The sequence below is a fragment of the Bifidobacterium sp. M0353 genome, from assembly GCF_016100645.1.
Classification (GTDB): domain Bacteria; phylum Actinomycetota; class Actinomycetes; order Actinomycetales; family Bifidobacteriaceae; genus Bombiscardovia; species Bombiscardovia choladohabitans.
The window spans coordinates 172,081-229,751 of sequence record NZ_JACFSB010000002.1; the positions used below are offsets into that span (position 1 = coordinate 172,081).

The window sequence follows — 57,671 nt, forward strand, 5'->3', positions numbered from 1 at the left end:
TGGGCGTCGCGGTCATGGATCTGCATGGGCAGGTCCAGCTCCTTGGCCAGGGCGATGTGATCACGGAAGGCCTGTCGCTGAATCTCTTCGGCCCCCTGGCCGGTTCGGAAGAGGTCCATGCCCGTCTCCCCGATGGCCACCACCTGGTCGGGATACGCGCGGGCCAGGCGGGCGACCTCCTCAAGCGCCTGCTCGAAGGTGACCTCATGCCAGGGCTGATATTTCAGTGGCAGGCCGTCCGGTCCCGGCACACCCCGATGGCCGTGAAGGACTGCCTCATTGGGGTGGATGGCCAAGGCCGCGTGGACCACCCCGGGATGGGCCAGGGCCAGGTCCACAGCCGTCTGCAGGTGTGGCAGCTCGCAGCCCACGTCGATGGCCCCTATCACGCCCACAGCCCGGGCCCTTTCCAACTGCTGGTCGACCGTGCGGACGGGGACCGGATCCTGCCCACGCTCCCTGGCCTGCCGGTCCATCTCCTGGGCGAAAGGGACCACAGAGGCCATGTGGGTGTGATCGTCAATGACACCAATGCCTTCAGGCAGCGGCTCAGGGTCTGGTGCCCAGCTGCGGTTGCGGTGATGCTTGCTCATGGTCCACAGTCTAGGGTCCCGTGCGACCCAAACCGCGACCTGCTCGGACGGGCGGCGCCGACAAAGGGAACGCTGGCAGCTAGAATCGCCCATGACGGCCCTGGAACGGCTGAAACGGAAGGGCGAAGGGGCACCCGCCGCCCATCCGCCGGCCCCCCGCAGCCGCGGTACGGTTGCCGTCAGCAGGAAAGGTGGAACATGTCTACGGATTGGCAACCCTCGTTCGAAGCGACCAGCGCCTACCTCTTCGTCCACTTCACGGGCCATGAACAGGCTGAGACGGACGAACAGCTCTACTTCGCCCTCAGCCGGGATGGTCTGCACTGGCATGACCTACGCGCCCAAGGTGACCCAGTGCTGACCTGGGACGAGGGCGAGGGCGGCGTGCGCGACCCCTATGTCGTCCGAGGACCAGACGGCCTCTTCCACATCATCGCCACTGATCTGTCCGTCTACCACAGGGGCGGCTGGCAGGAGGGCAAGGCCACCGTGAACGGTTCCACCAGCCTGGTCATCTGGGATTCACCTGACCTGGCCCACTGGGGCAGGCCCCGCCTGGTTGATGTGGCCTCGGCCATTCCCAGGGCCGGCATGGCCTGGGCACCGGAGGCCTGCTGGGATGCCGACAGGAAGCAATGGATAGTCTTCTGGGCCACGGCTGCCGCCGACAGCGCTGAGGACCCGGCCGCAGCCGATCTGGCCAACGAGCTGGGAGACGGCATCAACATGTACTACGCCACCAGCACCGATCTGATCACCTTCTCCCGCCCGGTCAAGTGGATCGACCGCAGCGACGGGATCATCGACACGACCATGCTCAAGGCGCCCGACGGCTGGTGGTACCGGGCCTCCAAGGATGACCAGATCACCCTGGAACGCACGCACAACCCCTATGCGGTCACCCATGAACTGGTGCGCACGGACGACGATCAGGCCTGGTCATATCTGTCCAACCTGACCGACATCTTCGGCCAGGGACGCTACTCCTCACGCTATCTGGAGGGCCCCGAGCTCTTCCTCTACAACGAGGCCGATGCCGCTGGACCTGACGGACGGAACATGCCCTTCGGCCTGATCTGCGACCAGTTCGCGGAGGGCCGGGGCTACCTGCCCTTCCGCTCGGCGGATTTGTCATCCAGGCGGCAACAGGACTGGGCCTTGGTCACGGACATGGACTTCGGTCGGTTGACCAAGCGCCACGGCTCCATCATGCCCATCACTCAGAGCGAGTATCGGGTTTTGAAGCGGACCCTGACCCGCTGAACGGCTTCTCGGCAGGTTCGGGCATGCGTGAGTTCGTGCCTGTCAGTCGTGCCCACATGGGCGTAACGGCAATCCCCTCTCCATCCCATGCAGGTACATGACATGGATACTCGCCGACTCAGCCGAAGTCCATGTAGTCGACGAAGGCCCGGATGTAGGATACGGTGTCGGCTACGTTGCTCAGCCCCAGGATGGCATGATCGGGTAGCCCGGGCACCTGCCTCCAGCGTGATGATCGGGAGAGATCCAGACCCATGGCATGGGACGGATTCGATACCTGCCGGCCCCTGGAATCCACCAGAACGCCCTGGCCAGCCAATCGCCGCAGGTCGCCGTCCTTCAATCCTTGCGAGGGCTTAGCCACCAGCCCGCGCTCACACAGGGTCGGAAAGAGGTCTGTGGGGGCGATCACCATGTTGATCTGACCCGCAGTGACCTGGGTCAGGGCCTTGGCCGAATCGTCGTATCCCTGGCCATTCAGGGTCAGGGTCGCCTCCATGTCGACCAGCCGACCATCCTTGATTCCCCGGTCGCGCATGAATCCCTGTTTGAGCCGGTCGAACCCCTCCTCCTGGGCGCTCATGTTGAAGCCCTGGACTGAAATAAGCGGGTCCGGCGGCCTGGTCAGTCTGGTGACGACCAGGCTGACCAGAAGGGCCAGTACCAGACCAGCGGTCAGAATACCCGGAAGGAAGTGCTGGGCGAAGTAGGGCCAACGCTTGGCCGGCGGCAATTGCCTGAAGATGGTCCACTTGGACTGACCGGCGTGGGGATCCGCCGATGCCAGAACCCCCAGGGCATCCTCCTGGTCGGAGCTCAGCCCATACTGATCATCCTGACGCTCATCCATGCCTGACCTCCCCGTCCACGACGCTCACCAGCCCAGTCTAGATTCGGAACAAACAAGGGGCCGACGGAGGGTGGTCATCCCCCGTCGGCCCCTTAGGCATCAAGCACAGCGACCCATCCCTCAACGGGCCCTGTACCTGGTGCCGATGATGTCTGCCTCGTCGCTCACTTGATGCCCGTCATGGCGATGCCCTGCACGAAGCTCTTCTGAATGAAGAAGAAGACGATCAGCAGAGGCAGCGCCGAGATCAGGGCGCCTGCCATGACCACGCCGTAAGGCGTGACCGATGAGCCATGGCCGGTCAGCATGGCCAGACCGGCGGTGATGGTCCTGGTCTCCGGGCGGCTGGTCATGATCAATGGCCAGAGCAGGTCGTTCCAGTTACCCATGAAGTTGAACATGGTCACCACCAGCACCGCGGACTTGGCGTTGGGCAGGATGATCTGCCAGAAGATGCGGAACTCACCGGCACCGTCGATGCGGGCCGCGTTGTCCAGATCCTTGGGCAGGGAGATGAAGAACTGCCGCAGCAGGAAGATGCCGCCCACATCAGCCAGCCTGGGGATGATGATGCCCCAGTAGGAGTTGACCAGACCCATGCTTGCCAGCAGCTTGTAGACCGGGATCAGCAGGGCCATGCCAGGGATCATCATGGTGGCGATCAGGATTCCCAGCAGGAAGCCGCGCCCCTTGAAGTCGATCCTGGAGAGCCCGTAGGCGGCCAGGGAGTCGAAGAAGACCGAGAAGACCGTCACGGCCCCGGCGAAGATCACTGTGTTCATCAGCTGCTTGCCGATGGGCATCCGCTGGAAGAGCGAGGTGTAGTTGTCCAGGGTGAATGAGGAGGGAATCACCTTGGGCGGCCAGGTCTGGGTCAGCTTGTTGGGCGTGAAGGAGGTGATCAGCACAATCAACAAGGGGAAGATGATGATCACCGTCATCAGGATCAGCAGGAAGTAGGTCAGGACCCTGGCCACCATGTGCCTGGCATGGGCCCTCCTGAGCAGCTTATCGTGCTCGATTGCGGTAGGAGTCGACTGGCTCATCCGATTTCCTCCTTCTCATGCTTGTTGTTCCAGACCAGCTGGATGACGCCGATGATCAGCGTCATGATCAGCAGGACATAGGACAGGGCCGATGCATAGCCCATCTTGCCGTTGCCGAAGGCCTCGGTGTAGATACGGTAGACGATGGTCTCCGTGGCGCGGTCGGGGCCTCCGGAGGTCAGGATGAAGACCTGGTCGAAGACCTGGAAGGATCCGATCAGTCCGAAGATGACCACGTAGTTGAAGGTGGGCAGCAGACCGGGCAGGGTGATGTGCAGGAAGCGCTGCCAGGCGTTGGCCCCATCCAGGGAGGCCGCCTCGTACAGGTCCGGGTTGATCCCCTGCAGACCGGCCAGGAAGATGACCATGAAATAGCCGAAGTTCTTCCAGACGGTGATGAAGATGATGGTGGCCAAGGCCGTGGACTTGGTTCCCAGCAGATCCATGTGCTGGATGCCGAAGAGCACCTTGCCCCAGTAAGGTATAAGACCCAGGGAGGGCGAGAGGATGAAGCTCCAGGCTATGGAGGCCACAGTCAGCGAGATGATGTAGGGCATGAACAGGCAGGTGCGGAAGAAACCGACCCCCTTGATGTCCTTGCGGTTGAGCAACAGAGCGAAAGCCAGGGCCACGATGACCACCAGCGGCGCGTAGGCGACCGCGTAGATGACCGTGTTGCGGAAGTCGGTCCAGAAGTCCGCGTTCGTGAAAAGCTCGGCATAGTTGTGCAGACCGACGAAGATGCCCTTGCGGTTGATGCGGTCTGTAGTCAGCGAGGTGAAGAAGGTCTTGATGGTCGGGTAAAAGACGAAGACCGACAGGACGATCAGGGCCGGGGCTATAAAGCTCAGCCCGATCCGGATATTGCGCCTTGAAAGGGTTTTCTTGTTGTCCTTGATGACCGCGTCGGCGCCCTGCGCGGGTGGGATCCCAGTGGTAGTGGACATAAGTACTCCAAAGTGCCGCCCGGACACCGGGCCCGGGCGACGGTCAGCCATGAGGGGACCGGCCGGCGGCACTACTGGCCGCCAGACCGGCTCCTCAGGGGTGGATGGTCAATCAGTCCTCAGCCTTGTACTCGTCCAGATACTTCTGGATCTTGTTGGAGGCTTTGGACAGCGAGGCGGAAATGTCATCGTCGGTACGGGCGGTGTTCTGGGTCACCGAATCCAGGGTGGCCGAGATATCCCCGAAGCCGCCCTTGAGGCCGGCGATGCCGATGTAGGAGTTGTCCGTGTTCTCGGAGACCTTGGCGATCAGGGGGCGCTTGGAGAGCTCTTCGGTGGTCACGGTCTTGTTGTTCGGCGGATAGGCGGAGCCCAGGGACCACATGACCTGATTGTCATGGTTGTTGTAGTACTTGAAGAAGGCGTAGATGCCCTTCTTCTTGGCCTCGTCCTTGACCTGCGAGGTGACCCACCAATACAGGCCGGTTGAACCGGTGTTGGAGCCCTTCCTGCCGTCGGGGTAGACATAGGTGCCGTCTCCGTTGGGCACGGGGAACAGATCGTGATTGATGCCCTTGTCGGTGGCTGCCTGGTCCTCCCAGGGGCCGACGATGACCATGGCGGACTGGCCGGACTCGAAGGACTCGCGTGCAGCGGTGTCATCCATGCCGGTCTTGGAGTAACCGCCCTTGTAGAACTCGCGCATCTTCTGCAGGAAGGCCTTGTTCTGCTCGGAGTTGATGGTGACCTTGCCCTTGGTGTCGTAAAGACCGGTGCCGTTGCCCTTCATGAAGGCCGCCCATCCGGAGTCGGACAGGGCCATGCCGTACTGGGAACCGTCACCCTTGGTCAGCTTCTTGGCCACATCCAGGAGCTGGTCCCATGTCTTGGGATAGTCCTGATCGGTCAGACCGGCAGCCTTCCACATATCGGTGTTGTACCAGACGGTGGTGGGCGCGTAGCCCATGGGGACCGCGCACTGCTGCTTCTTGCCATCAATGGTGAACTCGGTCTGCTTGGTCACGTTGGGCAGGTAGTTCTTGGTCTCGTTGGAGGGATCGTCATAGAAGTCCTGCACGCACTGGAAGGTGCCGTCGATGGACCAACCCTGGCCGTTGTCGGCGCCGGTGGTGACGAAGTCGGGGCCGTCGCCCGAGGTGACCTTGGTGACCATGGTCTCGCCGATGGTGCTCCAGGGCTGCAGCTGGGCGTCGATGTGGTACTTCTTCTGCGACTTGTTGAAGTTCTCGACGATCTTCTTCAGAGTCTTGCCATCGGCCTCGGAGAATCCGTGCCACATGACGATGTTGGTGACGCCGTCCTTGCCCTTGGCATCCTTGCCACCACTGCCGGAACCGCAGGCCGAGAGCCCCACGGTGCTGAGCGTGGCGAGCGCGATTGCGGCTACCGCAGCCTTTCTGATTGCCTTCATTGTCTCTGTCCTTTCGACATCAAGCAACGGTTACAAAGGAACCGATGACGACCGGAACAACCATGTCCTGCCCATCTGGTCCAATGGCTTGCATCGCCTGGTCACGCTCCCAGATACGTGAACGTAGCCCACGCCTTTGTAAACCGACATCTTTCTAACGTTGCAAATTATATAATACTCGCTTCTCCAACGATGTACAAGCGTGTCGGGCATGGCCCGGCAATGCCCTCAATGACTGCCATCGGGAGGCAGGATCTGGCGGCTCGTCGGGGTCCACCGATCGTCAGGCAGAGGCCGTCCGAAGTCCGGGCCATGGTCGGTCCAGGTGACCAGTCCCACCCTGGCATGGCGGTTGGGATCGAAGAGTGGGTCCCCTTCGATATGCGTGTAGTTGCGGGCATGGTAGATCATCAGGTCCTGGCTGCCGTCCTCGCTGACCGTGAAGCAATTGTGGCCGGGCCCATACTGGTGGTTCTCCTCAGCCGTTTTGAAGACGGGATGATCGCTCTTGGTCCAGGAGGCCGGATCCAGCAGGTCGGCATCCTCACGGGCGGTCAGCATGCCCACTGCGTAGGGGACCCCGGTGCCCGAGGCTGAGTAGGTCAGGTAGATCATGCCCTGGTGAAGCAGAACGGCCGGCCCCTCGTTGACCTTGAAATCGATGCATTCCCAGTCATATTCGGGTTTGGAGAGCAGGACAGGATCGGTGGACAGCGTCCAGGGATCGGCCATACGGGCGATGTAGAGATTGGAATTGCCCTCGATGGCCGGATCCTTCTGGGCCCAGATCAGGTACTGACTGCCCCCGATCACCGTTGTGGTGGCATCCAGGGAGAAGGAATCGATTGGGGTATGGATCTGCCCCTTCTCGGTCCACTCGCCATCCATGGGGTCTTCGCCGGTATTCTCCAGTACGTACATGCGGTGGGTGGGCAAATCGGCAGAGCCGAAGTCCTCCTCTGCAGCCGCAAAGTAGATGTACCAGGCCCCATTGATCCGGTGGAGTTCGGGCGCCCAGATGTACCTGCTCATGGGACCGGACTCGTGCTTGCGCCAGATGGTGCGCTCAGGGGCGGCCTGCAGGTCGTCCAGCCTGGCGGCGGCGCGCAGGATGATCCTGTCGTAGGCCGGGTAGGAGGCGGTGAAATAGTAGAGGTCCCTGTGCTTGATGACCCAGGGATCGGCCCGCTGGAGTACCAGGGGATTGTGGTATGCGCTCATCATGTGTTCCTATCACGAAGACAGAGGTACTGGTCTGTATGACCAATATACAACGTTGAATATTAACGGGCCGCCACCCTCCACCGGGCGAACGAAGTTGAAGGCGGAGGGCGGCTTGTGCAGCGGGCCCGTTCGGGTTCAGCCCCGGGCTCGGCGAATGGCGGTGAACACCAGTGCGCCCAGCCCCAGGACAAGGGCCGCAGATGCGGCAGCGACGGGAGCCGACAGGGCCGATCCGGTCAAGGGCAGGCGACCGGCCTTGCCTTCCTTGCCGGACCGACCTGCGGGTGCAGGAGTGGGGTCCGCGGCGGGAACAGTCGCATGATTGGCATCGCCATCGGCCTCCTCTTGAACCTTGGCATCGGTCAGGGGACGCGAACCCCAGATTGCCGCGGCACCTGCTGCCCTGGAGACATCGGCACCGGCATCGGTGAAGACATCGCCGCCCAGCCCTGAGAAGAAGACGACCGGATGGCCCTGCTCGTCAAGCTGTCGGCCCAGCCTGGCCCGATAGACGCCGTGCAACAGGGTGCCCGGATCCGCCGAGTCCACCTTGATGGTCAGATTGCCGGCGGTCGCCTTCCAGGAGCCCTGCACCTGGCCGCCCAGCCGACCGCCGGCCAGCAGGCTCACTGACACCGACCGGTAGATGGCCGGGCTGGACAGACCGGACCCCGCATAGTAACGGACCGGATCATGGACCACCACCTGGTAGTCGCCGACCACCTGGCTGGCGGAGACCCTGCCCACCGAATCCCGGTATTCGAAGGGCGTCATGACCAGCCATCCGTCAGGGGTCTGCACCATCTGCTTGACCCGGACCTGATGTTCTTCCAGGTTGCCCTCGGCACGCACGAAGCGTGTGTGGTAAACGTTAAAGACACGATCGTCGTCAAACAACAGCGCGTTGCCCCCCTGGGAGGTCAGCACCTGGTCCTGTCCGGGCTGGGCGAAGGAGGAGTCGATCCGCAGGCCCCGGTTGGCATCCAGATCATTCATTGCACGCCCATAGACGGCCGACTTGCCGTTCTGGTCCAGGTAGGGGCCGGTGATGGAACGGGAACGGAATTCACGCATCTGGTAGCCCCCGGTCTGCCCGAGTCCGCCGTAGGAAAGCATCAGATACCACCAGTCGCCCTGATGGACCAGGGCGGTGCCTTCGCCTGAGTTGCCGAAGCCTCCGGCGAGTTTGTGCCCGTAGTAGGCGTCGGACTGGTTGGCCTGGGTGGGGTAGGTGGTGGAGTAGTCGCGCAGCCCGGTCCTGGGGTCCAGGCGGATCATCCAGATGCCGCCGAACCAGGAGCCGAAGCTCATCCACAGGCCCCCCTGCCCGTCATCCTTGACACAGGCGTCAATCGCATTGATACCCGTATCCGTGAGGCTGGCATAGCGCGACAGATCGGCATTGGGCCCCAGCACCTTGGGCACGTCGGTGGCCGCCACGTTGGACTTCTGGAAGCCGGAGTAGACCACCGGTCCCACCAGGCTCCAGTCCCCCTCGATGTCGTCGGCGGTCAGCAGGACGATGACCGACTTCTGGAAGGGGAATCCTCCCCCGTTCAGGCTCAGGTACATGCACCACTTCTTCATGGTGGCGTTGTAGTAGACCTCGGGCGCCCACATGTTGCCTGTCACGTCCGGATTGGAGGACTGCTTGGGCCATGCCTTCCAGATGGGATCCAGAATGCGCTGGTAATCCCGGCTCAGATTGTTGGTGAACGGCTCCCAATGCTTGAGGTCGGTGCTGCGGGCCCAGGCCCGGTGGGAGCCGAAGACGTAGTAGCGCCCTCCGGCCTTGACCACGGAGGGGTCATGTACGGAGACGCGCGAGTAGGCGTTCTGACCGTCCTTGGAGGTGCCCCTGACAACAAGCCGGTAGTCCTGCTGGATGGCTTTGGCCTTCAGGGAGGACCTCGAGGCCCTGTTCGCCTGCAGCCGGGCCGTCAGCGTAACGGGGACATCACGCTTGCCGGGGACCACATGCGCCCTGCCCGTGGCCGCATTGACGCTGACCGTTCCGGGAGCCGAAGAGTTCCACCTTACCGATGCGACACTAGTTGAGACCGGCAGGTTGAAATCACCGTCCACAGCTGCAGGGACCGCCAGTGATGTGGCCTGCTGGTCGATCAGATCCCCCAGGTCCTCCGAGGGCAGGGTGGCGACGATCTGGTCGGCATCCAGGGCCTGCGGATAGACGGCGAATGACTGCACTGCGCCATGGAAGAGCGCGTCGTCTATGCCGGGGTATCGGGACTGGCCGATTACGTTGTGGCGGTGGTCGCCGAAGGCGGCGGGATTGACCGTGGCCTTGCCCTCAGCCACCTGCAGGCCGTTGATGTAGAGCCGGACCATGTTGTTCTTGCCATCGATGGTGGCAGTCAAGGTGGAGAAGCGGTCATCGGGCAGGTTCTTGGATGCCGGCAGATAGGTCTCGCCCTGGCCGTTGGCCTTGGAAGTGATGGAGGTGTACAGGGAGGTGTGGGTGGATACGGTCCAGGAGCCGACGGCCTGCTGGCCTGTCCCCCCCAGCGACCAGAGGTAGGTCCAGGGGCCTGAGGCGTTGAAACGGTCGTTGCGCACGCGGATGGACACCGTGGCGTTGGCGCGTCCGCTCAGTATGTCATCAGGAAGTTTGACATAGGTGCTTCCATCGAACAGGAGCGCATCGTCGGTCTTGACTGCCCCTGTCGGCCGACCATCGGCGTCCAGGATACGGGCCGGGCCGAAGGATGAGTCTGAGACGGTATTTTCTGCCTCCTTGGCCCCTGGAGCAAGGGCCGAAAAATCGTAGCCGAGCAAGGGCTGGGGCTGACTGGCCGACATCCTGGTTGTGGCGCTACCGTCGGCTTGGGACTGATCCGCCCAGGCTGGGGATGCGACTGTGCCGCCCGCCAGTATCATGCCCATGAGGGCCGCCGCTGCAACCCCTCCTCGACCTCGTCGTCCTGCGTCTGATGACGATTGATGACGCATGTTCACACCTTTCCATATAGGCATCGGAGCGACTGCGCTCCGACCGGCAGGCCTCCATGGTCAGCCGATGCCGCCTCAAATCATTCGAGAACGTCTTCAGTATATTACAACGTTAGAAATCAAGAAACCAGGAACACTCGAGAAAGAACATCAGCAATCAGACGGCGATTTCATTTCCGGGCAGGGCACGGGTTGAATTGCGGACCACCAGCGAGGAGGATACCTTGCGGAAGACGTGCTCGCCTTCCTTGGTAGTCAGCGGCTGCACCCCGTTGATCCTGTCCTTGAGAACGCGGACCGAGAGCCTGGCCACGGCCTTGAGCCCGGGCGAGATGCTGGTCAACGAGGGTGACAGATACTGGGAATCGTCCGAATTGTCGAAGCCGATGACCGAGATGTCGTCCGGCACCGACATACCGTGCATTTGTATGGAATGCAGGACCCCTGCCGCCAGCATGTCGTTCAGGGCCACCACACCGTCGGGGACGATGCCCTGGTCCAGCAGGGAGTTCATGGCATTGACCCCGTCGATGCGGTGCCACATGCGCGATGGGGCCACCAGCCGGGGATCGTAGTCCAGACCGGCCTCCTCCAGACCCTGTCTGTACCCCTCCAGGCGAAGGGCGGCCGAACCCAGCTTCTCGCCGGGGTGGGTGCCGATGACCGCCACCCGACGGCAGCCTGTGCTGATCAGATAGGCGGTGGCGTGCTTGGCTCCCTCCACGTTCTCCGTGGCCACATGATCAAACTGATCGCTGAAGATGCGCTCACCCACGACCACCAGGGGGTAGTCCACCCGCAGCTGGTCCAGGTCGTCCATGCCCAGCTCCAGGGGGCTGTAGATGAGGCCGTCGATCATGGATCGCTGGGAACCGTGCAGGGCCTCGATTTCACCCTCGCGCGAGTAGAGGGTGGGCTCCACCAGCACCCTCATGCCCAGCTTCTTGGCCTCCTCGATGACCAGGGAGGAGAGCTGAGCAAAGTAGGGCATGGCCAGATCCGGTATGGCCAGGGAGATCATTCCCGTGTAGCCCAGCCGCAGGTTTCTGGCCGGCACGTTGACCCGGTAGCCCAGCTCCTCTATGGCCTTGTTGACCTTGCCTCTGGTGGCCTCGGAGACGAATTCGTAGTCATTGACCACGTTGGAGACGGTCTTGACCGACACTCCTGCAGCCTGGGCCACATCCTTCATGGTCGGGGTGGAACCACGTCCTGTGCCGGGGGAAGCGGCTAAACTCATAAGACCCTGACCTCCAAGGTTACCGTGGCGCGGGTGGGGTCGAGCTCCTCATCCGTCTGCATATCCAATACGGGCATCCCCTCAGCAGACCAATGTACCCGCCTTACCTGACTGACGCGGCCAAGGTAGCGGTCCTGGTCATGCTCGGCATTATGGAAGACGTAGATCATGGTGTCGTCCTCGTCCTGGGACCACATACCGTGGCCGGTGCCCAGCTGCCAATGGCCATTGTACTTCCCGGACTTCTGCAATGGGTAGTCCAGCTTCTTCCACACGCCGGGATCGCATAGATCGGCCCCGACTCCGGCCGGTGCGGTCACCAGTCCGGTGGTGTAGTCGATGCCCACCAGGGAGCCGGAATAGATCAGGAAGATCCGGCCATCATGGACCACGGCGTTGGGCCCTTCGGCAATCATGTTGTCCCAGGCGAACTCGGGGACGATGATCTGCCGTGGCGTGCTGGTCAGACGGTCGGGGCGGGCCGGGTCGAAGGCGGCGATCCAGACCGATCCCAACTGCTGCCAGGCGTAATACCAGCGGCCGGTATCGTGCAGGACCGTCATGTCCAGGCTGATGCGCTGGATGGGATTGAGAGGGGTTCCGTCAGCCCGCAGGATGGGTCGGGGGCTGTCCCAGTTCTCAGGCCGACGAGGGTCCAGATCCCGGCCCTGGTCGTCGCGGCGCAGCTGCATGATGTGGCAGCAGCCCGTCCACATGTCCGGCTTTCCGGCCCGATCATTGGCGGTCCCGTCCGGGTTGGTCCGCGGACCATCGAAGCAAGGCATGAAGAGGATGGAGAGCCTGCCGCCGATCAGGTGGATCTCCGGGGCCCAGAAGCAGCCGGTCATGACCCGGCCCTCGCTGTTGCGATCGCCCCTGCGCAGCAGGTCCACCTCCTTTTCATGGCCGCCGGCCTGATCGCTCAGGCCCTCGATGGTGTCGGCCACCCGCAGGGGCATGTGCGTGTGCCCGTTCAAGGGGTCGACGCAGTTGCCATCCGCATCCTCGGTGGCGATGAACATGAACAGGCGCCGGCCCCTCCAGGACCAGCGGAAAATGGAGGGATCGGCACGCTGCCGGGCGAAGGGGACCGGGTAAGCCGTCTGCCGGATCCGTCCGCCGATCAGCCTGGTATCTCCAGGATTCAGGCGACCCTGGGCCAGGTCGCTGGTCAGACGGTCCAACTGGCTCTGGTCCCAATCCACCCCGCGCAGGGCGGTGGACCCGTCGCTGTAGAGGAGCCGTGCCTGGGCCTGACGGACCGACTCCAGACCGTCGCCCCGGGACACCTGAACCGGGTCCACCTTCACGCCGGTGTTATAGATGCGGCCAAACCGTTCCAGCAGGCCACGCTCGCAGTCGGCGCTGACCAGCACGACATTGCCGGCCAGGATGCCCTTCATACCGCAGTCCTCCTCCAGGGCCCGCCGCCGATCCAGGGGCAGGGGATCGCCCTGGGCCAGGGGATCATCATCCTCCAGGACCTTCATGCCGGTCACCATGCCCATCCGTGCCGGATCGTCCACCGTTGCCGTGCACAGCCGCCCGCGGTCGTCGTCCCAGTAGAGCCGGCAGCCCTGGCCATCGTCCAGGAGCCGCGCCCTGGGCCGGTGGACCCCATGAGCTCCCAGGATGTGGACCTGCGGCAACCGTCGGTAGGTCAGCAGGTCCGGTGAAAGAGCCGTCAGGATGGAGTCGGCCTGGGATCCGTCAGACCGGCCGCCCCTGGCCGTCCTGGTGGCCAGGATGACGAAGGTGCCGTCCCTCAGGGACAGCAGGAAGGGGTCGATCAGACTCTTCAGAATCAGATCCTGCCCTGGGACCACCGCCAGTTCCTGGGCCGCCTGCGATGCCTGGCCATCGTCGACATTGTCGTCGACATCAGCAGCGGTATTGGAGCCTTCGCCCTGGTGAGCATCCAGTCCAGGATTATGCCCGCCCTCTTGCGGCGCAGCCTCACCTGGCAGGGCGGCCCCGGCCGTGCAGGCCCCACGGGCGCTATCCGGCACAGCCTTAGTGGGCACAGCCGCAGCGAAGAAGATGCCGTAGTCGCCGTTCAGGGGCTCCCAACGGCCGGTCGCCCGCGATCGCAGCGCCAGGTGCATGCTCAGGGCGACATCCTCGTTGTTGGCCTCCTGCCGATCAGTGGGATGCCGGGTGTAGCACATGAGTGCAACCCCATCCCCAGATTCTCGTCCACCGTCCAGAGCATCCTCACCCATGACGACTCCTTCCATCCGGCTTGCCGGCTTCAACGCCGGCGACTATCGTTTCTAACGATAGAAATTATACATGGAGGCCAGTCTCCCCGACGCCCGATGCCCGCATGGATGAGGCCGGGTTGTTCGCTCATCCGAACCGACTCGGCAAGGTCGGCCATGCGCCACGGGTCGTCATCGATGTCGATCGGGCTGCCTTCACGGAAAGCGAGGAACCATGAGAAGACCCAAACGCACCGGACGGGCCATGAAGGCCCTGACTGCCCTGACGGCGGGTCTGGCGATGCTGTTGTCGGGGGCCTTGGCCGCCTGCTCGAACCAGCAGCCATCAGCCAGCGGCGCAAAAGCCTCCACCACCCAGGAACCCAAGCGCGTCTCGGTCCACGACCCCTCCGTGGTTCGCTCCGGCAAGAGCTACTACGTCTTCGGCTCGCACCGGGCCTATGCCCGCAGCACGGATCTGGTCAACTGGACCCCCTTCACCAATAACCTGAGCCGCGATTACAAGAAGATTTTTGCGCAGATCTGGAAGGCATGGCCCAAGCAGTCCTCCAATCCGGACGTGACAGGCAATATGTGGGCGCCTGACGTCTACTACAACGCCACCATGAAGAAGTGGTGCATGTACCTGAGCCTGAACGGGGCCGAGCATCGTTCGGTCATCGTCCTGCTGACCGCCGACCGGGTGGACGGCGACTGGACTTATGTGGGACCGGTGGTCTACTCCGGCTTCACCCGGGCCAACTACATGAGCACCGACGTTCCCAAGGTGCTGGGCTCGGACCCGGAGCTGGACCGCTATCAGTCCTACACGGATACGGGTATCAATGCGATTGACGCCTGTGTCAAGGATGACGGGCAGGGGGGCCTGTGGATGAGCTTCGGCTCCTGGTTCGGCGGCATCTGGATGATCCGCCTGGACCCCAAGACCGGGCTGCGCGACTACTCCACCACCTACCCCACCCAGGCCAACCAGTCCGACGCCTACTACGGGCACAAACTCGCCGGAGGCTTCGGCAACTCAGGCGAAGGATCGGCGCTGCTGCACACCAACGGCCACTGGTACCTCTTCCTCTCCTACGGCAAGCTGGTGCAGACCGGGGGCTACCAGATGCGGATGTTCCGCTCGGACTCCATCACCGGCCCTTACCTGGACCAGCGGGGCAACCCGGCCATCGCCACCAGCGGCGAGGCCGACAACTGGACCAGTGAGACAGGCATCCGCCTGATGGGCTCCTACCAGTGGAGCGGGGACAAGAAAGGCGACATCGAGGTCTCGCAGGGTGGGAACACGGCCCTGCACGACAAGGACGGCCGGGACTACGTGGTCTATCACACCAGGTTCTCCGACCGCAAGGAGGAGCATCAGATCCGTGTCCGGCAGCTGATGCCCACGACAGACGGGTGGCTGGTGGCTGCCCCCTATGAGTATCTGGGCACCAAGGCCGGCGGCCCTTACAACGCCAAGGACGAGGCCGGCACCTATGAGCTGGTGGAGCATGATCCGACCATCTTCTTCAAGGGACCGCGCAAGGTGACCGACACTCACAGCACCCGATACCGGGGCGTGGTCAAGGCCGTGGACATCCGTCTGGAGCCCGGCGGCCAGGTGACCGGAGCGCGCCAGGGCCACTGGCAGGTCGACGACCGGGGACGACTGTCCATGGATATCAAGGAGGAGGACGGGACCGTGACCTACCAGGGCGTCTTCGCCCGTCTGCCCAGGGACAGGGACCACCGCAAGGTCATGACCTTCAGCGCCCTGGGCAACAACGTCTGCATCTGGGGCTCCAAGCGCTGATCGCCTCAGCGGGGATCCAGAGCCACCCAGACCACGCCGTGTGCAGGCACCAGGGCCACCAGATCCCGGTCGGCACCCTGTCCTTCCAGGCTGACCTGGGCGGACTCAGTGACCCGGCCCCGCCACAGGTCGACCGGGGTCCAGGCCCTATCCGCCCTATCCAGACCCACCAGGGAGGATAGGGCCGTCCTGACCCGCCGGGGGCGATCCCCGGTCCAGAAGACAGCCACATAGACCCCGCCGGCATGGGCCGAGGGGGTTCCGTCGGCCCAGTCGCTGGCCAGGGCCCTCCAGACGATCTCCTCGCCTAAGGTCTTCGTGCCTTGTTCATCCCCGCCCTCGACCGGCTCCCGGATGATCTCACCGTTGTCGGCCGAACCGGCGGTAACCTCCTCCAGGGCCGGGTTGTCCAGCAGCGACAGGGTGTCCTCATCGCTGCTGGGAAGGTCGCCACCCACCATCAACGGCGAGCGCCCCATGGCCCAAAGGGTCAGCATGGTGCGCTGCTCGTCGGCTGTCAGGAGGCTGGACCGGTCCCCGCCCCGCTCGGCCCGCAGCCCGATATGCCCAAGGGGCAGCATGTCCGCATCAGCCCAGTGGCCTGTGCTCTGCAGAGGCGCCCAGCGGGCCAGACGGGCGAACTGGGCGTAAAGGTCCTGCCAGCGATCCCAGAGGTCGTCCGAAATCCGCCAGAGCTGGGCGTGATCCCGCAGGAAACCAAGGTGGGTGGTGGGCACCCGGGTCCCTGGGGACAGGGAGAGGGTCATGGAATGCCCATGGGCCTGCTCGGCCTTGCGTATGGCCCGGGCGTAGGCGTCGATCTCCCGGTCCATGAAGGGGGCCTGCATGTCGTCCACCTTCAGGTAGTCCACCCCCCAACGGGCGAACTGGTCAACCTGGGCGTCGTACCAGGCCTGGGCTCCCGGATGGGACTGGTCCAGACCGTAATTGTCGGGATTCCACGCACAGACATGGGTGGTGTCGGCGACCTGGGCGGCTGTATAGGAGGTGCCGAGGACGGGCAGGTCCCGCTCGACCGCCAGCCTGGGGATGCCCCGCATGACGTGGATGCCGAAGCGTAAACCCAGATCGTGGATCCGCGCGGCCAGAGGGGCGAACCCCTGACCGTCAGCCGCCGACGGGAACCGGACCGGATCCGGCAGCTGCCGGCCATAGTCATCCAGGACCAGAGGCGCCTTGGCGTTGTAGCCATGGGCCCTGGCGGTCGGGTCGTACCAGGCGATGTCTATGACGACCGTGTCCCAGCCCACCGGGAGCAGCCTGTCGCGCATGACCCGCGCGTTGTCAAGCACCTCCTGCTCGGTGACGGTGGTCCCGTAGCTGTCCCAGCTGTTCCACCCCATTGGTGGTCTCCAGGCCTTGTCCATGTCGTGCTCCTTTCTCAGTGCTTTGTTTCAGTCCTGCTGCGCCAGAGGGCGCAGACGTTCGTATTCCTGCCGGGTCAGGGACAGGACCCCGCCGTGCTTGGTATGGGGGCGCAGGTGGAAGTCCTGCTCCCGGGCGTAGTCGAACCCGGCGTCCGGATCATCGCTGACCATGGGCCTGTAGCCCACTGAGGGGATCACATCCACCAGCAGGTACCAACGGTTACGGGCATGATCGGCGTAGAGGGCCGGACCCTCCACGCCCGAGGGGTTGCCGTCGGCGCACCAGTTGGCGCCGATCCGCTCCTGGATGGTGGTCCACCGGGCCTGTGGCTGCCACCAGCGAGGATCGTCGGTGCTGTCCAGCCAGATGCCCCTGCCATAGCCGTTGTCCTTGGTGGCCCGATAGGTGCGCAGTCCGCCCCCAGGCAGAGGACGCTGGACCATGGTGGTGTCGATGGCATTGCGACCGGTATCGATAAGGACTCCGCCATAGCCGAAGTGCTCCTGGGTGAAGTCGGTGGTCGCCCCCCAGAGCACCCGGTCGTAGGCGGACGGATCGGCATGGTCAGGATCATCCTGGTCAAAGAGCCTGGATGACCAGTAGAGGACGAAGGCCCCCTGTCCCGGCCCCTCATAGTCGGGCACCCATAGGCACTCCGGCGCCCAGGCCATACCCAACGGGACCCTGCTGCCGTCCTGGTGCAAGGACACATCCAGTGGCCAGGGGCCCGACCAATGAATCAGGTCGTCGGTGGACCAGATCATCAGCTTGGTGCTGCCATGGCGGGACCAGTGATCCCAGCCGCTGCCCTGTGACTGATCGCCGCCGAACACCCGTAGATCTGTGGCCATGACATAGACCCGGCCGTTGCGCGGATCACGTACCATGTAGGGATCCCGCAGGCCGGTGGTGCCCAGGTGCGAGGTCAGTAGCGGCCTGCCCCCATACAGCGGATCCCAGCTCAGAGGGTCATCGCCTCGCGACAGGTCGAAGTAGAGGCGCTCGGCATACCCCTGGGGGTCTTCGATGAAGTGCACCATCAGATACCCGTAAGGGTCGGTTCCCTCGACGTCCTTGTGAACCTTGTCGCTCAACATCTGCTCCTTTGCCCTAGTTGCCGATCCTGTCGGCCTTGACTTGTCACTCGGTATTTTACAACGATGTAATACTGCTGGTCGGGACCATCGGTGACGCATGGGTCAGTCTGCTATTGCGCAGAGACAGCCGAATCCTGCTGAACCCGGCTGCCCCGTTCCGCATCATCGCCAGGCTGTGTCGATTGCGCCTGGTCGCCGTTGGCAGTGCGGATCATGGCGTACTGGGACTCGTGCAGCCGGTAGTAGGCGCCCCTCTTGGCCAGGAGCTCCTGGTGGGTACCGTGCTCCACAATCTGCCCGTGATCGATGTAGAAGATCTGGTCCGCATTCTCGATGGTGGACAACCGGTGGGCGATGACGAAGGAGGTCCGCCCCTTGAGCAGGTGGGCCAGTCCGGCCTGGAGGGCCTCCTCGGTGCGGGTGTCGATGCTGCTGGTCGCCTCGTCCAGGATCAGGATGCGGGGGTCGGCCAGCAGAACCCTGGCAAAGGCGATCAGCTGCCGTTGACCTGCGGAGAGGGTGGATCCGCGCTCCTCGACCTTGGTATCGTAGCCGTCGGGCAGCTCCATGATGAACTCATGGGCATGGACGGCCTTGGCGGCCTCCTCGATCTGCTGGTCGGTGGCGTCCAGGCGGCCGTAGCGGATGTTCTCGCGCACGTTGCCGGTGAAGATGAAGGTGTCCTGAAGCATGACCCCCATCTGCCGGCGCAGGGAGGCCAGGGTCACGTCGCGCACGTCATGCCCGTCCACGCAGACGCTGCCCTCGGTCACGTCGTAGAAACGCGAGAGAAGGTTGACGATGGTGGTCTTCCCGGCACCCGTGGGCCCGACCAAGGCGACCGTGCTGCCTGCCGGCACATGGAAGTCCACCAGGTTGAGGATGTTGCGGCCTCCGGGCTCGTACTTGAATACCACGTCGTTGAAGTCCACCCTGCCCTCGACCGGCGGCAGCTCCATGGCCCCCGGGCGGTCCTCGATCTCCGGGTGGACGTCCAGGGTCTCGAAGATGCGCTCCAGGTAGGCCGAGCAGGTGATCAGCTGGTTGTAGAAGTTGCCGATGTTGATGATGGGGTTCCAGAAGTTGTTGGCATAGCCGACGAAGGCGATCAGCATGCCCGTGGTCACCTGCACGCCGCCCAAGCCGGTGATCCCCAGATAGTAGATCAGTGCGATGGTGATGGTGGAGATGTTCTGCACTCCCGGCCACATCAGGTACTGGATGTGCACGGCCCGCATCCAGGAGCTGCGAACCTGCCCCTGCTGCTCCTGGAAGGTGTGGAACTGCTCACGCTCCCTGACGAAGGTCTGCGTGGTCTTGACCCCTGCGATGGACTCATGGATGTAGGCGTTCAGATTGCTCTGCTTGTTGGACAGGCGCTGGTAGGCCCGCCGCTGGAAGCGCTGGAGCACCAGCACATAGAGCACCAGCAGGGGCATGAGGACCAGGGACCAGAGGGTCAGCCTCCAGTCGATGACGAACATGACCACCAGGGTCAGCAGGAAGGTGAAGATGTCCGCGATCACGTTGATCAGACCCGAGCTCAGGGTATCCGAGAGGGTGTTGACGTAGTTGACCACCCTGATCAGGATCTTGCCGTGGGGTCTGGAATCGAAGTAGGAGAAGGGCAGGGTCTGGATGTGGGTGAAGAGGTCCCGGCGCATGTCCTTGAGCATGAGCTGGCCCACCTGGGTGATTGCCACGGTCCGGTACCGCAGGAGGAGCTCGTAGACCACGATGGCCAGCAGGAAGACCGCGCCCAGGGTGAAGAGCCGGACCGGGTCCTTGGAGGGGATGACCGTATCGATCATGGTCTTGGTCATGTAGGGAATGGCCACGGCGATGGCGCTCATGGACAGGACCGCCGCAAGGATGATCACCCCCTGGCGCAGATAGGGCTTCAGATAGGCCCCTATACGCTTGATGTCACCGAAGTCGATCTGCTCCTCCAGGTCCTCGTCCTCGCGGAAGGTGTTCCTGCGCGCGGTGCCCGCCGAACGTTGCTTTTGCTGCTTCATCGTCTCACCTTGCCATGCCTGCTGATGTGTCAGAATCCCGCCGACTGCCCGGATTGCAGCCCAAGCTGCTTGCGGTAGATCCGGTAGTAGCGGCCGTGGGCGTGGACCAGATCCTCATGGGACCCGCGTTCTACGATCCTGCCGTGGTCCAGGACCAGAATCAGGTCGGAATCCTTGATGGAGGAGATCCTGTGGGCGATGGTGACCATGGTCCTGGTGCCCTCCATCTCCTGCAGATGCCGCTGGATGGTGGCCTCGGTCTCCATGTCGACGGCCGATGTGGTGTCGTCCATGATCAGGATGGCCGGGTCGTCAGCCAGGGCCCGGGCCAGGCTGAGCCGCTGCTTCTGGCCGCCCGACAGGCCCACGCCGCGCTCGCCCACCACGGTGTCGTAGCCCTCGGGCATCCGGTTGATGAAGGAGTCGGCTCCGGCCATGGAGGCCATGGTCCTGACGTACTGCTCGTCGTCGCGCTGGGCTCCGAAGGCGATGTTGTCGCCGATGGTGTCCGAGAAGAGGAAGGTGTCCTGGGCCACGATGTTGACCTGCCGCCGCAGCAGGTCCAGGGGCCACTGCCTGGCGTCGATCCCGTCGATGAGCACATGGCCCACGGTTGGGTCGTAGAAGCGGGCCACCAGGCTGACCAGGGTGGACTTGCCCGAGCCGGTCTCCCCCAGTATGCCCAGCCGGGTGCCGGCCGCCACGTGGAAGTCGATGTCCTTGAGGATGGGGGTCTCCGGATCGTCGGGGAAGGCGAAACTGACGTGGTCGAAGCGGATGTCTCCGCGGATCCTGACCGGGTCCTCGGTCTGCTCGCCGTTGACCTTGGCACGGACCGTGGCCGCCTGGACCACGCCGGCCTGGGCGTTCTTGCGCTCGACGATCCTGGGTTCGGCCGTCAGCAGCCGACGGATCTTGACGCAGGAGGCGTTGAAGCGCTCCACGTCGTTGATCAGCCAGCCGGACTGGCGCACCGGGCCGTCGATCATCCACAGGAAGCTGTTGAAGGAGACCAGGGCTCCCAGTGTCATCTGCTGGCGGATGACCAGCCAACCGCCCAGGATCAGGGTGATCAGCTGGAGCATGTAGGAGCAGCCGTCCAGCCAGGGCATGTAGGTACGGCTGTTGCGGGCGGAGTCCATGTTGCGCTGCATGTAGTCGTCGTTGTGCCGATCGAACTTCTCGGTCTCATAAGGCTCGCGGACGAAGGCCTTGACCACCCGGTTGCCCTCGATGTTCTCCTCGACCATGGAGTTGAGGGATGCCAGCGAGTTGCGGATGGCGTAGAAGAGCGGGTGGGCGTGCTTGGAAAGCTGCCAGGTGAAGTAGAAGAGGAATGGGGTCACCGCCAGCAGGGCCAGGGCCAGCCGCCATTCGATGGTGAACATGACGGCCAAGGACCCGACGAAGAGGCAGACGGCATCCAGGATGTTGTAGGAGACCCAGGAGACGAAGTGGCGAATGGCATCGGTGTCCGAGGTCATCCGGCTCATGATGTCGCCGTTACGGGTGTGGTTGAAGTAGGTGAAGTCCATGTCGTGGAGCTTCTCGTACTCGTCGCTGACCAGGCGATAGATGGTGTTCTGGCCGAATCGCTCCATGAACATCTGGTAGCCATAGCGGCAGACGCTGCGCCCAAGGGTGACAGCTATCATGGCGAAACAGAGCCTGGGCAACCGATCCTCATGCCCCTGGCCAATGACCTGGTCCACGATCATGCCCGCCAAAATGGGCATAAGCATGACCAGGACCTTGTCCGCCGCAAAGAGCAGGAGAGCGGCGGCGATTCTACCGGCGTCCGGCCTGCAGTAGGGGAGGATCCATCGAAGGTTGCTGCTGTGCTGATTCTTTGCAGAATCGACGTACATTGGAGGACACCCTCACGTTCCCTGTTGAACTTCTCTGATCTGGTCTCTTCTCATTGCCGTGACCGTCCGGGAGAGTGACTGACCGATGGTGACGCCCGGCTATGTTCCTCGCCTCTGCAACGCCGCGCGTGTCCGCCCTGGATTCGTCAAGCGTTGCCTATTCTATTGGAGCCTCAACCAGATGCAACCCCGGATCCCGGCGTGTCTAGGCCCGGAATCCAGAGGTCATATGTGGCGTGGATGCCCCTGGACCAGAAGGTCCAACTCAGGTCCTGACAAGCGCTTCAAATCGACACCGTCTGTTGTTACGGCAACCCGGAACCTGGTACCCCGCACCTCCAGCTCGTAGGTCAGCGAGCGCCAGGCTGAAGGCAGATGGGGGTCGATGCTCAACCCGGTTCCGCCGGTGTCACGCAGGCCCCCGAAGCCGCAGACCAGGCTGGACCAGACGCCTCCGCAGGCGGCCAGGTGGATGCCGTCGGTCGTATTGGCATGCAGGTCGTCCACGTCCGTAAACAAGGACCGACGGAAGTACTGCATGGCCAGCTGGTCATGCCCCACCTCGGCGGCGAGGATGGACTGGGAGGCTGCAGACAGGGTCGAATCCCCGGTGGTCAGCGGATCGTAATAGTCGAAGTCAGCCAGCTTCTGCTCCGGAGTGAACCAGGAGCTGAGCAGGTAGAGGGCCATGACCACGTCGGTCTGCTTGAGCACCTTGTGCCGGTAAATGACCAGCGGATGGTAGTGCAGCAGCAGGGGCCTGGCCGTGAACTGGTCGAAGTGCCAGCGGGGGCGTTGCATGAACTGGGCATCCTGGGCATGGACCCCCTCCTGATCGTCGAAGGGGACGAACATGGCCTCGGCCGCACGAGACCACTTGGCGGCCTCCTCATCGTCGAAGTGCAGCCTTTGACGGATGGCGCCGATCAGATCCGGGTGCTTCTCACACAGGTGTTGGTAGGCCTTGTAAGCGGCCAGGAGGTTGAACCGGGCCATCTGGTTGGTGTAGAGGTTGTCGTCAACCAGGACCGTGTACTCGTCCGGGCCGGTCACGCAGTGGATGTGGAAGCGGCCGTCCTCCTTGTAGCGCCCCAGGCCCATCCAGAGACGGGCCGTCTCCACCAGGATGTCGATGCCCTCGGCCTGCAGGAAGTCTTCATCGCCGGTGACCTGCACATACTGGGCCACCGCGTAGGCGATGTCGGCATCAATGTGGTACTGGGCCGTGCCCGTAGGGAAGTAGGCGGAGGCCTCCTCGCCGTCAATGGTCCTCCAGGGGAAGAGGGCACCGTTCAGGTTGAGCGCGCAGGCCCTGCGCCTGGCGGCAGGCAGCATCAGGTAGCGGTAGTGAAGGACGGCTCTTGCCCGGGCAGGCGCCGAATAGATCAGGAAGGGGAGAATGTAGATTTCAGTGTCCCAGAAGTAGTGGCCGCTGTAGCCGGATCCGCTCAGGCCCTTGGCACCCACACCGTTCTCAATCTGGGCCGTGGACTGGGCCAGCTGGAAGAGTTCCCAACGCACCATCTGCTGGGTGCGACCGCCATCGTCGGCCTGGATGCGGATATCCTGCCGCTCCCAGAACCGGTCCAGCCATTCCCGTTGGCGTCGCTCCAGCTCATCCAGGGAAAGGGTGCTGACCTCCTCCAGCCGATCGCGGCAGTCCTCGACAAGATTCCTGGTACCCTCGCCCCGGGTCTGCACGACCAGACCGTTGCCGCTGGTGCCGGCCGGAAGAATGGGGTGGCTGCGGTAGACGGCGTAACGGACCAGTCTGGTGGAACCGCCCTTGGGCACATCCATGCGCCAGCCGGAGCCTTCAACAGGGCGTCCGTCCCTGAACTGCCTGACGCCCAGGGCCAGGCTGAGCCGTGAATTATTGCAGCGGAAGACCCTGCAATCCGCACTCAGCTCGCCATAGACCGCATTGTCCAATACCTCGTGGATTCCGCAGCCGTCCACAAAGGTCGACTTGCGGGGGTCGCTGGAGTTGACATGGCGGGGGTTGTCGGCGTTGACCGGCCCCTCGACCACCACAGCCATGTCCCGGTCAGGTGACTCGACAGTCAGCGTGCAGACGCTCAGGCTGCGGTCATACAGGCAGACCATGCGGGTGAGCACGGTCTTCAGGTGGATGCCGTGGCCCAGATCGTACAGATTGGTGGTGGTCGCGATTCCTGTTCGGAAGTCCAGACGCTGCGTGGTCTTCTCCGGCCGACCCAGGGGCAGCCCCTCCACCTTGAGGGTGAAGTCCGAGGCATCGGGCACCCCCTGGATCAGCTGGCCCACCTTGGCATATCCGTAGGCGCTTTCGGGATGGGCTATCCGGAAGGTGTCATGGAAACCGCTTAAGAAAGTACCGTTGCCCAGGCAACGTTCCCCGCCGCCTTCACCTCTGACACCGACAGAACCGTTGGTGACCGAAAAGACCGTGGCGCTGACCGCGTCGGGCCGACCGACCTCACTGAGCCCCCAGTCCTCCACAGGGAAGCGATCCTCATCCAGACCGGGGTCCTCCCCCTGCCCGCGCTCGCTGGCATCGTCGTCGATCAGCTCGATCAGCTGGTCCACCACCAGGTCCGCACCCGCCTTGAGCAGCTGCTCGCGGCCGGCGCCCCTGTCCACGCCCACAACCAGGCCGAACCTGCCCGCATGACCGGCGGCCACACCAGAGATGGCATCCTCGACCACAACCGCATCCTCATTGCGCAGTCCGAGCACCTTGGCCGCATAGGCGTAGGTATCCGGGGCAGGCTTGCCCTGAAGACCCATCTCGTCCTTGAGATTGCCGTCCACCACAGTGTCGAAGTATCCGGCGATCCCGGCAGCCTGGAGGACCTGGGCCGTGTTGCGCGAACTGGACACCACAGCCAGACGCTTCTTGTCGGTGCGCAGGTGCCTGAGCAGATCCACCGTGTCCGGGTAGGGATCGATGCCCTTCTGCTTCAGCATGCGCTCAAAGGTCATGTTCTTGCGATTGCCGTATCCGCAGACGGTGTCCAGCTGCGGATCGTCATCAGGGTTGCCCCAGTCCAGCTCAATGCCCCTGCTGCGCAGCAGGGCGTCGACACCGTCATAGCGGGGCCGGCCATCCACATAGGCGTAATAGTCCTGCTCCGTGTAGGCCGGGACGTTCGCGGGCAGGACCTGATCGAACAACGCCTTCCAGGCGGCCTTGTGCAGGATGGTCGTGGGCACCAGCACCCCGTCCAGATCGAAGAGCACACAGGCGAATTGGGCAACCTTCATGGTTACACATCCTATGAGTCTTCCATGACGAAAGAACCCGGCGGTTCGAAGAACCACCGGGCGAGAAGAGAGAGAAGAAGGGGTTCAGTTATCGGGGCCGCATGACCCCCATCGGCCAGTACTTCAACCGACAGAACAAATATAACCAGCGCTACCTTGGAGGAAGTGCCCGAAAACCTCAAAGTTCTCTGTGAATCATGAACTGGGGCCCGAGCTCACATTCGGGCGCGTCGGCCGCTACTTGCCCTGGTCGCCCAACTTGGCCTGCTCAGCCTCGAACCTGGCGCGCTCCCTGGCCTTGCGGCGGTCAAGCTGCTCCTGGAAGCGGTCCAGCTCCTCCTGCACGGCTTCCTTGGGGATGCGCGGGAAGATGGGTGTGGGCCGATCAATCGGCGTACCGTCCTTGAGGGGCTCGCGCGCCCAAGGATGGACCGTCTCCCCCAGCCGGTAGTCGCCGGTGATGATGGGATAGTGGAAATCGGACCGATCCAGGTCGTCAACCTCCTCGACACGGGGCAGGGGCGAGAAGATGCCCTTGCCACCCATGGTCTCCCAGACCCGCTGAGAGGCATGAGGCAGGAAGGGGGCCAGCATGGTATTGGCATCCAGCACGGCCTGGGCTGCAGTATGCAGGACGGCAGCCAGTCGGTTCTGGTCATCCTTGATTTTCCAGGGCTCCTGGGCAGAGATGTACTTGTTGATGTCTCCCACCAGAGCCATGGCCTCGACCAAGGCGGCCTTCTGGCGATGATTCTCGACCAGGGAGCCCACAGTATCGAAGGCCTGCAGGCTGCGGTCCAGCAGGGCATTGTCCTCTCCGGTCAGCCAGTCCTCCTCGATGTGGGGGATGCTGCCGAAGTCCTTGTTGAGCAGGTTGGCCACGCGGTTGACCAGGTTGCCCCAGGAGGCGGCCAGCTCCTCATTGTTGTGCCGGACGAACTCAGCCCAGGTGAAGTCCGAGTCCGAAGTCTCCGGCCCGGCTATGGAAATGTAGTAGCGGACTGCATCGACCGGATAGCGTGCCAGGATGTCCTTGACGTAGATGACGATGCCCCTGGAGGAGCTGAACTTCTTGCCCTCCATGGTCATGAACTCACTGGCCACCACCTGCTCGGGCAGGTTGAGCTCGCCGTAGGATCCCGGCTGCCCGCCCTTGGACCCCTGGCCGTTGTAGGCCAGAATCTCCGAGGGCCAGATCTGCGAGTGGAAGGTGATGTTGTCCTTGCCCATGAAGTAGTAGCCCAGGGCCTTGGGGTCATTCCACCACTTGCGCCAGGCCTCGGGGTCCCCCTGACGGCGGGCCCATTCGATGGATGCCGACAGGTAGCCGATGACGGCGTCGAACCAGACGTAAAGCTTCTTGTTGGGATCGTCGACCCAGCCGTCCACGGGCACGGGAATCCCCCAGTCGATGTCGCGCGTGATGGCCCGAGGCTTGACCTCCTTGAACAGCCCCAAGGAGAAGTTGAGCACATTGCTGCGCCAGCCCTTCCGGGTCTTCAGCCAAGCAAGGTTGGCCTCGGCCAGAGCGGGAAGATCCAGGAAGAAGTGCCTGGACTCCTCAAACCGGGGCGTCTCCCCATTGATCTTGGACACAGGGTTGATCAGCTCATCCGGATCCAGCTCGTTGCCGCAGTTGTCGCACTGGTCGCCGCGAGCGCCATCAGCGCCACAAATGGGGCAGGTCCCCTCAATATAGCGGTCCGGCAGGGTCCGGCCGGTGGAAGGAGAGATGGCCACCTTCTGCTGTCCCTCATAGATGTAGCCATTGGCCCGGCACTGACGGAAGAGCTCCTGCACCACCTTCTCATGATTGCCGGTCGTGGTCCTGGTGAAAAGGTCATAGCTGAGCCCCAGATCGCACAGATCCTTGACGATGACCCGATTATAACGGTCAGCGATCTCCTGAGGTCCCACACCTTCGGCGTCGGCCTCCACCAGGATGGGAGTGCCATGCTCGTCGGTCCCCGAAACCATAAGGACATCATTGCCCTTCATGCGTTCGTAGCGTGCATAGACGTCCGAGGGGACGCCGAACCCAGCGACGTGGCCGATGTGACGGGGCCCATTCGCGTAGGGCCAGGCGACGGAAACAAGGATATGACTCATACCAGCAAGATTATCGACTCAGGCCTACAATCCCCCCGCTCGTCCACAGGACCGCCGCCGAGCAAGCGAATTATCCACAAATGCACAAATTCGGCCCTCTCCCAGGCAAATCCGGACAGGACCATTTACAGTCGAACCATGAATCGAGAACACGCGCTCGGGGGAGCGCCGTGGACGCCTACCACTGCCGTTGGCGCCAGCCACCCCCCTAGAGCTACCACCAAGCCGCCAAGTCGACCACTACAAGCCGGTGGAGCGCCGACGCATACCCGCAGCCGTCCTTCCACGGCCGAATTTGGGGTCCCGATCCCCGAACCCGAACCGCTGCCCAGTCTGATCCGAACCGAGGATCTGCCCGGTCCACTCAGCCTCAGTCTGCTGGTCAAGGAGGGAATCGTGACTTGTCTGGACCAATCCTGCTGCTACCTGAACGAACAGGCTGAGGGACTCTACGGTCGCGCCTCCATCGTCACGCCCATGGTGCCTTACGGCGCAGCGGCGTGCGGCGGTCTGGCACTCTGGATATGGATCAACGGCCAATTTCCCGATGCGCTGGACATCATCTCCAACTCCCACTTCCGCACGCCGGTTCACGGCAGGCCCCTACGGCCCCACCAGCGACAGCTGGATGCCCGCTACCTGATGAAGCTCGGGAAGCTCTGGGTGACTTCGCCGCTCTGGACGGCCTGTGATCTGGCCTGCGATTCATCGGGGCAATGCAACGGCGAGGAGACCATGACGGTCTTGCATGAACTCATGGAGCGGTATCAGGTCAGCTGCGGATCCTGCGAGAAGCTCCTGTCCTCCAACCCGCGCTGGCCTGGCCACGCTCAAGGGCTGGAGACCATAAGACGGCTCAAGGCGATCCTATGAATCAACCGATGGGCGGTGGCCAACGCGGGCATGGCCATCATCGGCTCCGGGGCCGGGACCGGGACCGTCGTGGATTCTCCGCCGCTGAACGCATGGCCCGGCTCGCGACTGCCGTCAGCAACCGGCCACACCCCTGCGCGGAAGACGATTTGAACCGAGATGATTCCATTGGCCTGGAACCGATGGCCGAGGTGCGCGCCCCACCGCCGGAGCCTCCCTTGGTGCCAACGGCCCTGATGGCCACAGACCCCGAGACCGACCCGAGCATCCTCTGGGCCATCGCCCGGGAGGAGCCCCGGCTGCGTCGGTGGCTAGTGGCCAATCCCGCCGCTTCGCCAGCCCTGCTGGAGACCGTCTCCCAGCTGGGTGGGCCCGGCGTGCGCAGGGCACTGGAGGTGCTGCTGGACGAGGGGAACGGGAATCAGTCCTCCTCATCCTCTTCAACAGCCAAGGCATAGATCCTTTTCCGATTGGGCAGGCTGCCATCGGCCAGGGGATGCTCGGCAGCCACCCGGGCGATGGCCTCCTTGAGGCGCAGGCCCTCGGATCGGGCCAGATCCCGTGCCAGAGCGGCCAGCTGCCGGTCATCCATGGCCTCAGGATCATTGCGCCTGGCCTCCAGGGCGGAGGCACCAGCCACGACCAGGACCATCTCTCCCCGGGGAGGGTCCTCCTGAAGGGAGCGCACAATGTCGCCAACCGTGCCCCGACGGATCTGTTCATGCTCCTTGGTCAGCTCCCGGCAGAGGGCCATGAGCCTGTCGGGGCCGAAGACCTCCTGAAGGTCCTGCATAGCCTGATCGATGCGGTGGGGGGTCTCGTAGAAGACCATGGTCCGCTCCTCGCTGCGCAGGGTGCGCAGATGCCGCAGCCGTTCCTGGTGTCGGCGGGGAAGAAACCCCTCGTAGCAGAAGCGGTCGGTGGGCAGGCCGGAGAGGGCCAGGGCATCCAGCACTGCACTGGGTCCAGGAGCACAGGTGACCGGTATGCCTCGCTCTATGGCCCGCCTGACGATGGCCATACCCGGATCGTTGATGGTGGGCATGCCCGCATCCGAGACCACCAATGCGCAAGCTCCGTCGCGAACCTGGTCGAGGATGTGATCGGCCATCCGCCGCTCGTTGTGATCGTGATAGGCTATGACCCTGCCGCCTACGCGCACTCCCAACCGGTTGGCCAGATCATAGAGCCTGCGCGTGTCCTCAGCAGCCACCAGATCCGCCGACTGCAGGAGCTCCACCAAGCGCGTCGAGGCATCGGAGACATTGCCGATAGGCGTGGCCGCCAGCACAACCGTTCCACGTGAAACACTGGGTGAAATCGGCTCCTCATGACTTTCTCCGCCCTGTGTATGTCCATCGCTCCGGCCATTCATGCTGCTCATGCCTTTAGTATGGCCTAATCTAGGGGTGATGACATCTTTGGCAGGGCTTTCTTCGCAGCATCGCTCCTCCAGACACGGCAGGCACGCCGCCCACCGGTCCGGTCGCCCTGTCATGCTGTCCATCTTCAGCAAGCCCAAGGGTCAGCATACCAAGAGAGGAATCGACCGGATTCCTCGGCTCTCCCATCGGCAGAGTGGCTGGCTGGCCTGCATACTCATGGCTCTTCTAGGCGGGCTCCTGCGATTTGTACGGCTGGGCAGCCCTCGGGCCATCGTCTTCGACGAGACATATTACGTCAAAGACGCCTGGACCATGCTGATGACCGGCGAGCCACGCAACTGGCCGAAAACAGCCGGCCCGCTGGACCTACCCATCGACCAGATCTTCGCCCAGGGGCACACCAGCGGCTGGCTGCCTCAGGCCGAATACGTGGTTCACCCGCCGGTGGGCAAGTGGTGCATCGCCCTGGGTCTCAAGCTCTTCGGTGGAGCCGGCAACCCCTTCGCCTGGCGAGCGGCTACTGCCTTGGTCGGCACCATCGCCATCCTGCTGCTCTGCCGTGTGGCTCTGCGCCTCTTCCACAACCTGCCCATCGCTCTGACGGCCGGCTTCCTCATGGCCATAGACGGTCTGGGCATCGTCATGAGCCGTACCGGCCTGCTGGACAACTTCGTCATGGTCTTTGTCCTGGGAGCCTGGCTGTGCCTGATGGGCCATCGGGACTGGGCTCGGGCCAGGCTGCGACAATCCTGGGCCAAGGACCGGGCTGACTTTCGTCTGCATTACCGGGTGAAGGTCATTCAGTCACAGGGGCATCAAGGGCAGGAAAGCCGTGTCGAGCTGCCCGTGGCCACCACCGGCCCCTTCATCGCCTGGTCCTGGTGGCGGACCGGCGCCGCCCTGCTCCTGGGCCTGGCCACCGGCACCAAGTGGTCAGGTGCCTACTTCTTCGCTGTCTTTGCCCTGATTTCGGTGCTCTGGGACGGCTGGGAGCGCCATCAGGCAGGGTACGGATCCTGGCTGCAGAGCGCCGTGTTCAGGGACGGGCTGCCGGCGGCCTTGCTTATGATTCCCGTCTGGGCAGGCACCTATCTGGCCTCCTGGACGGGATGGTTCCTGCACGGCGATTCCTACATGCACAGCTGGGCGGCCCAGCATCCTGGCCAGGGTCTGACCTGGTTGCCGGAGGGGCTGCGGTCCCTGGCTGAATACCACCGGCAGATGTGGCACTTCCACACCACCCTGCATACCCGCCACCCATACATGGCCAACCCCCTGACGTGGCCCTTGCAGATCAGACCCACCAGCTTCTACTGGCAGAAGCTCACGGGCTTCCCCGGTCTGTGCGGGCTGGCCAAGGACTCCCCTTGCGTGGCCGCAGTCACCTCCCTGGGCAATCCCCTGACCTGGTGGCTGGGCAGCATCTGCATGGTCCTGGCCATCGTCATCGCCATCGTGGTCAAGCACGGAGATTGGCGGATCTGGGGGGTGCTGGCAGGCATGCTGGCCGGCTGGCTGCCCTGGGTGCAATACATGAACAGGACCACCTTCACCTTCTATTCCATCGTCATCCTGCCCTGGATGATCCTGGCAATCTGTTACGTGGTCAACTGGCTCCGGCAGAACTCGGACAGCATTCTCTACCGGCAGACCATGATCATGGGCCTGACCCTGCTGGGCCTGACCTCGGTCTTCTTCTATCCGCTGTGGACCGCCATGCCCATCCCCTATGACTTCTGGCGCATGCACATGTGGCTGTCCAGCTGGATCTAAGACAAAGGCGAGGCGGTCGGACAGCGATGCCCAACCGCCTCGCGGACACGTTTATATGTCGTCGTGCTCAGACCGCACGATCGCGGATGATCTGCGCATGCCGCAGGCCGGAATCCTTCCAGATCCGCTCCTGAGTGTCATAGTCGACCCTGATCAGCCCAAAGCTCGATGGGTGCTGACAGGTAGCCGATCATGGTGTCGAACCAGACGTCCACAGGCACGGGAATCCCCCAGTCGATGTCGCGCGTGGATGGCCCGAGGCTTGACCTCCTTGAACAGTCCCATAGATAAGTTGGGCACATTGCTGCGCCAACCCTTCCGGGTCTGTAGCCAAGCCAGGTTGGCCCCAGCGCTGGTGGAAAAGCTTCTGCACGACTTTCTCATGATTGCCCGTCGTGGTCCCGGTAAAGGGGTCATAGCTGAGCCACAGATCACACAAATCCTTGAAATGACACGATTATAACGGTCAGCATCCGAACATTGGCGGGATTGAATACCCTCCTATGATCCGCCAAGGTTACGACGGCCGGCAGGCTCATTCCAAGTGAAGGCACTGACGACCGATGAAACGCCTGTAAGGGGCCGAAACCGGTCATGACCACTCCGGCAGGAAACGGAGGCGGCCGGCCACAATGGTCCAAGAGGGCAACCCACCGGGAGAAGGCAAGAGCCCGGCGGGCAGCCCTCCCGTTCCGTGAATCCGACGGCACTCTGGGGAGGGGGGGGGGGGATGCCATCCCCTCAGGCTGACTCGGGCGGTGAGTGCCCATCCGGGAGGGAACCGAAGAACCCGGTCGAAAGACCGTACCGTGCCTCCTCACCACCCCTCGAACCCGGACTATTGACGGCCAAGGACCCGCCCACAGAAACGGCCGAGCTCTGACGGAGCCAGTCGCCAACCCGGCCGCCTCATCGGCCTTCCTGGAGACCATATCGGTTGGGCGGGCCCGAGGTCCGACGGACCCTGGAGACCCACCTTGAATCACTGGAGGGCCCCAGGGCACGTCTTCATCCGTCAGTTCTTGGAGTAGTACTGGTCGTAGGCTTTCTGCACCAACTTGATGTTCTGATCCAAATTGGCCTTTTTCAGGGTCTGCACATAGTTGTCCCAATCCTGGTCCACACCACCCTTGGTCACCCACTGGGCGAACTTGGTCATGGCGGTGTTCATCAGGGTCGTGTTGTTGTTCTGCATGGTGGTCTGGTCCTCGGAGGAATACTTGAGGGCACCCGGGATGACATCCAACTTGGGGTCCACATTGGCCAGAGCCGGCTCAAGAGGCTGCTCCTGGCCCTTGACCTCCTCGAGATCCGCCGGCAGCTCGATCTTGAGATTCGGACGTATCCAGTAGGGAGAGTCATCAGCCAAGGTCTCCGTCCACTTCCAGGTGGAGGGGTCCTTGGTGGAGTCAGCAGGCGGCAGGACCTTATAGGAGTCCGGCCCTGTCTTCTGCACATCCGTGCCCAGATCACCCCAGAGCATCTGCAGGGACATGTCCTGCCCGTAGAAGGCATTAGCCACCTTGATGGCGGTCTCCTTGTTCTTGCTCTTGGCCGAGACCACCAGCGCGAACTCGCTGTAGTCCAACCGGTCCCCCTGGGTGTCGTAGACCAACTCATCCGGGTTCTGATCGGCCTTGGCCTTCAGCTGGGGCATGGCCACATACTGACCGGCCAACTTGTCACCAAAGCGGTCGGAGGCCGTCCACCCCCAGGTGAAGCCGATCTTGGCCTTGTCGCCCTGTCCCCGCGCGGTGGACTGGGACTTGGAGTAGTCGTGGGTGAAGGCGTCCTTGGCGATCAACCCCTCCCCCCAGAGCCTGTTGAGGTACTGGATCAGTTCCTTGTAACGGTCATCGGTCAGGAAGGACTTGACCTTGCCCTTGTCGGCATAGTAGCCCTGGCCGCCACCTCCCGACGTCACGATGCCCAGGCTCCCCAGCAGGAGGGTGGGCTGATAGTCACCGAAGCCGCCGGTACCGGGAGACTGGAAGTCAAAGGGGATCTCGTCGGCCTGTCCGTTCCCATTGGGGTCCTTGGTCTTGAAGGCCTTGAGCACCTCCTCAAGCTCATCCCAGGTGGTCGGCACCTTCAGGCCCAGCTTGTCCAGCCACTGCTTGTTGATGTACATGTGGCTGACGGCCTTGGGCCAGATACCCTTCTTGACGGCGGGCAGGATGTAGATCTTCCCGTCCGGCATGGAGACCACCTGCTTGGCCGTGGGGTCGGTATTGAACATCTTCTTGACATTCGGCATCTTGTCCAGGTCCTGGCTCAGATCCTCGAAGAGGGTGCTATAAGTGGCTATGTCCGCCAGGTTGATCCCCTTGAGAATGAGGTCGGGCACATCGCCGGCCGCCAGCATGGCCTGCTTCTTCTGGTCCCAGTCCGAGCTCGCCTCCTGCCAATGGATTTCGCAGCCACACTCCTTCTCCAGCTGCTTGGGCCACTTCATCTTGGATATCTTCTTGGTCAGAGGGTGCTTGGCTACGGCTATCGTGATGATCGGCTGGCCCTGGGCATTGGTGGTGGGCTCCTTGGAACCGCCGCAACCGGCCAGCATCATCGACATGGCCATCGTCATGGCCCCTATGGCCACCAGACGGTTCCTGAACCTGTGTTTCCCGAACGAACTCATGATTCGCTCCTCCTGTTCGACAGTGAACTTCTCTGCTTACCCCGGGCCCATGCGCCGATCGCACCGGTCCAGGCGGTGTACTTAATGACGGATCCGTCACTCTCCTTTCGTTGCCATCCCGCCCTGTGCGCCCCGGCGCATCCGGACGGAAAAACCGTCGAGCCTGCCGTAGAACCAGACCGCCGACGACGACAGGAGGCAGGGCAGGGCAGGCCCGAAGACCACGGCCAGGCCGGGCCAGGACCAGCAGGCAAAGGCCATAAGGGCCAGACCGAAAGCCAGGACCACACTCATCCAGGGACGCGCCAGGACCATCTGGACCGACCTGACCAGAATCCAACCGACCCCCTGGTCGTAAAGGGCGAATAGGACCCAGGACAGGGCAGTGGCCAGAATCATGAAGACCATGAGGCAGAAGAGGATGCCGGAGACGAAAACCCCGACCCTGCCGGTCCGGTGAAAGTTGACAATCCAATAATCCCCCAGCAGGAGGGCCCAGATGGCCGCCTGTGCCCAGCCGAAAATGTTGGCCCCCCTGAGCTCCTTCTTCCACAGACGATGGAAGGTCCGCCAGGTCTGAGCGATCCCCCACTCCCTGTCCTCATCTGTCAGCCACCTTCTGAAAACCCCGCAGGTCGCTGCCAGGGAGGGGAAGAAGCCTACCAGGACAAGCCCCATGATGGTGTGTGCCAGCAGGGCCAGGTTGGTGATGAAGGCCACCAGGACCAAACGGGCCGCCTGCTCGTATCCGAGGGCGAATCTTTGCATGCTTCCTCCTTTCCCGGGTACAGCCATGGCTGTCCGGCCCATATCCGACCTGTCTTTGCTCCCCGTCAGTAGGACGGTCCGGTGCAGTCAGCCTTTGATCGCCCCAATCATGACCCCCTTGTTGAAGTACTTCTGTATGAAGGGGTAAATGACCAGGAGAGGGAGGGTGGAGACGATGATCACCCCGTACTTGATCTGGTCAGCGAACTCCTGCCCGTATCCGGCACCGGCCGTCGAGCCCGACCCCCCCTGGAAAGCCTGGTTGGACAGGAGGATGTCACGCAGGACGATCTGCAGGGGTTGCTTGTCGTAGGTGCGTATGTAGACCAAGCCGGTGAAGAAGTCATTCCAGTGCTGCACCAGGTAATACAGGCCGATGACGGCGATGATGGCGGAACTCAGAGGGATGACGATCCGCGTAAAGTAGCGGAAGTACCCCACCCCGTCGATCTGAGCGGCATCGTGGAGGTCCTCGGGGATGGAGCTCTCGAAGAAGGACCGGGCGATGATCAGGTTGTAGACATTCAGGGCCTGGGGAATGACGAAGACCGCCCAGGAGTCCAGGAGACCAAGCTGTTTGTAGAGGAGGTAGGTCGGGATCAGACCGCCGTTGACGAACATGGTAATCGTGAAGAAGAGCATGATCAGGCGGCGCCACTTGAACTCGGGCCGGGAGAGGGCGAAGGCCGCCGGCATGGTGACCACCAGGTTCAAGACGGTGCCTGCCACAGTGTAGATCAACGTATTCCGGTAGCCGTTCCAGATCCTGTCATCCCCGAGAATCTGCTGGAAGCCGTAGGCCGAAATGCCCTTGGGAATCCAGGTGACCTGGCCTGTGTTGACCAGGGTCTGATCAGAGACCGAAGCGATGATGATGAACCAGATTGGGTAGAGGATGGAGGCCACTATCAGCAGCAGGATGAGGACGATGATCAGGTCAGCCAGCCAGTCTCCCAGCGTCTTCCCCCCGATAAGCCGTCTGACCCTGCGGGCCCCGGAGCGTGCCATATCTTGCGTGTTTTCCATTTTGTTGTCTTCCTCCCCCTCAGAAGATGCCGGTGTGAGACACCCTCCTGGAGATCTGATTGGCGATGACCAGGAAGACGAAGTTGATGAGCATGTTGAACAGGCCGATGGCTGTGGAATACGAGAATTGATTCTGCAGGATGCCGATCTTGTAGGTGTAGGTCGATATGACCTCGGAGGCTGGCAGGTTCAGGGTGTTCTGCATGAGGAAGACCTTTTCGAAGCCTACGTTGAGCACACCGCCCATGTTCAGGATCAGGAGGACGCCGGCCGTGGGCATGATGGCGGGTATATCGATGTAACGAATAAGCTGAAAACGGCCTGCCCCGTCCATCTTGGCTGCCTCGTAGAGGGCCACGTCGACCGAACTGAGGGCGGCCAGGTAGATAATCGAGTTCCAGCCCATATGCTGCCAGACCTCGCTGATCCAGTAGATGGGCGTAAAGGTGCTGGGATTGCCCATGAAGTTGGCGTTGTCGACGTGGAGGAAGGAGAGGAAACGGGTGAGCAGACCTGTGGAGGGGGTCAGGAAGAGGTTGATCATGGCCACAATCACCACCGTAGATATGAAGTGCGGCATGTAGGTGATGGTCTGTACGAAGCTCTTGACCTTGGTGGAATGGATCTGGTTGATCAGGAGAGCCAGGATGATGGGGGCGATGAAGCCCATGACCAGAGTCCACAGACTGATCCTGATCGTGTTGACCATAAGGGGCTTGAACATAGGTGAGGCGAAGAACTGCTTGAAATACTGGAAGCCCACCCAGTCGCCTCCGGTGAGGCCCTTGGTAAAATCATACTTCCTGAACGCCAGTTGAATGCCGTACATAGGGCCGTAGTTGAATACGGCCACGAACAGCATGGCTGGAAGCACCATGACCCATAAGGGCCAACAGCGCTTCAGGGAAGATTTATACCCCCCCCCCCCCCCCGCGACGAAAGGACCTTATGTGCCTTGGCGGGTTTGGAGGAGGCGAGGCGCGCGGTTTTACCGGAAGTCTTGACCTGACGGTCGACTTCTGCATCGGTTCCGTTCATGCTCAGCCCTTCTATGACTAGTTTCGCTCCCATCCGGCTCAATCTTTGAACCTGGGGGAATCCACAGCCGGCAACTATGCCGTCATGACAACACAAGTTTATCTATCGTTGTAAAAAATGTCAATGCAGTCCAACCCGCCCGTCGACGCTGGTGCACGATCATCCTGGGGCCCATCGTCCCGGTCTCCCTCTCTTGTCTTCCTCTGTGGACAGCCCTTCCGATTCATTGCGGGCTCCGATGAATTCACATGTGGCAACCAAGCTGGATATGAGGGGTTCGGAAATCAGGAAACTTCAATCATGCCGGCGGGGAGAGTCACCCCCTCCCCTGCCTGCATGATCAACCTGATTAAATGTTCAGGATCGGTTGTGCGGCCCACAGATCGCATGCGGAGCCGTTGCCGACCGCAGACCAATCGGTATCAGAGCCCTCTCAGATGGCATTGGCCTGAACAATCCGGGAGTAGCGCCTTCCTGAATCCTTCCAGATCCGCTCCTGGGTGTCATAATCGACCCTGATCAGCCCAAAGCGCTTGGTGTAGCCCAGGGCCCACTCAAAATTGTCCAACAGGGACCAGGCGAAGTAGCCGGTCACCCGGGACCCGGCCTGGATGGCCCTGGCCACGGCTTTGACATGCTCCTCCAGATAGGCCACCCGCTTGGGGTCGTGAACGATCTTCCCGCCGGGTGCGTCCGGATCCTGACTGACCTGGTCATCCCAGGCGGAGCCGTTCTCGGTCACCATGAGTTCCATGTCAGGGAAACGTCGGCCCAGCTCGACCAGCACATCGGTCAAGCCCTGGGGCTCCTGGTTCCAGCCCATTCCCGTCAGCTCTCCCTGCGGGGCCTGCCCTTCCACGCCCTCCTGGGCCGGCATGGCGTTGGCATGGCGATCGACCAGCTTGCCCTCAGGGCCGACCGAGGCATCGGCGGATTCGTCATCAGCCCTCCTGGCCTTTACATAGGTGGTGGCGTAGTAGTTCAATCCCAGGACGTCAAGGGGCTGATGGATGGTCTCCAGGTCACCGTCCCGCACGAAACGCCAGTCGGTATCCTCCCCCGCCGCCTGACTGACACCTTCCGGATAAGCACCCTCCAGCATGGGGGTCAGAAAGACCTCGTTGGCGAAGAGGTCGGCCCTCTTCTTGGCGGCACGGTCCTCCTGGCTGTCCGAGGCCGCCCGGGTAACCTGAAGGTTGAGGGTGACCGAAAGCCGGGCATACTGCCCGACCTGGGCCCTGATGGCCTGGCAGGCCAGTCCATGGGCCAGGTTCAGATGGTGGACGGCGGCCAGGGCCTGGTCGTAGTCCTTGATCCCGGGGGCGTGGGCACCGTTCCCATAACCCAAATAGGCCGCGCACCAGGGCTCATTCAAGGTGGTCCAGGTATCCACCCGGTCGCCGAAGGAAGCGGCCAAGGCGGAGGCGTAGTCGCCGAAGCGGAGGGCTGTGTCCCTGCTGGGCCAGCCACCTGCATCCTGTAGGTACTGGGGAAGGTCCCAGTGGTATAGGGTGACGATGGGCCTGATCTCATTGTCGCGCAGCATATCAAGGACCCTCAGGTAGTGGTCCAGCCCGGCCTGGTTCACCGGACCACCGGCCATGGGGAAAATGCGGGACCAGGATATGGACATGCGGTAGGCGCCAACACCCATCTGCTTCATCAGGGCTATGTCCTCCGGATAGCGGTGATACTGATCGCAGGCCACATCACCGTTGGATCCGTCGACGACCACGCCCGGTTGGGCACAATATGTGTCCCAGATGGAATCCGTCCTGCCGTCCTCATGTGCCGCCCCTTCCACCTGGAAGGCAGCCGTGGCAGTCCCCCAGGTGAAATCGGAGGGGAAGATGAACTTACTCTCTTGGCCCATGCCAATCCTCTCTTTCGTTGCTTCCATGTCCATGGCGCTTTACGCGCTTGCGGTCATTTGCTGTCTTCCGGCCGGTGGACGCCCCCGGTAGCCGTTGTCCCATCACAGGGGTCGTCTGAACGAGGCTGCCGGTCCTGAACCGCCTGCTCCCCACCCGTGATAAGGCCGTAGGAAGCCAGGCAGACTTCGGAATCCGGGTCGATGTCACTAGGGTCCATGAACCCGTGCCACTTCTCCTGGGGGAAAAGCTCGTCGGAGAAGGCGAGCCATTCGGCCACCAGGTCGGCTGACCCGTCAGCCAGCCAGCGGTATTGCAGGCCATCCATGGCCGACATGCACAGCATCCACATGTGGTGGAAGCGGTCCAGGTCGTACCCTCTGGGCAGGCACCAGTTCAGCGACTTGATGGTCTGCCAGAACTTCTGGTTGCGGCCTATGAAATAGCGGTGGGCCGGGTGCGAGGGGCTCAGGGCCTCCCCGTTCAGGATGGAGAAGAGCTTGACCATCTCCGGCCTGCGGGCATTGAAAATGACGTTGTTGGCGCAGAATCGAGGGAAGAAGAGGAGGTTGTGTCCATCCGCATCCGTCCCGGTACAGGTCTTGTAGATGAATTCGTCGGCCTCAGGGGAGTCATAGGCCTGCTCCATGACCATGCTGAACAGGTCGTTCTTGGAGTCGATGTAATGGTAGAGGGCGGCCTCGGTGATGCCCACCTGATCGGCCACGTCCTGCAGGGACATCCCCCAAAAGCCCTTGGCGGCAATCACCTTGACGGCTGCCTTGACAATCTGGTCCCTGCGTTCATTGGCGGTCATCCGCTTACGCCGGGTGAAGCCCTTGCCGGTAAAGACCTGACGGGCACGCGGGTTCTCCGAGAAAGTGGACCCGCCCATCGGACCGGATCCGGTGACCTTCCTGCCGGCCCGGTACTGGTTCCAATCATCTACGCCAGTCATGAACCCCCTTTACTCAGGCACCTGGCGGGCGATGGGACCCTGTCCCTGGAGTTGCCACCCGCCCTTGCGGGTCCCCATCATGACTGCAGGCGGCTCCGACGTGCCCAATCTTCGGAGTTCGGGCCTGTTGGTCGCCGCATGAATTCAACCATTATAGGAAATCCGCACACGCTTATCTATAGGTTTATCAATGAATGCTATCATCTTAGTCAAACGATAATACAAACGCGGGTCGCAAGCCTTGGCTGTCCTTCCCGGAGCGGGGTACGATTCCGGCAGCTATTCCGGCAGGACACTGCTGCTTTCAAGGGGTTGTGACGCCCCTGGACAGTCCTGAAGGGTCGCCTACGGCCTGCCCACCTGGCCCCAACCCGACGAGGCTGGGCCAAGGTCGCATTGAGGATAGGGAGAACATGCAATACGGTCATTTTGACGACGCAGCCAGAGAGTATGTCATCGACACACCCGCCACCCCGTTGCCCTGGATCAACTATCTGGGCAACCAGGACTTCTTCTCCCTCATCTCCAACACAGGCGGCGGTTATTCCTTCTATAAGGACGCCAAGCTCCAGAGGATAACCCGCTACCGCTACAACGGGGTACCAGCCGACAACGGCAGCCGCAACTACTACCTGAGCCTTATGGATCGGGACAACCCAGAGTCCGCCCCCCTGGCCACCTGGTCGCCCACCTTCCTGCCCTCAAGGACTCCCCTGGACCGGTACAGCTGCCGCCAGGGGACCGGATACACCATCTTCGAATCCTCCTACAAGGGGATCGATACGGTCATGACCGCCTTCGTTCCCGTGGATGCCGATGCCGAAATCAACCGTCTAAAAATCAGGAACACCACCGACTCCCCCATCCTCCTGGATGTGACCGGCTGCGTGGAGTGGTGCCTGTGGAACGCCGTGGACGACTCCAGCAACTTCCAGCGCAATCTGTCTACAGGCGAAGTGGAGGTAGAGCAGGGCCCGGAAGCCACCATTGTCTATCACAAGACCGAGTACAAGGAACGCCGGGACCATTACGCCTTCTTCGGGGTCAACCGGCCCACCTGCGGGTTCGACACCAGCAGGGACGAGTTCCTGGGTAAGTTCAACGGCTGGGACACCCCAGAAGCCATCACCGAGGGCAGGGCCCGCAACTCCGTGGCACACGGTTGGTTCCCCATAGCCGCCAACAGGGTCAGGCTGTCCCTGGATCCCGGCCAGGAGGAGAGCCTGGTATTCATCCTGGGCTATGTCCAGCTGCCCAAGGAAGACAAGTGGGAGGACCCCGATGACCCTTCCAAGGTGGGAATCATCAACAAGAGGCCCGCGCACGCCCTCTTCGACCGCTTCAGGAGTGACGACCAGGTCGACCAGGCCTTCGCCGATCTCAAGGCCTACTGGACCGCCATCCTGGGCCGGTTCACCCTGGACAGTGGCGACCCTCGCCTGGATCGAATGGTCAACATCTGGCACCAGTACCAGTGCATGGTCACCTTCAACCTCTCGCGCTCGGCCTCCTATTTCGAGTCAGGCACGGGGAGGGGAATGGGCTTCCGCGACTCCAACCAGGACCTCCTGGGCTTTGTCCACCTGATCCCCGACCGCGCCCGTCAGCGCATCATCGACATCGCCTCAACCCAGCTGGAGGATGGGTCGGCCTGGCACCAGTACCAGCCCCTGACCAAGAGGGGGAACGCCGACATCGGCGGCGGCTTCAACGACGACCCCCTCTGGCTGGTGGCCGGCACCTACGCCTACCTGGCCGAGACCGGGGATTCCTCCATCCTGGAGGAGCCCGTCCCCTTCAACAATGTGGAGGGGACCGAGAAACCCCTCCTGGAGCACCTGCGCCGGTCGATCGGGTTCACGATGAACCACCTGGGCCCGCATGACCTCCCCCTGATCGGACGGGCCGACTGGAACGACTGCCTTGACCTCAACTGCTTCTCCGATACACCGGGAGAGAGTTTCCAGACCGTAGAAAACAATGACACAGGTGTGGCCGAGTCGGTCCTAATCGGAGGCATGTTCGTCCTATACGCCGGCCACTATGCCGACATCCTGGACCATTACGGGACGGATTGCGGGATGGACAGGGATGCTGTGGACCAGGAAACCGCCTCGGTCCGCCAGGCCATCGAAAAGATGATCCATGCCGTGGAGGAGGCCGGCTGGGACGGCCAGTGGTTCCTCAGGGCCTACGACGCTTACTCCCGTCCTGTCGGTTCCCACGCCGACACCGAGGGACAGATCTACATCGAACCCCAGGGGATGTGTGTGATGGCCGGTATCGGTCTCGATGACGGCAAGGCCCGACGGGCCCTGACCTCGGTCAAGGAGAGGCTGACCTCCTCCTGGGGTACGGCCATCCTGGCCCCCGCCTATTCCACCTACCGGATCGAACTGGGCGAGATCTCCTCCTATCCCAGGGGATACAAGGAGAACGGCGGCATCTTCTGCCACGTCAACCCCTGGATCTCCATAGCCAACGCCATGGTCGGCGATGACGAAGAGGCCTTCGCGGTCTACAGGCGTACCTGCCCGGCCTACCTGGAGGAGAAGTCCGACATCCGCAAGGTGGAGCCCTACGTCTACTGCCAGATGATGGCCGGTCCTGAGTCCCCCACCCCCGGCGAAGGAAAGAACTCCTGGCTGACAGGCACGGCCGCCTGGTCTTTCGTGGATGTCTCCCAGTACCTGCTGGGGGTCAGGCCCACCTTGGACGGACTGGTCATCGAACCCCACCTGCCCGCCGAATTCAATGACCTGACCGTCGGCAGGACCTGGAGGGGGGTCACCTATCGGATCTCCATGAAACGGACCGGAAGGCGTTCGGTCAGCCTGGACGGCCACGAACTGAGTGGCGGGATGGTACCACCCCAGACCAGCGAAAATCCGGTGGACGTGACCGTGACCTTCTGAGGTGACACTGGGTCATCCGGTGATTTACAATGAGCCACGGCCTGCGGGCCCCAACTATCGAAGAGGATGAGAGCAGATGCAGTATTTCGAGCAAGAGATTGAGGGGATTGACGGAAGCCGGGCCAAGTTCGTCGGCTACAGCCTGGACAACAGCCAGGAGGTAGTGCCGGACCGGGTCCGCCCATCGGTCCTGATCATTCCCGGAGGCGGCTATGAGATGACCTCCGACAGGGAGGCCGAGCCCATCGCCACACAGTTCCTGGCGGCTGGCTGCAATGCCTTCATCCTGCGCTATTCCTGCTGGCCCTCCGTGTACCCGACGGCCCTGGTCGAGGCGGCCGAAGCCATGAAGCGCATCCGTGAGCACGCCGACCAGTGGCACGTGGACCCCAAAGCCATCAGCATCATGGGCTTCTCAGCCGGTGGCCACCTGGCGGCCAACCTGGCCACGACCGCCGGAGACCAGGACCTCCGGGCCCATGGCTATGACCCCGACGCCGTCCGCCCCGACGGCCTCATGCTGGGTTATCCGGTCATCACCTCCGGCCCCCTCGCACACCGGGGGAGCATCGACCACCTCCTGGGCGACAAGAAGGAGGACCCTGCAGCCCTGGAAGCGGTTTCCATCGAGAAGCACATAGACAGCAAGACCCCGCCCGTATTCGTCTGGCACACCATGGAGGATGGCCTGGTCCCTCCGGAGAACACCCTCATGCTGGTAGAAGCATGCAAGCAGGCTGGGGTCAGCGTGGAAGCCCACCTCTTCCCCCACGGAGGCCACGGTCTGGGCCTGGGGACTGAAGAGACCGCCTGGCAGGGCACCAATGGAATCGAACCCTGCGTGCAGATCTGGCCCCGTCTCGCGGCCGCCTGGATCAAGCGGACCTTCAGGGACCAGGAAGGTCCGACCGCCTGACTCCCGCCCACACCCCTAGCTCCATCCTGGCCCGGATCTCCTTGATGCCGGCCATGACAGGACCCGGATACTCAGGTTCACCGTTGGCCGGTCAGGCCAGTGCGACCAGAGCCACCCCGTAGGGCGGCATATCCAGTGGGCCAGACACCCGGCCGCCGGCTAGGAGGTCCTCACCGCCCTTCAGGAGGGGGAGGTCGGCGGTAATTGGTGAACGGGCCGAGTTGATCACGATGGCATACCGGGTCCCATCATCCGATTGGCGGAGGGAAAGGCTGACGTCCTTGGGAGTGTCGACCGCAGGGAGCCCCAGGCTGTCAATGATGGGATCCATGAAGGCATCCATGCCGGCCTCGTCCAAGGGAGTGCCAACGAAGTAGGCCCTTCCCCCGCCGAAACCGTTCACCGTCAGGGCCGGGCTGCCGGCGTAGAAGTCGCCGCCCCCGTAGGAGGCAAGGGGCTTGGCTCCCTCGCAATGAATCAGGCAGGCCACGATCTGACCGGCAGGATGGCCGTCGACAGCTGCCAGACCTTCCACCGGCATGGTTTCATCAGGCGCCAGGGCATCGATCTCCTCGACCCAGACACCGGTCAGCTTCCTTAGAGCACCCGGATACCCGCCTGGAACCACCAGGTCGCGTTCGTCGTGGATACCGGCCATATAGCCGGTGACGAAAGTGCCCCCATCGGATACATAGGACTCCAGGTGGTCTGCCACACCAGGCAATAGGGAGATCAGGGCCGGGGCCAGGATCAGGTCGTACTTCTTCAGGGTCTCGACCGGGGCCGTGCTCGGGATGAAGTCCACGGCCAGGTTGCGGCGGTAGAGGGGCCGGTAGAAGCGATGGACCTCCTTGGGGTAGGAGAATCCTGCCGTGGGGCCCACACAACCTTCCAGGGACCAGTAGCTCTGCCAGTCGAACATGATGGCCGCCCTGGCCACCACTCGGCTACCCATGAGGCGGGCCCCCACCCGGTCCAGTTCGGCCCCCAGGGCGGCGGTCTCTTTGAAGACTCGGGATTCCTCACTCCCGCTGTGGTCTATGACAGCCCCGTGGAAGCGCTCGCAGCCACCCAGGGACTGTTTCATCTGGAAGAACTGCACCGTGTCGGCCCCATGGGCCACGGCCTGCCAACTGAGCTTGCGGACCTCGCCGGGCCGCTTGACCTTGCAGAAGGGGAACCAGTTCTGCTGATTGGGTGTCTGCTCCATCAGCATGAAGGGACGGCCTCCGCCGACCCCCCGCATGAGGTCGTGGGACATTGCCGTGAAGCTGGATGGAGTGTCCATGCCCGGATAGTTGTCCCAGCTGACCAGGTCCATCTGCTGGGCCCACTCGAAGTAGTCCAGGTCCTTGAAGGTCCCCATCAGGTTGGTGGTGATTGGCGTGGACCCGTCGTGGCGGCGGATGGCGTCGCGCTCATTGGTAAAGCAGGCCAGCTGTGCCTGCTCCTGGAAGCGGCGGTAATCCATCTGCAGGCCGGAGATCACGCACTTGTTCTCACCGATCCCATCCCCGTAGGTTACAGGTGGAACCACGTCATCCCAGTCGTAGATGGTGTGGCTCCAAAAATTGGCGTACCAGGCCTGGTTGAGGGCCTGGATCGTACCGTACTTGTCCTTCAGCCAGACACGGAAGGCCCGGGCACAGCCCTCGCAGTAACACAGGCCACCGCCACCGCCGTACTCGTTGCCCACATGCCAGGCCACCAGACCCGGGGTGTCGGCGTAGCACTCGGCCAGATGGCCTGCCAGAGCCCCGGAGGCCTGTCGGAAGTATTCACTGGTGGGGCAGAAGTTGTGCCTCCCACCGGAAACGCGATGCCTGCCCTCCTGGTCGGTCCGAATCACCTCTGGGTGGGTTCTGACCATCCAGGCGGGCAGGGCCGCCGTCCCCGTAGCCATGACGATGTTGAACCGGTGCTTGACCAGGAGGGCCACAATCTTATCCAGCATGGAGAAGTCATATCTTTCTTCCGAAGGCTGCAGAAGGGCCCAGGAGAAGACGTTGATGGTGGCCTCGTTGATGTGGGCGTCCTCGAGCTTCTCGATGTCCTCTTCCCAGGTGTCCTCCGGCCACTGTTCCGGATTCCAATCGCCCCCGAACAGGAAGCTGCTGAATGTCGGTTTCATGATCGATCTCCTTCAGGTCGTCCGACGGGCACCAAGTGGCCCCATAGCGGGCGACTTCTCTTGTCGTTTTTGCGGAATATGCAGGTTGCTCAGACCCGGTAGGCCACCGAATCGAAGGTGACCCGTCCTGATCCGTGGGCGTAGACCCCCAGAAGGATTCCGGTGAAGCCGCCGGCGTTGGTGAAGCTGAGGACCTTGCCCGGGGCATGACCCAGATTGTGATTCCCGTCCCGGCCCGAGGCACTGAAGGCGTAACCCATCTCGTCACCCCTGATCTCAAGGCCTATGGGCACCCCGTCAGGCAGGTCCGCGGACCCCACCAGGCTGACCAGACCGGCGTTGTGTACCTGGACCCGGACGTGCACCAGACCATTCCGCGCAGGTTCCACCGCCAGATCCATGTAATGTCCGGCATTGGCATAGACGGCCAATCCGGCCTGGCCATAAGTCAACTGGGCCGGATCGGGGAGGGTGGCCTCGAAGGTGCAACGAAAGTCGGTCTGCCGGGTCCCGATCATAGGCGCCCCGTCGTCCAGGCCGAAGTCATGACCGGCGGCCTCCACCAGTATGCGGGCCGCCGTCGGGCCACCCGAACCGGTCACGCTGAAACGACCTGCCCTGTCCAGGGAGGGGGTGATCCAGTCAATCCGATCCTCAAGGGCCTCCCCCTCGCCCAGAAGAGGGACATCGTAGGACTGGTCGGCCAGGGTGGGCCATCCATCCTTCCAATCGAACCAGACCTCATAGGACTCCCTGCCCAGCCAACCCTGGGCGGGATACTCATGGTTGTTCCGGGTTCCATGGAAGACCATCAGGGTACGGTCCTCATCGAATCCGGCACAGTCGCAGTGGCCGATGGCCTGAAGGGTCAGATGGGTGCTCCGGTTGGTGATCAGGGGGTTGCCCGGACACATCTCGTAAGGGCCTGTAGGCGAGGCGGAACGGGCCATGTTCTCCATGTGGCCGGCCTCGGTGCCTCCCTCGGCCCACATCAGATAGTAGAGGCCATCCCTCTTGTACATGTGGGGACCCTCAGGATTTGCACCGGTGGTCCCCCCGCAGATCCTCTCCCTCTGAGACAGGACTGTCCCCGTGCCCACATCCAGACGGGACAGATAGATACCGGGGACCTCCCTATTGCCTTCCTGGTCAACCTGGTCGCTTTCATTGCCGCAGATGTAGACGGTTCCATCATCATCGAAGAGGAGGGTGGGGTCGATACCGGGCCACCCCTTGACCCACAGAGGATCGGACCATCCTTGATGGGGGTCCGGTGTGGTCATGATCATGGTCCCCTTGTTGACGTTGGTGACGATCAGGTAGAACAGGCCGTCATGCCAGCGCAGGGTGGGAGCATAGATGCCCCCGCTGTTGCCCATGCCCTCGCAGGGGAACTGGGAAGGTCGGTCCATGGCGTTCCCTATCAAGGCCCAATGCTTCCCGTCGCCACTCTCGTATATGGGAAGGCCCGGGAAATACTCGAAAGAGCTGTTGATCAGGAAGTAGCGGCCCGAAGGGGCACGGCAGATGGTCGGGTCCGGGTGGAATCCTGAGGCGATCCGGCGGGCGGGTTTGCAGTTGAACAGGGTCATCGCGGCACCTCCCTACTGGCGGTCCGCCCTCGCCTGGGCGAATAAGGAGGCCATGTCGGGGTCGAAGAAGCGGCCGGTGGTCCGGTCCAGGAAACACATCTCCTTGGTGGAGGTATCCCAGAGGACCGGGCAGGATCCGTTCTCGCGGCAGCAGTTCAGAACGGTCGATATCCACTTGAGGTTACTGGCATGGTCCTTCCCGTCCACGGCCTCGGTCAACAGACCGTATTCTCCGATGATTACGGGGATACCGGCATCGACAAAGCGGCGGCGCTGGGCGGTGAAATCCGCCTCCACTGCCTTGATGTCCGCCTCACTGCCCCACTCCTGCCTAGGTTTGCACCATGTGGTGTCGTGTGTGGCCAGGGCGAAATCGGCCGGTGAGTAATAGTGGATGGATACGATCAGCCGGTCCGCCGTGCTGTCCTTGGGCAAGTGGTAACGGGAGTCACAGGTCATGGCCGTGTCGGTGTTGTAACCGGGAATCAGCAGGAAGCGGTCGGCGTTGTGCGATCCACTGGCCCTGACCGTGTCGACGAAGATCTGGTTGAGCCTCTCCAGGAGGACATAGGCCTGGTCCCGGTCCATGTCATCGAAACCGATCTCGTTGCCACCCTCCAGGATGAGGTCCTGCCCGTAATCCTTGAACGTGTCGGCGATCTCACGCCAGAGACCGGCGAATCGCCTGCAGACCCCATCCGGGTCCTTGTCCGCCTTGCGGATCCAGGGGAGGTCGCCCTCACCACCATCATGATGGACGTTGACGATCACCTTGAGCCCGGCATCCAGACTCCAGTCGACGGCCCGGCGGACCGCGTTCATCCAGATGGAGTCCACGTGGCCCTCCCCGTCAATCCACTCCACCCAGGTGACCGGGATGCGGATGGTGTCGAACCCGGCCTGCCTGACCAGGCGGGCGCACCCAGGGGTGAAGGGCTGGTTGAACCAGAGCTTCTCCTGATCCTCCGGGGTCCAGGTCCGACCCTCTTTCACAGCCCTCGCATGCTCTCCTTGGAGGGGAAAAGCATCGAAGGTATTGCCCAGGTTCCAGCCCAGGCCCAACTGTCTGACGAATTCAAGGGCGGTCGTCATGAACCATCCACTTCTTTCTGCCGATAAGGCTGTATCGATAGGGGATGCACCACCTGACGGCAGGGTCTCCAATCGGAGGGAAGCCTACGGGCACATGCATCCATTGGCGTTTTCATTTATGCAATCCAGGTCCTCCCCGACCTGCCGGTCCGGGGAGGACCGCACGTGGCAGCAGATTCCGGCTCACACGTGGAGGGGGTCTGTGCCTGGTCTGACCAGGACCGGCAGGGTGTGGTAGTCGTAGGTCTCCTGGTACCAGCGTCCGGGCTCATAGGTCTTTCCTGTCAGCATGTTGGCCCAGGGTCGGCCCGTGCCCTCATCAGGCACGTAGAAGCGGGCGGTCCCGTCCTCGTTGAAGATTGGGGCCACCAGGATGTCGTCACCCAACATGTACTGGGTGTCGATGTCCTCGCAGGTCGGGTCGCTGGGGAATTCCAGGACCATGGCCCTCATCATGGGCAGGCCCGTCTCATGGGTCTCATGCGACATCTTGATCAGATAGGGCACAAGACGCTGCTTGAGCTTGGCGAACTCACGGGTGACCTCGACGGCCTCATCCCCGTATAGCCAAGGAACCTTATACGCGGTGGACCCGTGGTAGCGGGAGTGCGAGGAAAGGAGGCCGAACTGGGTCCAGCGCTTGTAGATGTCGGGGGTGGGCTGATCCTCGAAGCCGGCGATGTCATGGCTCCAGTAACCGAATCCGCTCATACCGAAGGAGAGGCCGGCCCTCAGACTTTCAGCCATGGAGGGGTAGTTGGAGGTGCAGTCCCCGCCCCAGTGGACCGGATAGCACTGTCCGCCCACCGTCGCCGAGCGGGCGAAGAGGATGGCCTGGTCGGCCCCCTTCACCTCGACCAGGAGGTCATAGACGGCCTTGTTGTACAGGAGGGTGTAATAGTTGTGCATCTTGACCGGGTCGGAACCGTCGTAATAGACGACGCCCTCGGTGGGGATGCGCTCGCCGAAGTCGGTCTTGAAGCAGTCCACGCCCTGGTCCAGCAGGTGCCTGAGCTTACTCTGGTACCAGGCCGTCGCCTCGGGGTTGGTGAAGTCGACGATGGCCATGCCGGCCTGCCACTTGTCCCACTGCCAGACCTGGCCATCGGTGCGCTTGATGAAGTACCCCTTCTCGGCCCCTTCCTTGAAGAGTTTGGATTTCTGGGCAATGTAGGGGTTGATCCAGGCACAGACCTTGAGGCCCTTCTGGTGGAGGCGGGCCAGCATCCCTTCGGGGTCCGGGAAGGCGGAGTGTTTCCACTCGAAGTTGCACCATTCCAGGTCGTCCATCCAGCGACAGTCGAAATGGAAGACCGACAGGGGGATGTCCCGCTCCGCCATGCCGTCGACGAACTCGTTGACGGTCTTCTCGTCATAGTCGGTGGTGAAGGAGGTCGACAGCCACAAACCGAAGCTCCAGTCGGGGACCAGTGGGGGTTTGCCTGTCAGATCGGTATAGGTGTTGAGCACCCCTTTGAGGTCCTGGCCGCCAATCACCGAATATGTCAGCTCCTGGCCGGGGACGGAGAACTGGACCTTGGAGACCTCGTCGGAACCGATCTCGAATTCCACCTTGTCAGTGGAATCCACGAAGACCCCATACCCCCGATTGCTCATATAGAAGGGGACGTTCTTGTAGGCCTGGGCCGTGCCTGTGCCACCATCCTGATTCCAGATGGTGACCGTCTGCCCATTCTTGACGAAGTTGGTGAAGCGCTCGCCCAGGCCGTAGATCTTTTCTCCCACGCCCAGGTTGAGGGACTCGACCACGTGTGGCTTGCCATCGTCATCGGTCACCAGGGCCTTGCCCCTCCACGCCGACTTGGTCAGCGGACGGCCCTCATACTCATACTCGAAGTCGATGGCGTCACCCTTGGCGATCTTCAGGGCCAGCCTGCCACTGGTGAAGGTCCATCCCCTCTCATCCTCCTCGATCCTCACCGGGGGATCAGTCCGGTTCAGTGTGAATTGGGGGTCATGGCTGTGATCCTGCCTGTAGTTGATGATCCGGGTGGTGATGATGTCGGGACGGGGGGAGGTGACCTCGATGGTAAGCAGTCCTCCGTCCAGGGTCATGCCGGGATTCCTGATCACCTGGAAGGGGGCGTAGAGGGTCAGCCTTTTCTCTTCGATATCCGCGCTGTAGATATTGGCCGCATATTTGACGTCGAAACCGTCGCGCACAAGCCATTCTCCGTTGAGGAACTTCATATCTTCCTATCTTTCCTTGTTGTTGTCGGTCACTAAGTCCTCGAGCCGCTGACAGAAATCCCGCAGGGGCCGAATCTCACTCCACGTCGATCCGGATGCCCAGTGGCAGGCCGCTGGCCGTGGTTCCAACGGGGTCCTTGAGGCCCTGAACCGCCAGTCCCCGGTCCGTCAGCTCGTAGCTGACCGGTCCTGCACCCAACTGGCTGACCTGGCGGACAATCCCCTGAAAGACAGACCCTTCCTTGCCAAGTGGGGCAAAGGCCTTGATAAGGGCTCGTCCATCTGCGGCCGGCTTGAGCTGGTAGGCGTAGATGGCGCCTGATGCCGAGGTGAACCGGAAATCCTCGGGGGTGAAGACGGCCTCGGTCTGATCCGCGAAGGACCCCGCTGCCGGGTGGGTGGGACCCTCCTGGGCGACCCACCAGGGGCGGGATCCATAGATCCCCTCCCCATTCACATCCATCCACCGACCGATGGATTCCAACATCCCCTCCTCCTCGGGGTCGATGGACCCGTCGGCGCAAGGGCCCACGTTGAGCATGAGATTGCCGTTCTTGCTGACCGCGTCAAGGAGGGCGGCCAGGATTTCAGCCACCGACTTGTGGTCCAGGGTGGTCGTGTGGCACCAGGAGTTGCGGGCGATGGCAGTGTCCGTCTGCCAGACGAAGGGTGTGGGGTTGGCGAAGCCGCCGCGCTCCACGTCCACGATGCCCGAGCCCCAGGCCATGCCGTCCATCTTGTAACAGATGGCGGTCGGAATCCCCCACTCGACTGACCGGTCGTAGTAGTAAGCGGCCAGGCGCTGTAAATAAGGCTTGAAGGCCTCGTGCTGGACCCACCAGTCGAAGTAGAGGAGTTCGGGCCGGTAGGCGTCGATCACCTCGCAGACCCGCAGGAGCCAGTCATCCAGGTACTCCTTGGTGGGATAGGGCTTGCTGAAGAGGTCCTGGTTGTCGGGCTCGGGCATGGCGGGCCAGTAGAAGTCACCCCTCTTCATGGGCTGATGCACGTCACTGTCGAACTCCTGCCCGTGGCCCATGAACCACCAGTGCTCAGCCCGGTGGTCGGACAGAGCGAAGTGAAGCCCCTCATCCAGAGTGGCCCGCCGCAGCTCACCGATCAGGTCGCGATGGGGCCCCTTGTCGAAGGCGTTCCATTCCGACAGGTCGCTGCGGTACATCTGGAATCCATCGTGGTGCTCGGCCACGGGCATGTAGTAGCGGGCACCGGCCCGGCGGAAGAGGTCCAGCCACTGGTCGGGGTTGAAACGCTCCGCCTTGAACATGGGGATGAAGTCCTTGTAACCGAACTCCTTCTGGGGTCCGTAGGTCTTCACGTGGTGGTCGAACTCCGGGTATCCCTTGATGTACATGTTGCGCGAGTACCACTCGTTGTTGTAGGCGGGCACGCTGTACAGGCCCCAGTGGGTGAAAATGCCGAACTTGGCATCGGCGAACCAGGTGGGGGGCTCCATGGCGCACAGAGAGGCCCAATCGGCCTTGAAGGCGCCACGGCTGATCTCGGCATCCACCCGGGAAAGGTCGTCGGCCCCGACCACGTCTTCACGCAGGGGACGGGGTTCCTGTTCACTTTTCGTCATCGAATGTGGTCCTTCCCCAGTCGAAGCCGACGGCTTGGAGCCAGGTCCTGGCCACCAGCATATGCCCCTCGATCCCGGGGTGACAACGGTCCATGCTGAGTATGTAGCTGCTCTGTTTCTCGAGGAAGTGATCCATGGCGGCCTGGACATCCACGTAAGTGGCCCCATGCCGGTCCGCCACCTGCCTGGCCACCTCGGCATAACGGTCGACCATGGCCCTCATCGGATCATCCTTGTTTGGCTCCATCATGAAAGGACTCATGACAATCAGGCCCCTGACCCGGGGCTCGGTCCTGCCCAACAGATCTTCGTAAGTGTGTTCGAATTCATCCAGGGAGACCAGGTCCGCCTGGCGGAAGGGACCGTCGAAGTGACGCCAGACGTCGTTGATCCCTATCATGACGGAGACATAGTCGGGTTTCATATCGAGCACGTCCCTGTCCCACCGGGCTGCCATCAACTTGATGTCGTCCCCGCTGACTCCCTCGTTCATGATCATGAGCTCCCGGTCGGGATAGACGGCGGTAAGAAGGGCGTGGACCAAGTTGACATAGCCATCGCCGAAGGAGCCCCAGCCGGCAGGAATGGCCTTGTAATCACGGTTGACATCGGTGACCGAGTCCCCACAGAAGACGATCCTTGAGTTCTTTTCAAATGGGAGCATGTAGCTCTCGCACCTCGTTTTCCTTTTCTGTCTTTTCTGTCATTAGCGGCACGGCCCCCTGATTGGAGGAAAGGCCGCATTCATAGCCGGTGGCCGGAAACGCATCAACCGTGCCACCGGCATGGCAAGGGGAGCGCAACGGAGGAGGGTGGTTGACCACCCTCCCGGCTAACGCTCCCCACCGGTGCATGCCTGACGGCGGGCAGGGTCACCAGGGCTTCCCTGTCCTACCGTCCGGTGCGGAATCAGTTGCCTTCCGACGCCTCGCGGTTGGCGAACTGCTTCTTGATGTTGACGCGGGCCGTGTTCTGGTCCTTGGCGTTCTTCATGTCCACATCCAGAACCTGCTTGAAGCCCAGTCCGTCGACCTTGGAACGCATCTCGTCCATCAGGCTGTTGAACTCGTTGTCGTCCTTGGCGAAGACCGCCTTCCAAGAGGTATTGACGATCTCGGTCTTCACCTGACCGCGCAGGGTGGAGATCTGGGAGGACTCATCGGGCTGGATGAAGCTGGAACCGGGGGCGATCATGAGCTTGTTCGCCTTCTCCAGGTACTGCATGGAGGTCTTGGCCCCGTCCATATGCTCGGACCAATCCTTGTCCAGGGCGGAGTTGCTGAATTGGTCGATGGTGGACTTCCACATGCTGGAGTCATAGGGCTCCTTGGTGTCGGGATCGATGTCGGTGGCCAGCTCGGTGGCGAAGTTCAGGGCGGATACACCGTCGGAGTAAGAGCCGCCACCGAACTGGGCGGAGACCTTGGAGGACTTGTTGCTCTGGAGCTTCTTGCCGAAGTCGGTCAGCTCGGGCTTGCCGTCCTTGATGTCGAAGTTCATGCCCTTGACGTTGCCGGCCATGGCATAGACGCCCTCCCTGGAGTAGAGCCAGTCGATGAAGTTGACCAGGCGCTGCTTGTTCTTGGCCTTGGACCCGACGGCAATGATGGAGGCGCCGCCATTGGGGGTGGCTCCGTAGGAGAAGATCTTCATGTCACCCATGGGGGCCAGCATATAGCCCTTGCCCTGGGCCTTGTTTTCCGTGGTGTTGTAAGCGGCAGGCCCTAGATAGCTCCAGAAGGAGAAGAGAATCTTGCCCTGCTGGTACTTGGCCGACATGGTGTCGTAGTTCTGGGTGGAGGACTCGGGGTCGACCAGGCCCATCTGGTTGGCCTTGTTGAAGAACTGGAGGGCCTTCTCGTACATCCCGCCCTTCTGGGTGACCGACTGGTAGTCGGAGCCGTCGGCCTTGGCCAGGACGAAGCCCATCTCGTCATAACCGAAGTAGGTCGTGGGCTGCTTGGCGTTGTTCATCATGTTGCCGTCCCAGTCCTTGAACAAGGAGAAGGCATAGACATTCTTGTCGCCGGTCTCGGCCCGGGCCTTGTCCTGCATCTGCTTGAGCACCTGCAGGAAGTCATCCAGGTTGTTGAACTTCGGGTAGCCGATCTCACGGTAGTAGTCCCAGCGGATGTAGGGGCCGAAGACGGGCTCGTTGCCCTCGGAAGGGTCGGTCGGGCTCTTGGTGGAGACACTCTGTGGCACCCCCCAGACCCCGCTGCTCTGGCCCGACAACTTGTTGAGGGCGTCGGTGGCGGTCTTGTACTTCTTGATGTTCTTGGCATTCTTCAGGTACGGCGTCATATCCTCGATCAGGTGTGCCTTGATCAACTTGGTCAGTCTGCCGTTGCCGGCCCCGGTGATGACCAGATCACCCAGGTTTCCGGCCGCCGAACGGGTATCGAAGAGGGTGCTGCCGCCACCGGCCACATTGGGCGAGATCATGTTCAACTGAATGTTGAACTTGTCCTTGACCATCTTGGCGAACCAGCCCTTCTGGATGCCTTGGTAGTTGGCCAGGTCGTCATAGACATCCACCTTCATCAGGGAGCCGTCGTCCTTCTCGTTGGCGGAGTTGCCTCCGCCGCCGCCACAACCGGCCAGGGCCAGCGAGGCTGACAGCACCGCTGCCGTCACCACTGCGAGTTTGCTCTTCTTCATGGTTTCCTTGTTACCTTTCTCTGTCATAGTCTGGTTTTCAGACTCCCCGGTCGGCCCGTGCGGTCGCCCGACACGGGCCGACCGGAGTGTGCAAATCTTGATGTGAGGTCCGGGTCCCCCGGGGACTCCGACGAGGGCCGGACGCTCATCCTCCGGTTCACTTCCTGTTTTCGAACTGCTTCTTGATGTCCACCCGGGCCGTGTTCTGATCCTTGGCGTCCTTCATGTCCACATCGAGAACCTGCTTGTAGCCCATCCCGTCAACCTTGGAGCGCATCTCATCAAGGAGGGCATTGAACTCGTTGTCGTCCTTGGCGAAGGAGGCCTTCCAGGAGGCGTTGACGATCTCGGTCTTCACCTGACCGCGGAGGGTCTTTATCTGGGAGGACTCGTCCGGGGTCACGTAGCTGGAACCGGGGGCCACCATGATCTTGTCGTTCTTCTTCAGATATTCCATGGTGGTCTTGGCCCCGCCCATGTGGGCGGACCAATCGGTGCTCAGCGGGTCCGTGTTCTTGGCCAGCTGCGAGGGCCACATGCTGGCGTTGTAGGGATAGCCCGTGGAGGGGTCCTTGTCCTGAACGATCACAGTCGGGTAGTTCAAGGCCGAGACCCCGTCCTTGTATGTGCCGCCGCCCCAATCGGCCGGTACGTTGGCACCGTTGCCGAAGAGGACCTTCTCGCCGAAATCGGTCAGCTCGGGTTTGCCATCCTTGACCGTCCAGTTCAGGTTCTTGGGGCCAGCGGACCCGCCGGTCTGGGCACCGGAGGCGTAGACTCCCTCAGGCGAGTAGAGCCAGTCGATGAAGTTGACCAGGCGTTGCTTGTTCTTGGCCTTGGAACCCAAGGCGATGAAGGTGCTCCCCCCGTCAGGTGTGGCGCCGTAGGAGAAGATCTTCATGTCCTCCAGAGGCGCGATCATGAAGCCTTTGCCCTGGGCCTTGTTGTCCGTGGTGTTGTAGGCTGCCTGCCCCAGCCAGGGCCAGAAGGAAAAGAGAATCTTGCCCTGCTGGTACTTGGCGTACATGGTGTCGTAGTTCTGGGTGGTCGACTCGGGATCGACCAGGCCGGCCTGTGATGCCTTGTTGAAGAACTGGAGGGCCTTCTCGTACATCCCGCCCTTCTGGGTAACCGACTGGTAGTCGGAGCCGTCGGCCTTGGCCAGGACGAAGCCCATCTCATCGTAACCGTAGTAACAGGTGGGCTGTTTGGCGTTGTTCATCATGTTGCCGTCCCAGTCCTTGAAGAGGGACATGGCGTAGATGTTCTTGTCGCCGGTCTCGGCCCGGTCCTTGTCCTGCATCTGCTTGAGGACATTGACCAGGTCATCCATATCGGCGATCCTGGGATAGCCCACCTCCTTGTAGATGTCCCACCGTACGTAGGGGCCGAAGGTGGGCTCCAGCCCCTCGGAGGGCTCCGTGGGCGGCAGGGAAGTGACCGACCCGGGCACTCCCCAGACCCCGCTGGTCTGCCCGGCCACCTTGTTGAAGGCGTCGGTGGCGGACTTGTACTTCTTGATGTTCTTGGCATTCTTCATGTACGGCGTCATGTCGTCAATCAGATGGGCCTTGACCAACTTGGCCGCCTGCCCGGAGCCCGAGCCGGTAATGACGATGTCGCCCAGATTCCCGGCTGCCGAACGGGTATCGAAGAGGGTGTTGCCCCCGCCCGCCACATTGGGGGCCACGATGTTCAACTTAAGGTTGAACTTATCCTTGACCATCTTGGCGAACCAGCCCTTCTGGATGCCTTGGTAGTTGGCCAGGCCATCGAAGACATCCACCTGCATGAGCGACCCGTCGTCCTTCTCGTTGGCGGAGTTGCCGCCGCCACAGCCCGCCAAGGCCATGGACACAGTTATGACAGCGGCAGCCACCGCCGTCAGCTTCTTGGCTTGCATGTTTCCCCTTTCCAGACACCGTCCGGCTCCTGGGCCCGTCCTGTCACCTTCGGCAGGTCGGCGGACCACAGGTCATCGGGAGGGTTCTGACTTCCGCTTACATCCTTGTGGCTCATAAGACTGTCTCAACGGCCTGCGGGGCCTTCCTCGGTCGATACGCCCGGCTTCAGACCCCTGCCAACCGCCGACGACTCCGTGAGCGGTGATGGTCAACCCGGTGGTTGATCTCCTTCGGACCGGCGGGGCCACTGCCGGCCTTGCATCTCTCATCGATTTGTCCTCCTTGATGAATCGACATGGACGCTTCCTGGCCGCCGCGCAGGACAGGCCCACACAGCGGCGAGGTTGCATCTCCTCCCGATCAGCCCTTGACGGCGCCGAGCATCATGCCCTTGACGAAGTAACGCTGGAAGAGCGGGTAGATAAATAGGATGGGCAGGACCACGATGACCGAGACGGTCATCCTGATCGACGACGGGGTCTGCTGGGTGGCCAGGGCCGCCATGTTCAAGGCGCCGCCCGCGCTGGCCTTGACTGCACTGGCCAGGGAGCTTGCCTGGTTGATGTACTGATAGAGCAGGTACTGCAGGGAGTAGAGCTTGGAATCAGTCATGTAGATCAAGGTGTCCTGGAAGGAGTTCCACTGGCCGACGGCCGAGAAGATGGCCACCGTTGCCAGAATCGGTGTGCACATGGGCAGGACGATTTTGAAGAAGACCGTCAGGGTGCCGGCACCGTCCACCTCGGCCGCCTCCTGGAGGGACTTGGGAATGGACTCGATGTAGGTCTTCACCAGGATGATGTTGAAGGGCTGCACGATGGCCGGCAGGATGTACACCCAGAAGTTGTTGGTCAGCCCCAGGTTCTTCATCGTGATGAACATGGGAATCAAGCCAGCATTGAAGTACATGGTCACGATGATGAAGCGGTACCAGAACTTGCGGTGCCACATGCCCTGCTGGGTGAAGAGAAAGCCCAGGAAGGCACTGGCCAGTACGGTCAGAGTCG

37 protein-coding genes and 2 pseudogenes (2 of these 39 only partly in view) are annotated in these 57,671 nt (G+C 62.3%); 7 read left to right on the top strand and 32 right to left on the bottom strand.

Going from position 1 to position 57,671, the window contains the following annotated elements; all coding sequences use genetic code 11:
• On the bottom strand, window positions 1-593 hold the 5' portion of the coding sequence (locus tag H3V04_RS06365) for a TatD family hydrolase (RefSeq protein ID WP_198187594.1). Its footprint begins 364 nt before the window's first position; the window shows 593 of its 957 coding nt (coding positions 1-593); it begins with the start codon at window positions 591-593; the stop codon falls past the left edge of the window.
• 198 nt (window positions 594-791) lie between these two features.
• Between H3V04_RS06365 and H3V04_RS06370 the strand changes: the two genes are divergently transcribed.
• Complete coding sequence (locus H3V04_RS06370; RefSeq protein ID WP_198187595.1) at window positions 792-1,856, top strand: glycoside hydrolase family 43 protein; 1,065 nt, start codon at window positions 792-794, stop codon at window positions 1,854-1,856.
• A 118-nt stretch (window positions 1,857-1,974) separates the two neighbouring features.
• On the opposite strand, the gene H3V04_RS06375 is transcribed toward H3V04_RS06370, so the two are convergent.
• From H3V04_RS06375 to H3V04_RS06410, 8 genes are all read right to left on the bottom strand, one after another.
• Window positions 1,975-2,706, bottom strand: a complete 732-nt coding sequence (locus H3V04_RS06375; RefSeq protein WP_198187596.1) for a hypothetical protein — start codon at window positions 2,704-2,706, stop codon at window positions 1,975-1,977.
• A gap of 164 nt (window positions 2,707-2,870) precedes the next feature.
• On the bottom strand, window positions 2,871-3,752 hold the full coding sequence (locus tag H3V04_RS06380) for a carbohydrate ABC transporter permease (protein WP_198176935.1): 882 nt from the start codon (window positions 3,750-3,752) through the stop codon (window positions 2,871-2,873).
• The gene (locus H3V04_RS06385; RefSeq protein ID WP_045934946.1) at window positions 3,749-4,699 is read right to left on the bottom strand and encodes a carbohydrate ABC transporter permease; all 951 of its coding nucleotides are present in this window, start codon (window positions 4,697-4,699) and stop codon (window positions 3,749-3,751) included. The genes H3V04_RS06380 and H3V04_RS06385 overlap by 4 nt, the downstream gene beginning before the upstream one ends.
• A 112-nt stretch (window positions 4,700-4,811) precedes the next feature.
• A complete protein-coding gene (locus H3V04_RS06390) occupies window positions 4,812-6,131 on the bottom strand; it encodes an ABC transporter substrate-binding protein (protein WP_045934945.1) in 1,320 nt (439 codons plus the stop codon).
• A gap of 228 nt (window positions 6,132-6,359) precedes the next feature.
• Window positions 6,360-7,352 (bottom strand): family 43 glycosylhydrolase, encoded by a 993-nt coding sequence (locus H3V04_RS06395; protein WP_198188000.1) that lies wholly within the window; start codon window positions 7,350-7,352, stop codon window positions 6,360-6,362.
• A gap of 138 nt (window positions 7,353-7,490) precedes the next feature.
• Entirely contained in the window at window positions 7,491-10,325 is a 2,835-nt protein-coding gene (locus tag H3V04_RS06400) for a family 43 glycosylhydrolase (RefSeq protein WP_198187597.1), read from the bottom strand.
• Window positions 10,326-10,482: 157 nt separating this feature from the next.
• Entirely contained in the window at window positions 10,483-11,565 is a 1,083-nt protein-coding gene (locus H3V04_RS06405) for a LacI family DNA-binding transcriptional regulator (RefSeq protein ID WP_198176937.1), read from the bottom strand.
• Window positions 11,562-13,787, bottom strand: a complete 2,226-nt coding sequence (locus tag H3V04_RS06410) for a family 43 glycosylhydrolase (protein ID WP_198187598.1) — start codon at window positions 13,785-13,787, stop codon at window positions 11,562-11,564. Before H3V04_RS06410 ends, H3V04_RS06405 begins: the two co-directional genes overlap by 4 nt.
• A 214-nt stretch (window positions 13,788-14,001) precedes the next feature.
• On the opposite strand from H3V04_RS06410, the gene H3V04_RS06415 reads away from it, so the two are divergent.
• Complete coding sequence (locus tag H3V04_RS06415; RefSeq protein WP_198187599.1) at window positions 14,002-15,585, top strand: glycoside hydrolase family 43 protein; 1,584 nt, start codon at window positions 14,002-14,004, stop codon at window positions 15,583-15,585.
• Between the two features lie 5 nt (window positions 15,586-15,590).
• Here the strand turns inward: H3V04_RS06415 and H3V04_RS06420 are convergent, their stop codons facing one another.
• The 6 genes from H3V04_RS06420 to metG form a co-directional block, all read right to left on the bottom strand.
• Window positions 15,591-16,949, bottom strand: a complete 1,359-nt coding sequence (locus H3V04_RS06420; protein WP_198188002.1) for a glycoside hydrolase family 27 protein — start codon at window positions 16,947-16,949, stop codon at window positions 15,591-15,593.
• Between the two features lie 51 nt (window positions 16,950-17,000).
• The gene (locus tag H3V04_RS06425) at window positions 17,001-18,071 is read right to left on the bottom strand and encodes a glycoside hydrolase family 43 protein (RefSeq protein ID WP_198187600.1); all 1,071 of its coding nucleotides are present in this window, start codon (window positions 18,069-18,071) and stop codon (window positions 17,001-17,003) included.
• Window positions 18,072-18,181: 110 nt separating this feature from the next.
• On the bottom strand, window positions 18,182-20,089 hold the full coding sequence (locus H3V04_RS06430; RefSeq protein ID WP_198187601.1) for an ABC transporter ATP-binding protein: 1,908 nt from the start codon (window positions 20,087-20,089) through the stop codon (window positions 18,182-18,184).
• A gap of 29 nt (window positions 20,090-20,118) precedes the next feature.
• Window positions 20,119-21,957: an ABC transporter ATP-binding protein gene (locus H3V04_RS06435; RefSeq protein ID WP_198187602.1), complete on the bottom strand. Its 1,839-nt coding sequence runs from the start codon at window positions 21,955-21,957 to the stop codon at window positions 20,119-20,121.
• 225 nt (window positions 21,958-22,182) lie between these two features.
• Complete coding sequence (locus H3V04_RS06440; RefSeq protein WP_198187603.1) at window positions 22,183-25,203, bottom strand: HAD-IA family hydrolase; 3,021 nt, start codon at window positions 25,201-25,203, stop codon at window positions 22,183-22,185.
• Window positions 25,204-25,440: 237 nt separating this feature from the next.
• Window positions 25,441-27,312, bottom strand: coding sequence for a methionine--tRNA ligase (metG, locus tag H3V04_RS06445; RefSeq protein ID WP_198187604.1), 1,872 nt, complete (start codon window positions 27,310-27,312; stop codon window positions 25,441-25,443).
• A 138-nt stretch (window positions 27,313-27,450) separates the two neighbouring features.
• Here metG and H3V04_RS06450 point away from each other — a divergent pair, with 138 nt between their 5' ends.
• Both H3V04_RS06450 and H3V04_RS10175 read left to right on the top strand, forming a co-directional pair.
• Complete coding sequence (locus tag H3V04_RS06450; RefSeq protein WP_198187605.1) at window positions 27,451-28,185, top strand: hypothetical protein; 735 nt, start codon at window positions 27,451-27,453, stop codon at window positions 28,183-28,185.
• Complete coding sequence (locus tag H3V04_RS10175) at window positions 28,182-28,643, top strand: hypothetical protein (protein ID WP_232342614.1); 462 nt, start codon at window positions 28,182-28,184, stop codon at window positions 28,641-28,643. The genes H3V04_RS06450 and H3V04_RS10175 overlap by 4 nt, the downstream gene beginning before the upstream one ends.
• On the opposite strand, the gene rsmI is transcribed toward H3V04_RS10175, so the two are convergent.
• On the bottom strand, window positions 28,607-29,560 hold the full coding sequence (gene rsmI, locus H3V04_RS06460; protein ID WP_198188004.1) for a 16S rRNA (cytidine(1402)-2'-O)-methyltransferase: 954 nt from the start codon (window positions 29,558-29,560) through the stop codon (window positions 28,607-28,609). The two genes, H3V04_RS10175 and rsmI, sit on opposite strands and share 37 nt — an antisense overlap.
• A 226-nt stretch (window positions 29,561-29,786) precedes the next feature.
• Here rsmI and H3V04_RS06465 point away from each other — a divergent pair, with 226 nt between their 5' ends.
• The gene (locus H3V04_RS06465) at window positions 29,787-31,343 is read left to right on the top strand and encodes a dolichyl-phosphate-mannose--protein mannosyltransferase (RefSeq protein WP_232339246.1); all 1,557 of its coding nucleotides are present in this window, start codon (window positions 29,787-29,789) and stop codon (window positions 31,341-31,343) included.
• A gap of 155 nt (window positions 31,344-31,498) precedes the next feature.
• Here H3V04_RS06465 and H3V04_RS06470 read toward each other — a convergent pair.
• The 7 genes and pseudogenes from H3V04_RS06470 to H3V04_RS06500 form a co-directional block, all read right to left on the bottom strand.
• Window positions 31,499-31,844: pseudogene (locus H3V04_RS06470) on the bottom strand (class I tRNA ligase family protein); the annotation flags it as partial.
• Between the two features lie 514 nt (window positions 31,845-32,358).
• Window positions 32,359-33,981, bottom strand: a complete 1,623-nt coding sequence (locus H3V04_RS06475) for an extracellular solute-binding protein (protein WP_198187606.1) — start codon at window positions 33,979-33,981, stop codon at window positions 32,359-32,361.
• 96 nt (window positions 33,982-34,077) lie between these two features.
• Window positions 34,078-34,749 carry a YesL family protein gene (locus tag H3V04_RS06480; protein WP_198183520.1) on the bottom strand — a complete coding sequence of 224 codons (672 nt, stop codon included), beginning with the start codon at window positions 34,747-34,749 and terminating at the stop codon, window positions 34,078-34,080.
• A gap of 87 nt (window positions 34,750-34,836) precedes the next feature.
• Entirely contained in the window at window positions 34,837-35,757 is a 921-nt protein-coding gene (locus H3V04_RS06485) for a carbohydrate ABC transporter permease (protein ID WP_227028615.1), read from the bottom strand.
• A gap of 37 nt (window positions 35,758-35,794) precedes the next feature.
• Window positions 35,795-36,679 (bottom strand): annotated as a pseudogene (locus H3V04_RS06490) (ABC transporter permease); the annotation flags it as partial.
• Window positions 36,680-37,246: 567 nt separating this feature from the next.
• Complete coding sequence (locus tag H3V04_RS06495; RefSeq protein WP_198187607.1) at window positions 37,247-38,686, bottom strand: glycoside hydrolase family 1 protein; 1,440 nt, start codon at window positions 38,684-38,686, stop codon at window positions 37,247-37,249.
• Window positions 38,687-38,739: 53 nt separating this feature from the next.
• Window positions 38,740-39,642: a TetR/AcrR family transcriptional regulator gene (locus H3V04_RS06500; RefSeq protein ID WP_198176952.1), complete on the bottom strand. Its 903-nt coding sequence runs from the start codon at window positions 39,640-39,642 to the stop codon at window positions 38,740-38,742.
• Between the two features lie 413 nt (window positions 39,643-40,055).
• Between H3V04_RS06500 and H3V04_RS06505 the strand changes: the two genes are divergently transcribed.
• A complete protein-coding gene (locus tag H3V04_RS06505; RefSeq protein ID WP_198187609.1) occupies window positions 40,056-42,557 on the top strand; it encodes a GH36-type glycosyl hydrolase domain-containing protein in 2,502 nt (833 codons plus the stop codon).
• Between the two features lie 76 nt (window positions 42,558-42,633).
• Window positions 42,634-43,473 carry an alpha/beta hydrolase gene (locus H3V04_RS06510; RefSeq protein ID WP_198176954.1) on the top strand — a complete coding sequence of 280 codons (840 nt, stop codon included), beginning with the start codon at window positions 42,634-42,636 and terminating at the stop codon, window positions 43,471-43,473.
• A gap of 91 nt (window positions 43,474-43,564) precedes the next feature.
• Here H3V04_RS06510 and H3V04_RS06515 read toward each other — a convergent pair whose 3' ends face one another.
• From H3V04_RS06515 to H3V04_RS06555, 9 genes are all read right to left on the bottom strand, one after another.
• The gene (locus H3V04_RS06515) at window positions 43,565-45,604 is read right to left on the bottom strand and encodes a beta-galactosidase (protein WP_198187611.1); all 2,040 of its coding nucleotides are present in this window, start codon (window positions 45,602-45,604) and stop codon (window positions 43,565-43,567) included.
• Window positions 45,605-45,693: 89 nt separating this feature from the next.
• Window positions 45,694-47,196 (bottom strand): glycoside hydrolase family 43 protein, encoded by a 1,503-nt coding sequence (locus H3V04_RS06520; protein WP_198187612.1) that lies wholly within the window; start codon window positions 47,194-47,196, stop codon window positions 45,694-45,696.
• Between the two features lie 12 nt (window positions 47,197-47,208).
• Entirely contained in the window at window positions 47,209-48,288 is a 1,080-nt protein-coding gene (locus tag H3V04_RS06525) for a glycoside hydrolase family 5 protein (RefSeq protein WP_198187614.1), read from the bottom strand.
• Between the two features lie 183 nt (window positions 48,289-48,471).
• A complete protein-coding gene (yicI, locus tag H3V04_RS06530) occupies window positions 48,472-50,499 on the bottom strand; it encodes an alpha-xylosidase (protein ID WP_198187617.1) in 2,028 nt (675 codons plus the stop codon).
• 76 nt (window positions 50,500-50,575) lie between these two features.
• On the bottom strand, window positions 50,576-52,099 hold the full coding sequence (locus H3V04_RS06535; protein ID WP_198187619.1) for an alpha-L-fucosidase: 1,524 nt from the start codon (window positions 52,097-52,099) through the stop codon (window positions 50,576-50,578).
• The gene (locus H3V04_RS06540; RefSeq protein ID WP_198187621.1) at window positions 52,086-52,763 is read right to left on the bottom strand and encodes an SGNH/GDSL hydrolase family protein; all 678 of its coding nucleotides are present in this window, start codon (window positions 52,761-52,763) and stop codon (window positions 52,086-52,088) included. Before H3V04_RS06540 ends, H3V04_RS06535 begins: the two co-directional genes overlap by 14 nt.
• A 245-nt stretch (window positions 52,764-53,008) precedes the next feature.
• The gene (locus H3V04_RS06545) at window positions 53,009-54,760 is read right to left on the bottom strand and encodes an ABC transporter substrate-binding protein (protein WP_198187623.1); all 1,752 of its coding nucleotides are present in this window, start codon (window positions 54,758-54,760) and stop codon (window positions 53,009-53,011) included.
• 157 nt (window positions 54,761-54,917) lie between these two features.
• Window positions 54,918-56,663: an ABC transporter substrate-binding protein gene (locus H3V04_RS06550; RefSeq protein ID WP_198178576.1), complete on the bottom strand. Its 1,746-nt coding sequence runs from the start codon at window positions 56,661-56,663 to the stop codon at window positions 54,918-54,920.
• Between the two features lie 361 nt (window positions 56,664-57,024).
• Window positions 57,025-57,671, bottom strand: partial view of a carbohydrate ABC transporter permease gene (locus H3V04_RS06555; RefSeq protein WP_198176963.1) — the 3' portion only. 283 nt of this gene lie beyond the right edge of the window; only the last 647 of its 930 coding nucleotides appear in the window; the start codon falls outside the window, past its right edge; the stop codon is at window positions 57,025-57,027.

Coding starts and splice junctions, on each gene's coding strand:
- H3V04_RS06380 (WP_198176935.1), bottom strand. CDS start 3,752: ATGAGCCAGTCGACTCCTACCGCAATCGAGCACGATAAGCTGCTCAGG.
- H3V04_RS06425 (WP_198187600.1), bottom strand. CDS start 18,071: ATGTTGAGCGACAAGGTTCACAAGGACGTCGAGGGAACCGACCCTTAC.
- rsmI (WP_198188004.1), bottom strand. CDS start 29,560: ATGAATGGCCGGAGCGATGGACATACACAGGGCGGAGAAAGTCATGAG.
- H3V04_RS06415 (WP_198187599.1), top strand. CDS start 14,002: ATGAGAAGACCCAAACGCACCGGACGGGCCATGAAGGCCCTGACTGCC.
- H3V04_RS06465 (WP_232339246.1), top strand. CDS start 29,787: ATGGCTCTTCTAGGCGGGCTCCTGCGATTTGTACGGCTGGGCAGCCCT.
- H3V04_RS06545 (WP_198187623.1), bottom strand. CDS start 54,760: ATGAAGAAGAGCAAACTCGCAGTGGTGACGGCAGCGGTGCTGTCAGCC.
- H3V04_RS06535 (WP_198187619.1), bottom strand. CDS start 52,099: ATGACGAAAAGTGAACAGGAACCCCGTCCCCTGCGTGAAGACGTGGTC.
- H3V04_RS06370 (WP_198187595.1), top strand. CDS start 792: ATGTCTACGGATTGGCAACCCTCGTTCGAAGCGACCAGCGCCTACCTC.
- H3V04_RS06505 (WP_198187609.1), top strand. CDS start 40,056: ATGCAATACGGTCATTTTGACGACGCAGCCAGAGAGTATGTCATCGAC.
- H3V04_RS10175 (WP_232342614.1), top strand. CDS start 28,182: ATGAATCAACCGATGGGCGGTGGCCAACGCGGGCATGGCCATCATCGG.
- H3V04_RS06525 (WP_198187614.1), bottom strand. CDS start 48,288: ATGACGACCGCCCTTGAATTCGTCAGACAGTTGGGCCTGGGCTGGAAC.
- H3V04_RS06480 (WP_198183520.1), bottom strand. CDS start 34,749: ATGCAAAGATTCGCCCTCGGATACGAGCAGGCGGCCCGTTTGGTCCTG.
- H3V04_RS06475 (WP_198187606.1), bottom strand. CDS start 33,981: ATGAGTTCGTTCGGGAAACACAGGTTCAGGAACCGTCTGGTGGCCATA.
- H3V04_RS06515 (WP_198187611.1), bottom strand. CDS start 45,604: ATGAAACCGACATTCAGCAGCTTCCTGTTCGGGGGCGATTGGAATCCG.
- H3V04_RS06540 (WP_198187621.1), bottom strand. CDS start 52,763: ATGCTCCCATTTGAAAAGAACTCAAGGATCGTCTTCTGTGGGGACTCG.
- H3V04_RS06410 (WP_198187598.1), bottom strand. CDS start 13,787: ATGGGTGAGGATGCTCTGGACGGTGGACGAGAATCTGGGGATGGGGTT.
- H3V04_RS06500 (WP_198176952.1), bottom strand. CDS start 39,642: ATGACTGGCGTAGATGATTGGAACCAGTACCGGGCCGGCAGGAAGGTC.
- H3V04_RS06430 (WP_198187601.1), bottom strand. CDS start 20,089: ATGAAGCAGCAAAAGCAACGTTCGGCGGGCACCGCGCGCAGGAACACC.
- H3V04_RS06520 (WP_198187612.1), bottom strand. CDS start 47,196: ATGACCCTGTTCAACTGCAAACCCGCCCGCCGGATCGCCTCAGGATTC.
- H3V04_RS06385 (WP_045934946.1), bottom strand. CDS start 4,699: ATGTCCACTACCACTGGGATCCCACCCGCGCAGGGCGCCGACGCGGTC.
- H3V04_RS06510 (WP_198176954.1), top strand. CDS start 42,634: ATGCAGTATTTCGAGCAAGAGATTGAGGGGATTGACGGAAGCCGGGCC.
- H3V04_RS06485 (WP_227028615.1), bottom strand. CDS start 35,757: ATGGCACGCTCCGGGGCCCGCAGGGTCAGACGGCTTATCGGGGGGAAG.
- H3V04_RS06420 (WP_198188002.1), bottom strand. CDS start 16,949: ATGGGGTGGAACAGCTGGGACAGCTACGGGACCACCGTCACCGAGCAG.
- H3V04_RS06450 (WP_198187605.1), top strand. CDS start 27,451: ATGAATCGAGAACACGCGCTCGGGGGAGCGCCGTGGACGCCTACCACT.
- H3V04_RS06435 (WP_198187602.1), bottom strand. CDS start 21,957: ATGTACGTCGATTCTGCAAAGAATCAGCACAGCAGCAACCTTCGATGG.
- H3V04_RS06375 (WP_198187596.1), bottom strand. CDS start 2,706: ATGGATGAGCGTCAGGATGATCAGTATGGGCTGAGCTCCGACCAGGAG.
- H3V04_RS06495 (WP_198187607.1), bottom strand. CDS start 38,686: ATGGGCCAAGAGAGTAAGTTCATCTTCCCCTCCGATTTCACCTGGGGG.
- H3V04_RS06440 (WP_198187603.1), bottom strand. CDS start 25,203: ATGAAGGTTGCCCAATTCGCCTGTGTGCTCTTCGATCTGGACGGGGTG.
- H3V04_RS06395 (WP_198188000.1), bottom strand. CDS start 7,352: ATGAGCGCATACCACAATCCCCTGGTACTCCAGCGGGCCGATCCCTGG.
- H3V04_RS06405 (WP_198176937.1), bottom strand. CDS start 11,565: ATGAGTTTAGCCGCTTCCCCCGGCACAGGACGTGGTTCCACCCCGACC.
- H3V04_RS06400 (WP_198187597.1), bottom strand. CDS start 10,325: ATGCGTCATCAATCGTCATCAGACGCAGGACGACGAGGTCGAGGAGGG.
- H3V04_RS06550 (WP_198178576.1), bottom strand. CDS start 56,663: ATGCAAGCCAAGAAGCTGACGGCGGTGGCTGCCGCTGTCATAACTGTG.
- metG (WP_198187604.1), bottom strand. CDS start 27,312: ATGAGTCATATCCTTGTTTCCGTCGCCTGGCCCTACGCGAATGGGCCC.
- yicI (WP_198187617.1), bottom strand. CDS start 50,499: ATGAAGTTCCTCAACGGAGAATGGCTTGTGCGCGACGGTTTCGACGTC.
- H3V04_RS06390 (WP_045934945.1), bottom strand. CDS start 6,131: ATGAAGGCAATCAGAAAGGCTGCGGTAGCCGCAATCGCGCTCGCCACG.